Source organism: Mesorhizobium sp. WSM4842, assembly GCF_055901575.1.
This window is the reverse complement of sequence record NZ_CM148372.1, coordinates 1997149-2052188: the sequence shown is the minus strand read 5'-3', so window position 1 is coordinate 2052188 and position 55040 is coordinate 1997149. Positions and strand designations below refer to the sequence as shown.

General features: G+C 62.8%; 59 protein-coding genes (2 of these 59 only partly in view). 33 read left to right on the top strand and 26 right to left on the bottom strand.

The annotated features are described in order from the left end of the window. The 9 genes from AC0NIE_RS09880 to AC0NIE_RS09840 all read left to right on the top strand — a co-directional run. A protein-coding gene (locus tag AC0NIE_RS09880) for a class I SAM-dependent methyltransferase (protein ID WP_473488014.1) crosses the window boundary here: on the top strand, positions 1 to 608 show its 3' portion. 94 nt of this gene lie to the left of the window's left edge; the window shows 608 of its 702 coding nt (coding positions 95-702); its start codon lies off the left edge, out of view; it ends in the stop codon at positions 606 to 608. Positions 609 to 685: 77 nt separating this feature from the next. Next, positions 686 to 2185 (top strand): hypothetical protein, encoded by a 1500-nt coding sequence (locus AC0NIE_RS09875; protein WP_473488015.1) that lies wholly within the window; start codon positions 686 to 688, stop codon positions 2183 to 2185. Positions 2186 to 2537: 352 nt separating this feature from the next. Next, the gene (locus AC0NIE_RS09870; protein ID WP_036266998.1) at positions 2538 to 2627 is read left to right on the top strand and encodes a K(+)-transporting ATPase subunit F; all 90 of its coding nucleotides are present in this window, start codon (positions 2538 to 2540) and stop codon (positions 2625 to 2627) included. Between the two features lie 33 nt (positions 2628 to 2660). Continuing rightward, positions 2661 to 4364 (top strand): potassium-transporting ATPase subunit KdpA, encoded by a 1704-nt coding sequence (kdpA, locus tag AC0NIE_RS09865; RefSeq protein WP_473488016.1) that lies wholly within the window; start codon positions 2661 to 2663, stop codon positions 4362 to 4364. A gap of 25 nt (positions 4365 to 4389) precedes the next feature. After that, entirely contained in the window at positions 4390 to 4596 is a 207-nt protein-coding gene (locus AC0NIE_RS09860; protein ID WP_473488017.1) for a hypothetical protein, read from the top strand. Next, positions 4593 to 6686, top strand: coding sequence for a potassium-transporting ATPase subunit KdpB (gene kdpB / locus AC0NIE_RS09855; protein WP_473488018.1), 2094 nt, complete (start codon positions 4593 to 4595; stop codon positions 6684 to 6686). Before AC0NIE_RS09860 ends, kdpB begins: the two co-directional genes overlap by 4 nt. A gap of 12 nt (positions 6687 to 6698) precedes the next feature. After that, positions 6699 to 7268 (top strand): potassium-transporting ATPase subunit KdpC, encoded by a 570-nt coding sequence (gene kdpC / locus AC0NIE_RS09850; protein ID WP_473488019.1) that lies wholly within the window; start codon positions 6699 to 6701, stop codon positions 7266 to 7268. A 52-nt stretch (positions 7269 to 7320) separates the two neighbouring features. Next, positions 7321 to 10038 carry a DUF4118 domain-containing protein gene (locus tag AC0NIE_RS09845; protein WP_473488020.1) on the top strand — a complete coding sequence of 906 codons (2718 nt, stop codon included), beginning with the start codon at positions 7321 to 7323 and terminating at the stop codon, positions 10036 to 10038. Next, complete coding sequence (locus AC0NIE_RS09840) at positions 10035 to 10727, top strand: response regulator transcription factor (protein ID WP_473488021.1); 693 nt, start codon at positions 10035 to 10037, stop codon at positions 10725 to 10727. Before AC0NIE_RS09845 ends, AC0NIE_RS09840 begins: the two co-directional genes overlap by 4 nt. Before the next feature lie 20 nt (positions 10728 to 10747). On the opposite strand, the gene AC0NIE_RS09835 is transcribed toward AC0NIE_RS09840, so the two are convergent. Next, entirely contained in the window at positions 10748 to 10897 is a 150-nt protein-coding gene (locus AC0NIE_RS09835; RefSeq protein WP_473488022.1) for a hypothetical protein, read from the bottom strand. 226 nt (positions 10898 to 11123) lie between these two features. Between AC0NIE_RS09835 and AC0NIE_RS09830 the strand changes: the two genes are divergently transcribed. Next, the gene (locus AC0NIE_RS09830) at positions 11124 to 11420 is read left to right on the top strand and encodes a hypothetical protein (RefSeq protein WP_473488023.1); all 297 of its coding nucleotides are present in this window, start codon (positions 11124 to 11126) and stop codon (positions 11418 to 11420) included. A gap of 131 nt (positions 11421 to 11551) precedes the next feature. After that, positions 11552 to 12061: an NUDIX hydrolase gene (locus tag AC0NIE_RS09825; RefSeq protein ID WP_473488024.1), complete on the top strand. Its 510-nt coding sequence runs from the start codon at positions 11552 to 11554 to the stop codon at positions 12059 to 12061. On the opposite strand, the gene AC0NIE_RS09820 is transcribed toward AC0NIE_RS09825, so the two are convergent. The 5 genes from AC0NIE_RS09820 to AC0NIE_RS09800 all read right to left on the bottom strand — a co-directional run bounded on the left by AC0NIE_RS09820 (position 12037) and on the right by AC0NIE_RS09800 (position 17274). Then, on the bottom strand, positions 12037 to 12888 hold the full coding sequence (locus tag AC0NIE_RS09820; protein WP_473488025.1) for a citryl-CoA lyase: 852 nt from the start codon (positions 12886 to 12888) through the stop codon (positions 12037 to 12039). The two genes, AC0NIE_RS09825 and AC0NIE_RS09820, sit on opposite strands and share 25 nt — an antisense overlap. 13 nt (positions 12889 to 12901) lie before the next feature. Further along, positions 12902 to 14086 (bottom strand): CaiB/BaiF CoA transferase family protein, encoded by a 1185-nt coding sequence (locus tag AC0NIE_RS09815; RefSeq protein WP_473488026.1) that lies wholly within the window; start codon positions 14084 to 14086, stop codon positions 12902 to 12904. Positions 14087 to 14101: 15 nt separating this feature from the next. Then, positions 14102 to 15625, bottom strand: coding sequence for a tripartite tricarboxylate transporter permease (locus AC0NIE_RS09810; protein ID WP_473488027.1), 1524 nt, complete (start codon positions 15623 to 15625; stop codon positions 14102 to 14104). A gap of 4 nt (positions 15626 to 15629) precedes the next feature. After that, positions 15630 to 16166, bottom strand: coding sequence for a tripartite tricarboxylate transporter TctB family protein (locus AC0NIE_RS09805; RefSeq protein ID WP_473488028.1), 537 nt, complete (start codon positions 16164 to 16166; stop codon positions 15630 to 15632). 130 nt (positions 16167 to 16296) lie between these two features. Further along, positions 16297 to 17274 carry a Bug family tripartite tricarboxylate transporter substrate binding protein gene (locus AC0NIE_RS09800; protein WP_095496841.1) on the bottom strand — a complete coding sequence of 326 codons (978 nt, stop codon included), beginning with the start codon at positions 17272 to 17274 and terminating at the stop codon, positions 16297 to 16299. 207 nt (positions 17275 to 17481) lie between these two features. Here AC0NIE_RS09800 and AC0NIE_RS09795 point away from each other — a divergent pair, with 207 nt between their 5' ends. Continuing rightward, positions 17482 to 18255, top strand: coding sequence for an IclR family transcriptional regulator (locus AC0NIE_RS09795; protein ID WP_095496906.1), 774 nt, complete (start codon positions 17482 to 17484; stop codon positions 18253 to 18255). 50 nt (positions 18256 to 18305) lie between these two features. On the opposite strand, the gene AC0NIE_RS09790 is transcribed toward AC0NIE_RS09795, so the two are convergent. Continuing rightward, the gene (locus AC0NIE_RS09790) at positions 18306 to 18845 is read right to left on the bottom strand and encodes a GNAT family N-acetyltransferase (protein WP_473488029.1); all 540 of its coding nucleotides are present in this window, start codon (positions 18843 to 18845) and stop codon (positions 18306 to 18308) included. Positions 18846 to 19089: 244 nt separating this feature from the next. On the opposite strand from AC0NIE_RS09790, the gene AC0NIE_RS09785 reads away from it, so the two are divergent. Then, complete coding sequence (locus tag AC0NIE_RS09785; RefSeq protein WP_473488030.1) at positions 19090 to 19545, top strand: DUF2214 family protein; 456 nt, start codon at positions 19090 to 19092, stop codon at positions 19543 to 19545. Here AC0NIE_RS09785 and nth read toward each other — a convergent pair. After that, positions 19539 to 20342: an endonuclease III gene (gene nth / locus AC0NIE_RS09780; protein ID WP_473488031.1), complete on the bottom strand. Its 804-nt coding sequence runs from the start codon at positions 20340 to 20342 to the stop codon at positions 19539 to 19541. The two genes, AC0NIE_RS09785 and nth, sit on opposite strands and share 7 nt — an antisense overlap. Before the next feature lie 22 nt (positions 20343 to 20364). On the opposite strand from nth, the gene AC0NIE_RS09775 reads away from it, so the two are divergent. Next, the gene (locus AC0NIE_RS09775) at positions 20365 to 20859 is read left to right on the top strand and encodes a DUF2244 domain-containing protein (protein WP_123151742.1); all 495 of its coding nucleotides are present in this window, start codon (positions 20365 to 20367) and stop codon (positions 20857 to 20859) included. Positions 20860 to 21426: 567 nt separating this feature from the next. Here AC0NIE_RS09775 and AC0NIE_RS09770 read toward each other — a convergent pair. Continuing rightward, entirely contained in the window at positions 21427 to 22242 is an 816-nt protein-coding gene (locus AC0NIE_RS09770) for a class I SAM-dependent methyltransferase (protein ID WP_473488032.1), read from the bottom strand. Positions 22243 to 22355: 113 nt separating this feature from the next. Here AC0NIE_RS09770 and AC0NIE_RS09765 point away from each other — a divergent pair, with 113 nt between their 5' ends. From AC0NIE_RS09765 to AC0NIE_RS09750, 4 genes are all read left to right on the top strand, one after another. Continuing rightward, positions 22356 to 23234 carry a methylated-DNA--[protein]-cysteine S-methyltransferase gene (locus AC0NIE_RS09765; protein ID WP_473488033.1) on the top strand — a complete coding sequence of 293 codons (879 nt, stop codon included), beginning with the start codon at positions 22356 to 22358 and terminating at the stop codon, positions 23232 to 23234. Positions 23235 to 23449: 215 nt separating this feature from the next. Then, positions 23450 to 24358: a ribokinase gene (locus AC0NIE_RS09760; protein WP_473488034.1), complete on the top strand. Its 909-nt coding sequence runs from the start codon at positions 23450 to 23452 to the stop codon at positions 24356 to 24358. Positions 24359 to 24367: 9 nt separating this feature from the next. After that, positions 24368 to 25816: an amidase gene (locus tag AC0NIE_RS09755; protein ID WP_473488035.1), complete on the top strand. Its 1449-nt coding sequence runs from the start codon at positions 24368 to 24370 to the stop codon at positions 25814 to 25816. A gap of 110 nt (positions 25817 to 25926) precedes the next feature. Continuing rightward, a complete protein-coding gene (locus AC0NIE_RS09750) occupies positions 25927 to 26541 on the top strand; it encodes a LysE family translocator (RefSeq protein WP_473488036.1) in 615 nt (204 codons plus the stop codon). Positions 26542 to 26595: 54 nt separating this feature from the next. On the opposite strand, the gene AC0NIE_RS09745 is transcribed toward AC0NIE_RS09750, so the two are convergent. After that, positions 26596 to 27537, bottom strand: a complete 942-nt coding sequence (locus AC0NIE_RS09745; protein WP_473488037.1) for a nucleoside hydrolase — start codon at positions 27535 to 27537, stop codon at positions 26596 to 26598. 143 nt (positions 27538 to 27680) lie between these two features. Between AC0NIE_RS09745 and AC0NIE_RS09740 the strand changes: the two genes are divergently transcribed. After that, complete coding sequence (locus AC0NIE_RS09740) at positions 27681 to 28106, top strand: Hsp20 family protein (protein WP_473488038.1); 426 nt, start codon at positions 27681 to 27683, stop codon at positions 28104 to 28106. A 153-nt stretch (positions 28107 to 28259) separates the two neighbouring features. Next, entirely contained in the window at positions 28260 to 28517 is a 258-nt protein-coding gene (locus AC0NIE_RS09735) for a BQ00720 family protein (protein ID WP_473488039.1), read from the top strand. Between the two features lie 74 nt (positions 28518 to 28591). Here the strand turns inward: AC0NIE_RS09735 and ptsN are convergent, their stop codons facing one another. The 6 genes from ptsN to lptC all read right to left on the bottom strand — a co-directional run bounded on the left by ptsN (position 28592) and on the right by lptC (position 33839). After that, on the bottom strand, positions 28592 to 29056 hold the full coding sequence (ptsN, locus tag AC0NIE_RS09730; protein WP_095488401.1) for a PTS IIA-like nitrogen regulatory protein PtsN: 465 nt from the start codon (positions 29054 to 29056) through the stop codon (positions 28592 to 28594). Positions 29057 to 29139: 83 nt separating this feature from the next. Beyond that, complete coding sequence (gene hpf, locus AC0NIE_RS09725) at positions 29140 to 29724, bottom strand: ribosome hibernation-promoting factor, HPF/YfiA family (protein WP_123151737.1); 585 nt, start codon at positions 29722 to 29724, stop codon at positions 29140 to 29142. A 268-nt stretch (positions 29725 to 29992) separates the two neighbouring features. After that, positions 29993 to 31519, bottom strand: a complete 1527-nt coding sequence (gene rpoN / locus AC0NIE_RS09720; RefSeq protein WP_123151736.1) for an RNA polymerase factor sigma-54 — start codon at positions 31517 to 31519, stop codon at positions 29993 to 29995. Between the two features lie 190 nt (positions 31520 to 31709). Then, a complete protein-coding gene (lptB, locus tag AC0NIE_RS09715) occupies positions 31710 to 32528 on the bottom strand; it encodes an LPS export ABC transporter ATP-binding protein (protein ID WP_123151735.1) in 819 nt (272 codons plus the stop codon). Next, positions 32528 to 33139, bottom strand: coding sequence for an LptA/OstA family protein (locus AC0NIE_RS09710; RefSeq protein WP_473488040.1), 612 nt, complete (start codon positions 33137 to 33139; stop codon positions 32528 to 32530). Before AC0NIE_RS09710 ends, lptB begins: the two co-directional genes overlap by 1 nt. Beyond that, on the bottom strand, positions 33126 to 33839 hold the full coding sequence (gene lptC, locus AC0NIE_RS09705) for an LPS export ABC transporter periplasmic protein LptC (RefSeq protein ID WP_473488041.1): 714 nt from the start codon (positions 33837 to 33839) through the stop codon (positions 33126 to 33128). Before lptC ends, AC0NIE_RS09710 begins: the two co-directional genes overlap by 14 nt. Positions 33840 to 34159: 320 nt before the next feature. On the opposite strand from lptC, the gene sppA reads away from it, so the two are divergent. From sppA to olsB, 11 genes are all read left to right on the top strand, one after another. After that, a complete protein-coding gene (sppA, locus tag AC0NIE_RS09700; protein ID WP_473488042.1) occupies positions 34160 to 35113 on the top strand; it encodes a signal peptide peptidase SppA in 954 nt (317 codons plus the stop codon). 70 nt (positions 35114 to 35183) lie between these two features. Further along, a complete protein-coding gene (locus AC0NIE_RS09695; RefSeq protein WP_006200394.1) occupies positions 35184 to 35468 on the top strand; it encodes an integration host factor subunit beta in 285 nt (94 codons plus the stop codon). 83 nt (positions 35469 to 35551) lie between these two features. Then, positions 35552 to 35884 (top strand): LapA family protein, encoded by a 333-nt coding sequence (locus tag AC0NIE_RS09690; RefSeq protein ID WP_473488043.1) that lies wholly within the window; start codon positions 35552 to 35554, stop codon positions 35882 to 35884. Between the two features lie 135 nt (positions 35885 to 36019). Then, complete coding sequence (gene lhpI / locus AC0NIE_RS09685) at positions 36020 to 37000, top strand: bifunctional Delta(1)-pyrroline-2-carboxylate/Delta(1)-piperideine-2-carboxylate reductase (protein ID WP_473488044.1); 981 nt, start codon at positions 36020 to 36022, stop codon at positions 36998 to 37000. Positions 37001 to 37137: 137 nt separating this feature from the next. Next, positions 37138 to 37623 carry a DUF1772 domain-containing protein gene (locus AC0NIE_RS09680; RefSeq protein WP_473488045.1) on the top strand — a complete coding sequence of 162 codons (486 nt, stop codon included), beginning with the start codon at positions 37138 to 37140 and terminating at the stop codon, positions 37621 to 37623. Positions 37624 to 37712: 89 nt separating this feature from the next. After that, positions 37713 to 38759: an RsmD family RNA methyltransferase gene (locus AC0NIE_RS09675; protein WP_473488046.1), complete on the top strand. Its 1047-nt coding sequence runs from the start codon at positions 37713 to 37715 to the stop codon at positions 38757 to 38759. After that, on the top strand, positions 38760 to 39617 hold the full coding sequence (locus AC0NIE_RS09670; RefSeq protein WP_123151729.1) for a TrmH family RNA methyltransferase: 858 nt from the start codon (positions 38760 to 38762) through the stop codon (positions 39615 to 39617). 8 nt (positions 39618 to 39625) lie between these two features. Further along, positions 39626 to 40126, top strand: coding sequence for a signal peptidase II (lspA, locus tag AC0NIE_RS09665; protein ID WP_095496863.1), 501 nt, complete (start codon positions 39626 to 39628; stop codon positions 40124 to 40126). A gap of 55 nt (positions 40127 to 40181) precedes the next feature. After that, positions 40182 to 41171 (top strand): acrylyl-CoA reductase (NADPH), encoded by a 990-nt coding sequence (gene acuI / locus AC0NIE_RS09660; protein ID WP_473488047.1) that lies wholly within the window; start codon positions 40182 to 40184, stop codon positions 41169 to 41171. A 112-nt stretch (positions 41172 to 41283) separates the two neighbouring features. Further along, positions 41284 to 43572, top strand: a complete 2289-nt coding sequence (locus tag AC0NIE_RS09655; RefSeq protein ID WP_473488048.1) for a hybrid sensor histidine kinase/response regulator — start codon at positions 41284 to 41286, stop codon at positions 43570 to 43572. A gap of 176 nt (positions 43573 to 43748) precedes the next feature. After that, a complete protein-coding gene (olsB, locus tag AC0NIE_RS09650) occupies positions 43749 to 44624 on the top strand; it encodes a l-ornithine N(alpha)-acyltransferase (RefSeq protein ID WP_165848842.1) in 876 nt (291 codons plus the stop codon). Positions 44625 to 44768: 144 nt separating this feature from the next. On the opposite strand, the gene AC0NIE_RS09645 is transcribed toward olsB, so the two are convergent. Both AC0NIE_RS09645 and grpE read right to left on the bottom strand, forming a co-directional pair. Further along, entirely contained in the window at positions 44769 to 46124 is a 1356-nt protein-coding gene (locus AC0NIE_RS09645; RefSeq protein WP_473490040.1) for an IS5 family transposase, read from the bottom strand. 247 nt (positions 46125 to 46371) lie between these two features. After that, positions 46372 to 47007 (bottom strand): nucleotide exchange factor GrpE, encoded by a 636-nt coding sequence (gene grpE, locus AC0NIE_RS09640; protein WP_473487880.1) that lies wholly within the window; start codon positions 47005 to 47007, stop codon positions 46372 to 46374. Between the two features lie 238 nt (positions 47008 to 47245). Here grpE and AC0NIE_RS09635 point away from each other — a divergent pair, with 238 nt between their 5' ends. Further along, the gene (locus tag AC0NIE_RS09635; RefSeq protein WP_244603111.1) at positions 47246 to 47482 is read left to right on the top strand and encodes a hypothetical protein; all 237 of its coding nucleotides are present in this window, start codon (positions 47246 to 47248) and stop codon (positions 47480 to 47482) included. 149 nt (positions 47483 to 47631) lie between these two features. Next, positions 47632 to 48654, top strand: a complete 1023-nt coding sequence (locus tag AC0NIE_RS09630) for a fatty acid desaturase (protein ID WP_123151723.1) — start codon at positions 47632 to 47634, stop codon at positions 48652 to 48654. 44 nt (positions 48655 to 48698) lie between these two features. On the opposite strand, the gene AC0NIE_RS09625 is transcribed toward AC0NIE_RS09630, so the two are convergent. The 8 genes from AC0NIE_RS09625 to AC0NIE_RS09590 all read right to left on the bottom strand — a co-directional run. Beyond that, entirely contained in the window at positions 48699 to 49319 is a 621-nt protein-coding gene (locus tag AC0NIE_RS09625) for a DJ-1/PfpI family protein (protein WP_123151722.1), read from the bottom strand. Between the two features lie 137 nt (positions 49320 to 49456). After that, positions 49457 to 49993 carry a DUF934 domain-containing protein gene (locus AC0NIE_RS09620; protein ID WP_473487879.1) on the bottom strand — a complete coding sequence of 179 codons (537 nt, stop codon included), beginning with the start codon at positions 49991 to 49993 and terminating at the stop codon, positions 49457 to 49459. Positions 49994 to 50021: 28 nt separating this feature from the next. Beyond that, positions 50022 to 50786: a phosphoadenylyl-sulfate reductase gene (locus AC0NIE_RS09615; RefSeq protein ID WP_473487878.1), complete on the bottom strand. Its 765-nt coding sequence runs from the start codon at positions 50784 to 50786 to the stop codon at positions 50022 to 50024. Continuing rightward, positions 50761 to 52431, bottom strand: a complete 1671-nt coding sequence (locus AC0NIE_RS09610) for a nitrite/sulfite reductase (protein ID WP_473487877.1) — start codon at positions 52429 to 52431, stop codon at positions 50761 to 50763. The genes AC0NIE_RS09615 and AC0NIE_RS09610 overlap by 26 nt, the downstream gene beginning before the upstream one ends. A 46-nt stretch (positions 52432 to 52477) precedes the next feature. Continuing rightward, positions 52478 to 52783: a DUF2849 domain-containing protein gene (locus tag AC0NIE_RS09605; RefSeq protein WP_473487876.1), complete on the bottom strand. Its 306-nt coding sequence runs from the start codon at positions 52781 to 52783 to the stop codon at positions 52478 to 52480. Then, on the bottom strand, positions 52780 to 54231 hold the full coding sequence (gene cysG, locus AC0NIE_RS09600) for a siroheme synthase CysG (RefSeq protein WP_473487875.1): 1452 nt from the start codon (positions 54229 to 54231) through the stop codon (positions 52780 to 52782). Before cysG ends, AC0NIE_RS09605 begins: the two co-directional genes overlap by 4 nt. Before the next feature lie 278 nt (positions 54232 to 54509). Then, complete coding sequence (locus tag AC0NIE_RS09595; RefSeq protein ID WP_123151718.1) at positions 54510 to 54983, bottom strand: cupredoxin domain-containing protein; 474 nt, start codon at positions 54981 to 54983, stop codon at positions 54510 to 54512. Beyond that, positions 54976 to 55040, bottom strand: the end of a protein-coding gene (locus AC0NIE_RS09590; protein WP_473487874.1) for a hypothetical protein. Its footprint extends 106 nt past the window's final position; the window shows 65 of its 171 coding nt (coding positions 107-171); its start codon lies beyond the right edge, outside the window; it ends in the stop codon at positions 54976 to 54978. Before AC0NIE_RS09590 ends, AC0NIE_RS09595 begins: the two co-directional genes overlap by 8 nt.

Genomic DNA, 55040 nt, shown 5'->3' with positions numbered 1-55040 from the left:
CGCAGTACAAGATCGACGATGTCGCGGCAAGGCTCGCCCGCTCAGGCGTGAAGCCACGGCGGATACTCGACTTCGGCGCGGGTGTCGGCAATGCGCTGGGACCTATGCGCGCCGCATTTCCCGACAGCGAAATCACCTTGCTCGACCCCTCCTCGCAGTCGCTCGACATCGCCCGCACGCGCTTTCCCGGCCAGGCCGATTTCAGGCACTTCGACGGCGAAACGATCCCTTACGACGACGCGAGTTTCGATCTCGCCTTCGCCGCCTGCGTGTTCCATCACATCCCCGAAAACCTCCATGTCGCCCTGATCAAGGAGATCGAGAGAGTGCTGACGGGCGGTGGCAGCTTCTTTTTGTTCGAGCACAATCCCTGGAATCCGCTGACGACGCACGCGGTGCGAAACTGCGCTTTCGACGCGAACGCAATCCTGATCAACAGCCGTGATGTGCGCAAGCGAATGGCTGCGGCCGGCTTCTCCAAATCCGACGTCGTCTACCGGATCTTTTTCCCACGCGTGCTCGCAAGATTGCGACCCTTGGAGCGCTTCCTGACCAGGATGCCTATGGGAGCCCAATATTTCGTGCATGCGATCAAGCCTGCCGTTTGAGCGGACGCCCTGCCCTCGGATGAGCGACAAGCTGAAACCGCCAATCGATCTGCCGCAGAGCGGACTGGAGCTATGAAATGAACGGGATTCAGGCGACCGTAGCGACCGTTGCGACCGCGTCGTCGCTCAACGACGCGCAGCGGGCCAGAGTGATGTTCTGCCTGCTCGTCGCGCCTCTCGTGGCCTTCGCGCTTTCCGCCCACACCCAGGCCATCCTGCAGGACCCCGACTGCTGGTGGCAGGTCAAGGTTGGGCTCGATCTGCTGGCAAATCGTACGTTCCCGGTTGTCGACAGCTATTCTCACACTTTCGCCGGACACCCGTGGATCGCCAAGGAATGGCTTGGACAGGTTCTCCTTGCGCTCGCCTACACGGCAGGTGGCTGGAACGGCGTGGCGGTGCTGATCATCTCAACCATCGCCCTGACGGGCGCGCTGCTGTCATGGTATCTCAGCACCTGGTTGAGACCGATGGCGGCAGTGGGACTGGCCTTGTTCGGGGCGGCCATGATCTCCCCGATCTACACCGCGCGTCCGCACATCTTCACCTTGCCCATCATCGTGATCTGGACCGCAATGCTTTTTCGCGCAGCGCGCAATGAGCAGGGACCGCCTCTTTGGCTGCTTGCCCTGCTTGTCCTGTGGGCCAATCTCCACGCGACCTTTACCATCGGCTTCGTCATCGCGGCTTTCGCCGGCCTCGATGTTCTTGTGCGAACCCGCCTGTCCAACCCCGTACTCCTTGGCAAATGGGTTGCCTTCGGGCTGCTCTGCCCGGTGGTCAGCTTGATCAATCCCTATGGCATCAAGGCCATCCTTGCCACTTTCACCGTAGCCTATGGCAATGAAGCGGTTCCCTTGATTATCGAGTGGAAACCGTTCGACGCCTCGGATCAACGGTTCCAGGAGGTGGGTATCCTACTGTTCGTTTTCGCGCTGCTTGTGTCGAGACTTCGCATCGGCTGGGCGAAGGCGCTGTTCATCGTCTTTGCCTTGCATATCTATCTCACCCATTTGCGCTTCATGTACCTGTTCTTTCTGCTGGTCCCGATCGTGCTTGCGGCCGAGATTGCGGAGCAATATCCCGCGCTCTCCCTGGCGAAATGGATGTCCGACAGGCGCGACGGGCTGGAACGGTTTTTCGCGGAGCGATTTTACCAGATTTGCGGCGTGGCAGGCGTTTTGCTGGTGGCTACAACCGCAATGCACACGAGCGCCTATCCGGTCGCGCCGAGTCAGAAGACTTCGGCCAAGGATGCGCTTGCATTCGTCGAAAGCCATCATCTGTCAGGCAATGTCCTGAATTCCTACAACTTTGGCGGCAGCTTGATTTTCCATGGAATCAAGACATTCATCGACGGCCGGACAGATCAGCTCTTTCTCAACGGCTTTATGAAGACAGATGCCGAGACAGGACGCAGCGGTGGAAAGCCTGTCCTCGAAGCGCAGCTCGGGAAGCATGCGATAGACTGGGCCTTGCTGACGCCGGACGATAGCCGCATTCCATTCTTCGATGAATTGGGCTGGAAGCGGGCGTATGCGGACGACTACGCCGTGATCTATACGCGCGATCGCTGATTTTCGGCAGCTTCGCGCCGGCGCGCGACTTGTCTTTAAACGCCGTGCGCTGAGATCGTGACGGCAAAATCCCTATAGGATTTTTATTTCTTTCCTCTTTGCCCCGGCTCGAACCTTTATGGGGTTTTGATCCATATCCCGTCGGGAAGGACTTATCTCGGTCGCCATTGCCGTCGCGACCGAGTGTCTTCACATGACCTCAACCCTGCCGGCTGCAGGCAAGGCAGTGCAAAACGAAAATAAGGAGCAAGTCCGATGGACATCATCGTTCTCGGAATAGGGTTTTTATTTTTCGCCCTGTTCTTCGCCTTCATCAAAGCCTGCGACAGTCTTTAGGCGGAAGGACCACAACATGCTTGTCGATTACATCCTTGGTGGCGCTGTGACCTTGTTCCTTCTCGCCTACCTGACATACGCCCTCGTTCGCCCAGAACGCTTCTAACGGCAACTGGCGAAGGCACGGAAAGCTATTTCAATGACTTTCAACGGATGGATACAGATCCTCGTCTATTGCGGGATCGTCGTTTTGCTCGTGAAGCCGCTCGGCGGCTACATGTTTCGCGTTTTCAGCGGCGACCGCATATTCCTCTCGCCGATTTTGGGCCCTGTCGAGCGGAGCCTTTATCGCATCTCGGGAACCAGCGAGCGTGAGGAGCAGCACTGGACCACCTATGCGGCGGCTTTGCTGTTCTTCAACCTGGCCGGTTTCCTGGTGCTTTATTTCCTGCAGCGGCTGCAAGGCAGCCTGCCTTACAATCCGGCCGGTATGAGCGCCGTCGAACCCGGTCTCGCCTTCAACACCGCCGCCAGCTTCATGACCAACACCAACTGGCAGAACTACGGCGGCGAAAGCACGATGTCCTATCTCGTGCAGATGGCCGGCCTCACCGTCCAGAACTTCCTGTCCGCGGCGACCGGCATCGCCATCGCAATCGCGCTGATCCGCGGCTTCACCAAGGCCTCCGGCAAATCGATCGGCAATTTCTGGGTCGATATGACCCGGTGCACCCTTTACCTGCTGTTGCCGCTCTGCATCGTGCTGACGCTGGTCTATGTCTATCTCGGCATACCGCAGACGCTCAGCGCCTATATCGACGCCACAACATTGGAGGGCGCGCGGCAGACGATCGCGGTCGGGCCGGCAGCCTCGCAGATCGCCATCAAGATGCTCGGCACCAATGGCGGCGGCTTCTTCAACGCAAATGCCGCGCATCCTTTCGAAAATCCCGATGCGATCTCGAACCTGATCCAGATGGTTTCGATCTTCGCCATCGGTGCGGCGCTGACCAACGTCTTCGGCCGCATGAATGGCAACCAGCGCCAGGGTTGGGCGATCTTGACCTCGATGGCCGTCCTGTTCATCGCCGGCGTCGCCGTCTGCTACTGGGCGGAAGCATCAGGCAATCCGCTGGTTCATGCGCTGGGCATCGACGGCGGCAACATGGAAGGCAAGGAAACGCGCTTCGGCATCGCTTTGTCGGCGCTGTTTGCGGTCATCACCACAGCCGCGTCCTGCGGCGCCGTCAACGCCATGCATGACAGCTTCACCGCGCTCGGCGGCATGATCCCGATCATCAACATGCAGCTCGGCGAGGTCATTGTCGGCGGTGTCGGCGCTGGTCTCTACGGCATCCTGATGTACATCGTGGTCGCCGTCTTCGTCGCCGGACTGATGGTCGGACGCACGCCCGAATATCTCGGCAAGAAGATCGAAGCCAAGGAGATCAAGATGGCGATGCTCGCCATTCTCTGCCTGCCGCTGGCGATGCTGATCTTCACCGCCATCGCGGTGGTGCTGCCGACAGGCGTCGCTTCCATAGCCAATGCCGGCCCGCACGGCTTCTCCGAGGTTCTCTATGCCTACACCTCGGCTGCCGCCAACAACGGCTCGGCCTTTGGCGGCCTGACCGGCAACACGCCCTGGTACAACATCACGCTCGGCATCGGCATGCTGATGGGCCGCTTCCTGGTCATCATCCCGGCTCTGGCGATCGCCGGTTCGCTGGTCGCCAAGAAGACGGTGCCCGCCTCCGCCGGCACCTTCCCGACCGACGGGCCGCTGTTCGTCGGGCTTCTGGTCGGCGTCATTCTGATCGTCGGCGGCCTCACCTTCTTCCCGGCGCTGGCGGTCGGACCGATTGTCGAGCACCTGGCTGGCATCCACGGGCAGACATTCTGAAACCGCCCCACCTTGGATCAATGTCATGTCCTGGTTCGAAACCATACGCCGCAAGATTCGACATCGAGCCGATCAGAAGGGAGCAACCCCGCCTCCTTTCCCGACCATGTCCACGTTCTTCGGCATTGCGGCAATCATGATCGTGATCTGGCTGCTGGCCCCCGGGCTTCCGCATCTTCTTTCGGCATACGATCGATCGGTCAACAACATCGATACTGGAGCCACTAAATGAGCCAGTCCAAATCCGCTGTTATCATGGATGCCCGCATCCTGCTGCCCGCCATCGACGGGGCCTTCAGGAAACTGAACCCGCGCACCTTGATGCGCAATCCGGTGATGTTCGTCGTCGCTGTCGTCTCGGCCCTCAGCACCGTCCTGTTCGCCAAGGACCTTGTCACAGGTGGCGGCGATCTCGGCTTCTCGCTGCAGATCATCATCTGGCTGTGGTTCACCGTGCTTTTCGCCAACTTCGCCGAAGCAGTCGCCGAAGGCCGAGGCAAGGCGCAGGCCGATTCACTGCGCAAGGCGCGCACCGAGACCCAGGCCAAGCTGTTGAGCGGCGACGACCGCGCCAAGTTCAAGCTGGTGCCCGGCACCAGCCTGAAGGTCGGCGACGTGGTGCTCGTCGAGGCTGGCGACATCATTCCATCGGACGGCGAGGTGATCGAAGGCGTCGCTTCGGTCAACGAAGCGGCGATCACCGGCGAATCTGCACCGGTGATCCGTGAATCCGGCGGCGACCGTTCGGCGGTGACCGGCGGCACGCAGGTATTGTCCGACTGGATCCGCGTGCGCATCACCGCGGCCTCCGGCCATACGTTCCTCGACCGCATGATCTCGCTGGTCGAAGGCGCCGCGCGCCAGAAGACGCCCAACGAGATCGCGCTCAACATCCTGCTCGTCGGCATGACGCTGATCTTCGTGCTGGCGACGGCGACGATCCCGAGTTTCGCCTCCTATTCGGGCGGCACCATCTCGGTGACCGTCCTGGTCGCCCTGTTCGTCACCTTGATCCCGACGACGATCGGGGCGCTGCTTTCGGCCATCGGCATCGCCGGCATGGATCGCCTGGTACGGTTCAACGTGCTGGCGATGTCGGGCCGCGCCGTCGAGGCGGCTGGCGACGTCGACACGCTGCTGCTCGACAAGACCGGCACGATCACGCTCGGCAATCGCCAGGCGACGGCATTCCGCCCGGTCAAGGGCGTCACCGAGCAGGAACTGGCCGACGCTGCACAGTTGGCCTCGCTTGCCGATGAAACGCCGGAAGGCCGCTCGATCGTCGTGCTGGCGAAGGAGAAATACGCCATCCGTGCCCGCGACATGGCAACATTGCATCCCGCTTTCGTGCCCTTCACCGCGCAAACCCGCATGAGCGGCGTCGACATTGATGGCTCGTCGGTTCGCAAGGGCGCGGTCGATTCGGTGCTCGCCCACGTCAATCAGTCGACCGTCGCCACACACGGTACGCGCCCCAGCAGCGACATCGTCCGCGACCTGCAGGCGATCGCCGATGACATCGCCAAATCCGGCGGCACGCCGCTGGCGGTCGAGCGCGACGGACGCCTGCTCGGCGTCGTCCATCTCAAGGACATCGTCAAAGGCGGCATCAGGGAACGCTTCGCCGAACTGCGCAAAATGGGGATCCGCACGGTGATGATCACCGGCGACAATCCGATGACGGCGGCGGCGATCGCGGCGGAGGCCGGCGTCGACGATTTTCTTGCCCAGGCGACGCCCGAGGACAAGCTGAAGCTCATCCGCGACGAACAGGCCAAGGGCAAGCTCGTCGCCATGTGCGGCGACGGCACCAATGATGCGCCCGCCCTTGCGCAGGCCGATGTCGGCGTTGCGATGAACACCGGCACGGTCGCCGCACGCGAAGCCGGCAATATGGTCGACCTCGACAGCGATCCGACCAAGCTGATCGAGATCGTGGAAATCGGCAAGGCGCTGCTGATGACGCGCGGCTCGCTGACGACCTTCTCCATCGCCAACGACGTGGCCAAGTATTTTGCCATCATCCCGGCCATATTCGCCGTCTTCTACATCGCGCCGGGGCAGACATCAGGTCCGCTGCAGGCGCTCAACATCATGCATCTGGCAACGCCGCAGAGTGCCATTCTCTCGGCCATCATCTTCAACGCACTGATCATCATCGCGCTGATCCCGCTGTCGCTGAGAGGCGTCAGATATCGCGCGATCGGTGCGGGCGCGCTGCTCAGCCGCAACCTTCTTGTCTACGGCCTCGGCGGCATCATTGTCCCCTTCGTCGGCATCAAGGCGATCGACATGGCCGTCACCGCGCTTGGCCTCGCATAAGGAATTAAGTCCATGCTCAAGCAAATCAGACCCGCGATCACCATGATCGTTTTCTTCACCATCCTCACCGGCCTGATCTATCCGATCGGCATGACCGGCATCGCCCAAGCCTTATTCCCGCGCCAGGCCAATGGCAGCCTGATCGAGAAGGACGGCAAGACCGTCGGCTCCGAACTGATCGGCCAGGCTTTTGCCAGCGAGCGCTATTTCCATGGCCGCCCGTCGGCTGCCGGCGACGGCTACAATGCCACCGCTTCGAGCGGTTCGAATCTCGGGCCGACCAACCCCAAGCTGATCGATCGCATCAAGGGCGATGCCGACAGACTGAAGGCGGAAAATCCGGACCAGCCGGTGCCGATGGATCTGGTCACGACTTCAGGCAGCGGCCTCGATCCGCATATCAGCCCCGAGGCCGCCTATTTCCAGGTTGCCAGGGTGGCCAGGGCCAGGGGCGTTGACGAAGCCAGGGTTAAGGCCCTTGTCGACAGCCATGTCGAGGATCGCGAGCTCGGCTTCATGGGAGAGCCGGTAGTCAATGTGCTGGCGCTCAACCTGGCGCTGGACGAGGCCACCAAGCAATGAATGGTGGTCCGGGGATCGACACCATCCCCGACGCCATTCATGATCGATTTTGATGCCGGACGACAGCCGCAACGAAACCAGACCCTCACCCGACGCGCTGCTTGATCATGCGGAGCGGGAGGCGCGAGGTCGTCTACGGATATTCCTGGGCGCAGCACCCGGTGTCGGCAAGACCTATGAAATGCTGATGTCGGGCCGTGCAAGATTGGCCGACCGGGTGGACGTGGTGATCGGCGTCGTCGAAACGCACGGCCGCAAGGAAACCCAGGTGCTGGTCGACGGCTATGAGGTGATTCCCCGTCGCCAGGTCGACTACAAGGGGCGCATCCTCGAGGAAATGGACCTCGATGCCATCCTTGCCCGGCGTCCGGCGCTGGTCCTCGTCGACGAGCTTGCCCACACCAACGCGCCGGGCAGCCGCCATCCGAAGCGCTATCTCGACGTTCAGGAAATCCTGTCGCACGGTATCGACGTCTACACGACGCTCAACATCCAGCATGTCGAAAGCCTGAACGATGTCGTGGCGCAGATCACGCGCGTCAGGGTGCGCGAGACGGTTCCAGACTCCATCATCGACCAGGCCGACGACATCGAGATCATCGATCTCACTCCCGACGACCTGATCAAGCGGCTCGAGGAAGGCAAGGTCTATATTCCCAGCACCGCCCAGCGCGCCATCGAGAACTATTTCTCGCCGGGCAATCTGACGGCGCTCAGGGAACTGGCGCTCCGCCGCACCGCCCAGCGCGTCGACGAGCAGTTGCTGATCCACATGCAGGCCCACGCCATATCCGGGCCCTGGGCGGCGGGGGAAAGGGTTCTCGTCTGCGTCGACGCGCGTCCGGGCGGGGCGGCCCGTATCCGCTATGCGCGGAGATTGGCCGACCGGCTCCGCGCCCCCTGGACGGCGCTTCATGTCGATACCCCTCGTTCAGCCGGGATGTCCGAGGAGGACAAGGATCGGCTAGCGACTCTGCTGCGCCTTGCCGAGCAGCTCGGCGCCGAAGTAACGACCATTCCAGGTCAGAACGTCGCGCAGGACATCGTTCGCCATGCGACCGCGAACAACTTCACCCATATCGTGATCGGCAGGCCGACCCGATCGCGCTGGCGGGAATTGATCGAAGGCTCGCTCACCTATGATCTCATCCGCAATGCCGGCGACATCAGCGTCCATGTCATTTCGGGAAACGACCGCAACGCCGAGGTGACGTCGAGGACCGTCAAGGCAGCGGACGAGCAGTGGCAATTCGAAATCTGGCCCTATCTCAAGGCCACGGCCTATGTTGTTGGCTCGCTCGCCTTCGCCGTCCTTCTCGACCAGTTTCTCGACGTCCGCAATCTGGCGATCATCTTTCTCATCGCGGTCCTGACATCGGCGGTGACCGGCGGTCTCTGGCCGGCTTTGTATGCCTGCCTCATCAGCGCCATTGCCTTCAACTATTTCTTCCTGGAACCACGCTACACGCTGACGATCCAGGATCCGGAGAGCATCGTTGCGCTGGCTGTCTTCCTGGTTGTTGCGGTCATTGCCAGCAATCTGACAGCGAGCGTGCAGCGTCAGGCGGTTGCTGCCCGCTCGCGGGCACGCGCCACGGAAGATATCTATCTCTTCTCGAAGAAGCTCGCCGGCGCTGGCACGCTTGACGACGTGCTCTGGGCGACTGCCTTCCAGATTGCCTCTATGCTGAAATTGCGCGTGGTGCTGCTCTTGCCGGAGAACGGCTCGATCACCGTCAAGGCCGGCTATCCGCCTGACGACACGCTGGCCGAGGCCGACATCGCGGCCGCCCGTTGGGCCTGGGAGCACGATCGCCCCGCGGGCCGCGGCGCCGACACGCTTCCCGGAGCAAGACGCCTGTATCTGCCGTTGCGGACGGGGCGCACCGCCGTCGGCGTCGTCGGCCTCGACAACGACAAGCAAGGCCCGTTGCTGACGCCCGAACAGAAGCGCCTCCTCGACGCGCTCGCCGATCAAGCGGCGGTCGCCATCGAGCGCATCCAGCTTGTTGCCGACGTCGACCGGGCCAAGCTCGAGGCCGAGGCGGACCGCCTGCGCTCGGCGCTGCTGACCTCGATTTCCCATGACCTGAAAACACCGCTTGCCGCCATCATGGGCGCCGCCGGAACCTTGCGGGAATTTGCGCCGGCGCTTCCCGAAGCGGATCGGGCGGAGCTGCTGTCGACCGTGCTTGACGAATCGGAGCGACTGAACCGCTTCATCGCCAATCTGCTCGACATGACCAAGATCGAATCCGGTGCGATGGAGCCGAACTACGCATTCCACTATGTCGGCGACATTGTCGGCACCGCCTTGCATCGGGCCAGGAAAATCATCGGCGAACACAAGACCGAAATGGACATTCCCGCGGATCTGCCGATGTTGAGGCTCGACCCCGTCCTGTTCGAGCAAGCGCTGTTCAACCTCCTCGACAATGCCGCCAAATATGCGCCGCCAGGTTCGACGATCCGCCTGCAGGGCTGGGCCGACAATGGTTCCGTCATCCTGCAGATCATGGACGAGGGGCCGGGCATTCCGCCAGCGGATCTGGAGCGCATTTTCGACACGTTCCACCGGGTGCGCAAGGGCGACCAGGTCCGTGCCGGCACTGGGCTCGGGCTCTCGATCTGCCGTGGCTTCATCGAGGCGATGGGTGGGACGATTTCGGCGGCCAACAGGACCGACCGCTCGGGTGCGGTTTTCACCATCAGGATGCCGGTGCCGGCAGACCAACATGTGGACGACCCCGACATGGATGACTTGCCATGACTAACTCCAATGTCAGGATACTGGTCGTCGATGACGAACCGCCGATCCGCAAGCTGCTCCGCGTCGGCCTGGGCAGCCAGGGCTATGCGATCAGCGAGGCGCCGAATGCCAAGACGGCGATCGAACTCATGGAGACGGATAGGCCGGACCTGATCCTGCTCGATCTCGGCCTGCCCGGCATGGGCGGCCACGAATTGCTGCGCAAATGGCGGGACGACGGCCTGGATGTTCCCGTGGTCATCCTTTCCAGCCGTACCGACGAGGCCGGCATCGTCTCGGCGCTTGAACTCGGCGCCGACGACTACCTCACCAAGCCTTTCGGCATGAACGAGCTTGTCGCGCGCATCCGCGTGGCGCTCCGCCACAAGTTCCAGCAGCAAGGCGAGAAGCCGGTCTTCCGGACCGGCGATCTCACGGTCGATCTGGTGAAGCGCATCGTCATGATCGAGGGCAGGGAGATAAAGCTCTCGCCGAAGGAATACGACATCCTGCGCATCCTCGTGCAGTACGCCGGCAAGGTTCTCACCCACCAGTTTCTTTTGAAGCAGGTCTGGGGCGATTCGACCGACGTGCAGTATCTCAGGGTCTATGTGCGGCAGCTCAGGCAAAAGATCGAGAAAACGCCCGACCAACCGCGTTACATCATCACCGAAACCGGCGTCGGATATCGTCTGCGCGAAGTCGACTGAAGCGAGGTGCGGGGCGACGCTCAATCCGCCGAGAGCTCCGCGGCGCGCGGCTGTAGCCGGTTGATGAGATTGGGAAAGCTGATCGGCTGGCCTGTGTCGACCGCAACCACATTGATTTTCAAAATGGTTGCGGCCTTGAGCAGCGGCGTGATTTTCGCGTTGAATGCCACAGGCACCAGGCAACCGACGACCTAACAAGTGCTGAACTGCAGGATGCTCTCCAATTTCCTGTCGTCGATCTCGAGATTTATCCCCTTGCCCGCCGCGCATGGGGTCGATTGGCATTGAGTCCGGCAGCTCAACCCGCCAATTCCGCTTCGGCGAGACTTTAACCATGGCATCACCAGACAGACGCCCTATATGATTGGAGGCTCAGTTTCGCGCGGGAATGGATAGATGTCGCCGCTTCGCCTATCGACGATCTTGATGTCGGCAACCCTGGCAACAGCGATGCTGTCGGGCGCTGCTGTCTCCGCGCAGAACGTCACTCCCGCCAACCGCAACCCGCTGGTCCTGCAAGGCGAATTGCAGATGCTGGAGAACAGGCTGCGGCGGCAGCAATATCAGCAGCAGCAACAGCAGTTTCGTGCCCAGGATCGCGAGGTCGCGCCGCAACGTCCAGATGTGCCGCAGATGAAGCCTACTTGCCAGTTGCGGCGGTCGGGCAGCCGCTTCATCAGCATCTGCCGCTGATGAGCCGGCGTTTTCATTTATTTAGCCGATGTACGCTTGAACGCCGCTCTACTTAAAGTAGCATCAAAGGCGGTTTTGATTTTCGCAACGTGCCTTTGCGCTTGGGCACTGCCCTGATTGGATCGTCGGGAATGGCAGCCACCAAGAAGAAGGTCGTACGCAAAGCAAGGAAGGGCGAGCGGATCCGTCAGGTCGCGGCGATTCCCTTTCGGCTGAGCGAGCGTGGCGACGTCGAGGTGATGCTGGTCACCTCGATATCGACCAGGCGCTTTATCGTGCCCAAGGGCTGGCCGATGAAGGGCAAGAGCGGGCGCAGGGCAGCCACCATCGAAGCGCAGGAGGAAGCCGGCGTCCTCGGCAAGACGCTGAAGCAGCCGGCCGGCACCTATTCCTACTGGAAGCGGCTGACGAACCGCTTCGTCCGCGTCGACGTCACCGTCTACCTGCTGGCGGTGACAGAGGAACTGGCCAACTGGCAGGAGGCCAAAAGGCGGCAGCGGGCATGGTTGACGCCGGAAGACGCAGCGGCACTTATCGACGAGCCCGATCTTTCAACGCTTCTGAAGAATCTAAAAATTCCCCAACCAGCGCCCGCTGGCGAACTTGAACCAAGGCCTCATTTGGAGTCACCATCTCCCTGAGGGAACGGCCGCGCCGGCGTGCCGGTATAGGCCCACAACCATTCGCGCGGCAGTGGTCCCTTGTTGCGGTCGCTCTGTTGCGACTGTTCCCACGCATGCGCCAATATGCCGACCGAGCGCGAGAGCACGAAAAGGCCGCGTGTCAGCGGCGGCGGGAAGCCGAGCTCGCCATAGATGACGGCGGTGGCGCCGTCGATGTTGAGCGGGATCTTCTTGCCCTTGCGCCGCGCGACCTCGGCCTCAACAGCCTCGGCGATGTCGGCGAAACGTCCGCTGACGACGCCGCGCGCGGCAAAATCGCGGGTCAGCTCGATGAGGCGCGGCGCCCGCGGATCGACCGGATGGAAGCGATGGCCGAGCCCCGGCACATAGGATTTTTCCTCGGCGAAGAACCGATCGAGCCGCGACGCGACGGCATCGGCAAGCGTCACGCCTCCATCCAGTGCCGCGGCGATGTCGCCGTAGAAGGCAAGCGCCTGTTCACCGGCGCCGCCATGCACGTCGCCAAGCACATTGATGGCTGAGGCCATGGCACTGTTGATGCCGACGCCGCAGGTGGCCGCCATGCGGGCAATGGCGATCGACGGTGCCTGCGGCCCGTGGTCGACGGCCGCCCCCAGCGCGATGCCGAGCAGCGCCGCCTGCTCCTCACCAGGCAGTTCGCCGCGCAGCATCAGCCAGATCATCGCCGGAAAGCTGGCGCGGCCGATCAGGTCCTGGATCTCAAAGCCGCGCAGCCGGATCACGCCAGGGCGCATTTCGATGATATCGGTCTGCCACCATTCCTCGCCGCGCTCGCGGCCGGTTTTTTTCCCAACGTTGCTCATGTTCTCGCGTCGCTCATGCCTGCGCCCTTTTTTTGACGCGCGGCGGCAGACTGGCAAACACCTCGTCCATATGCTCGCCCAGCGCCGGCGGCGGCTTGGTCGGCAACGGTGCTGCACCATCGACCATGAACCCGCCGCGCACGACGGTCAGCGGTCGGTCGATGTTCGGCATGCTATCGAAACGGGTGGTCATGTCGCGCTCGATCACTTGCTGCTCGGCCAGCACCTGCGGGATCGTCAGCACCCTGCCCGCCGGCACGCCTGCGCGATTGAGCGTCTCCTCCCAGGCCGCGGCCGAGCTGTTCGCCAGGGCATCCTCGATCAGTGCCTTCAAGGCGATGCGATTGCGCTTGCGCGTCTCGCGCTCGGCAAAGCGCGGGTCCGAGGCCAGCTCCGGCAGCCCGACCAGCCGGCAGAGCGTGACGAACTGCTCCTGCTTGTTGGCGGCGATGTTGAGCAAGCCGTCGCCGGTGCGAAACGTTCCGGAAGGTGCTGCCGTCATGTTCTCGTTGCCCATCGGCTGCGGCTCGACGTCAGCCGTCAGATAGTTGGAGACCGGCCAGCCCAGCGCGGAGAGCGTGCATTCGAGCATCGACACGTCGAGGAAGGCGCCCTCGCCTGTCGTCTTCTGCTTCACAAGTGCCGCGGCGATCGCGAACGCCCCGACCAGTCCGCCCAGCGTGTCGGCGACGGGATAACCGACCCGCAGCGGCGCGGTCTCCGGCGTGCCGGTGATGCTCATGATGCCTGATAGGCCCTGGATGATCTGGTCGTAGGCGGGATTGTCGCGCATCGGCCCGGTCTGGCCGAAGCCCGAAATCGCGCAATAGACAAGGCTGGGGCGGACCTCTTTCAGCCTGGCATAGCCGAGTCCCAGCCGGTCCATCACGCCGGGGCGGAAATTCTCGACCAGCGCGTCGGCGGAGGCGACCAGATCGAGAAAGCGTTCGCGATCGGCCTCTTTCTTGAGATCGAGCACCACCGATCGCTTGCCGGCGTTCTGCGCCAGGAACGAAGCGCCCATGCCGGTGCTGTTGAGTTCCGGCGAACCGCCGAGCTGGCGCGCCAGGTCGCCGCCTTGCGGCGCCTCGACCTTGATCACATCGGCCCCGAGCAGCGCCAGCTGATAGGCGCAGTAGGGGCCAGCCAGAACATTGGTCAGGTCGAGGACGCGGATACCGGACAGCAGATCGGTCATGATATGACAGCCAGGTCAGGCATCGCCCGGCACATGCTCCGGTCCGCGTAGGCGCCTGCGTTCGACGTAAGCGTAGATATGCGGCCCAATCAGCCCGATGAACGCCAGCGTCAGCAGCGTCAGCGACAGCGGATGCTTGTAGAACACCGACCAGTCGCCGTTCGAGATGGTCATCGCGCGGCGGAACTGCGTTTCGGCGAGCGGCCAGAGGATCATGCCGATGATGACCGGCGCCGTCGGGAAATCGAAGCGCCGCATCAGGAATCCGGCCCCGCCGAGCAGATAGAGGATGACGAGGTCGGTCGGTGACTGCGAAATACCGTAGGTGCCGACCGTGGCGAACACCAGGATGCCGGCATAGAGCTGCGGCGCCGGGATTTTCAGCAGCCGCACCCACAACCCGATCAGCGGCAGGTTGAGGATGACGAGGATGATATTGGCGATGAACAGGCTGGCGATCAGCCCCCAGACCAGATTGGCCTGCGTCATGAACAGCATCGGCCCGGGATTGATGCCGTAGCTCTGGAAGGCCGACAGCATGATCGCGGCCGTCGCCGAGGTCGGCAGGCCGAGCGTCAGCATCGGCACCAGCACGCCGGCAGCCGATGCGTTGTTGGCGGCTTCCGGTCCGGCAACGCCTTCGATGGCGCCGACCGTCCCGAACTCCTCCTTGTGTTTGGAGAGCTTCTTCTCGATCGCATAGGACAGGAAGGTCGGGATTTCGGCGCCGCCGGCCGGCAGGGCGCCGATTGGGAAGCCGAGCAGGGCGCCGCGCAGCCAAGCCTTCCACGAGCGTGCCCATTCGGCCGCCGTCATGTAGAGCGAGCCCTTCAGCGGCACGATCTCGTCCTTGCCGGCATAGCGGCGCGAGGCCATGTAGAACGTCTCGCCGACTGCAAAGAGGCCGACGGCGACGACGATCACGTCGACGCCGTCGAGCAATTGGCTCATGCCAAAGGTGAAGCGCGGCTGCCCGGTCTGCAGGTCGACGCCGATCATGCCGATGACGAAGCCGATGAACAGGCTGGTCAGGCCGCGCACCGACGACGAGCCGAGCACCGCCGAAACCGTGATGAAGGCCAGCACCATCAGCGAAAAATATTCGGCCGGGCCGAAAGACAGCGCGAATTTGACCACGACCGGGGCCAGGAAAGCGACACCCAGCGTGCCGAGTGTGCCGGCGACGAACGAGCCGATCGCCGAGGTGGCGAGTGCCGCGCCGCCGCGGCCGGAACGGGCCATCCTGTTGCCTTCCAGCGCAGTGACGATGGTTGCACTTTCGCCCGGCGTGTTGAGCAGGATCGATGTCGTCGAACCGCCATACATGGCCCCGTAATAGATGCCGGCAAACAGGATGAAGGACGCTTCTGGCGCCACCTGGTAGGTGATCGGCAAAAGCAGCGCGATGGTCAGCGCCGGTCCGAGGCCGGGCAGCACGCCGATCGCTGTCCCCAGCGTCGTGCCGACCAGGCACCACATGAGATTGACCGGCGTAAAAGCGACCGAGAATCCGTGCGCGAGATGGCTGAGCGTTTCCATGGCTTCAGCCTCTCAACATACGGATAATCGAATCGAGACCGGTGTTCAGCTGGTTCTCGATGAAGCCGGCGCCGATATTGACGCCGAGCGCCCTGGCGAAGCCGAAATAGGCGGCAAGCGCCAGGATCAGGCCGAGCAGCACGTCACGCAACGGGTGTCTGCTGCCAAACCCGTGGCAGATGAGAACGAACATGATCACCGAGGCTGCGGTGAAGCCAAGCGGCTGGATCAGAACAAGGTTCGCGACCAGTCCGACGGCGACGATGCCCATGGCCTTCCAGTCGGTCGGCGTTTCCTTTTCCTCTTCCGGTTGCCAGCCGCCCCGCAGGGCGGCGACGATCAACAGGAGGGAAAGGATCGTCATGCCGAACATGGTGATGTAGGGGAAGACGGTCGGGCCGACCTTGGAGTAGAGCGGCGACACCGGAATCGACAGCGTCTGCCAGGCTACTGCGCCGGCGCAGGCGAGAAGCCCGATGCCGATCAGCAATTCGGGCAAGGCAAGGCGCGGCCGCGCCGCCTGCTGGTCGCTGGTGCTCATGATCGTCCTCCCTGGATAGGCCGGTCTCCCACAGCCGACCTCACCGCAGTTTCACTCGCGCTGGATCGTATGTCCATGCGGCTGGCGAACATCGGAAAGGGGCAGTGCAGACCGCCCCTGTCCGAGGACATCAGGCAAGGCCGAGGTCCTTGAGGATGGCTGCGATCCGGGTCGTGTCTTCGGCGAGAAATTTAGCATAGTCGTCGCCGGTGAGCAGGATTTGCGTCCAGTTGCGGTTTTTGCATTCGGTGGCCCAGGCATCACTTTTAGCCATGGTCTCGACCAGCGTGATCATCGCCGCCTTGTCGGCGTCGGAAACGCCCGGCGGTGCGAAGACGCCGCGCCAGTTGAACAATTCGACATCGATGCCGGCTTCCTTCAGCGTCGGTGCATCGATGCCTTCCTGGCGCTTGTCCGCGGAAATGGCGAGCAGCCGAAGCGCGCCTGCCTTGACCTGTTCGGAGAACTCGCCATAGCCGGAGATGCCGGCCGCGACCTGGTTGCCGAGAAGCGCCGACAGTGCCTCGCCGCCGCCGGCGAACGGCACGTAGGAGAGGTTGGCTGCCGGAACACCGGCCGTCTTCGCGATAAGGCCGAACAATATGTGGTCCGAGCCGCCGGCCGAACCGCCAGCCACCGGAACCTTGGTTGGATCGGCTTTGAGGGCGGCGACGAAATCCGCTGCGGTCTTGAACGGCGAGGCCGCCGGCACCACAAGCGCCTCGAATTCGCCGGTGAGGCGGGCGATCGGCGTGACTTCGGTGAGATTGTTGGCCGATTTGTTGGCGATAATGGCGCCAACCATGACCATGCCGGCAACCATCAGCGAATTGCCCTTGCCGTTCCACTGGCTGATGAATTGCGGCAGGCCGACTGTGCCGCCGGCGCCGCCGACATTGGTGATCTGCGAACCGGAGATCAGCTTCTCACTGCGCAGCACCTGGTCCATCGTGCGCGCCGTCTGATCCCAGCCGCCGCCGGGCGCTGCCGGCACGAAGATCTGGATCTGCGGCGCATCCTGCGCAAAGGCGGGCGAGAGATGCAACGCTGCGAAACCGGCGGCGCCGGCAGCGGCGGTGCTCATTAAAAATCTGCGTCTGTTCAGCATGGGATTCCTCCAATCACGACACCTCCTCTGGTGCCTGCCAGCAACGTAGCCTGAATTCAGACCCGCTCGACAAAAATTCATGCAGCCTTTGTCTTGTTCTGTCAACAGGAACGGCATTCTACTGGACAGAACTGTCTGCACGCGGCATAGTTGTTGTTCCGATCGGCCCTTCTGTCCAACTGGGAACGGAACGACGTGGTCAAGCAGATGACCGTAACACAATCCAAGCCTGCGTCGACCAACGGTGTTGCCGCGCTCGACCGTGCGATCGCCATCCTCGATGCTTTCGCTACCGCCGACCGGTCGCTCAGCCTGGCCGAAATCGCGGCGCGGACCGGCCTCTACAAGAGCACGATCCTGAGGCTGGCGAACTCATTATTGCGCGGGCAGCTGCTGGAGCGTCTCGACGACGGCCGCTACCGTGTCGGCCCTGCCACCTTCCGGCTGGGTGCCCTATACCAGCGTTCGGTCGTGGCGATCGACATCCTGCTGCCGATCATGCGCGATCTGGCCGAGCGAAGCTGGGAAAGCGTCGCTTTCTATGTCCGCTCGGGCGACGTGCGCACCTGCCTCTATCGTGTCGAGTCCAAGCATCCCATCCGCTACACCATACGGGAAGGCGACGTGCTGCCGTTGCTGGCCGGTACGGGCGGCCGCGTGCTTGCGGCGTTTTCCGGTCAGCAGGGCGAGCCTTACGAGACGATCCGCAAAACCTACCATTGTTTGTCGGTCGGCGATCGCGACCCCGAGACAGCGGGCGTTTCGGCACCAGTGTTCGGGCCGGGGCACACCTTGCTCGGTGCGTTGACGCTGTCAGGCCCGAGCACGCGCGTCGACGCGGCCTTTCTGCAGCGCATGAAAAATCCGCTGATCGAGGCGGCCGCGCGCGCCACCCGCGCTTTCGGCGAAGACGCCTCGATGCTCGAACAGGCGGCCCTAAAAGCCAAAGCGGAAGGCCCGGTGCTGAAGCGGCAGGCCTAGAAAGCCTCGATTCGGCCCGATCGGAACCACAGGATGACAGGCCGCAACCCTCAAGGCTGCCGTTCCAGCAGGATCGTCGCATCGTCGTGATAGGTGGTCCGCAACACTTCGCTGTAGCCGCATTTGGCCGCGACGCTCAGCGAAGCGGTGTTTTCCGGATCGATGATGCAGACAGTCCTTGCGCGCCCGAATGCCTCGTCGCCCCAGGCGAGAACCCGTCCGACGACTTCGCTTGCGAAGCCTTGGCCATGGGCGCTCGGGACCAGCGCCCAACCGGCTTCCGGAACGCCTTCGATCGACGGCACGATGTTGCGCTTCAAATCGTGAAAGCCGGCTTCGCCGATGAAGCGGCCGGTCGCCTTGTCCTCGATCGCCCAAAAGCCATAGCCCAGCAGCGACCACAGGCCGGCATGACGCAGGAAGCGCATCCAGCTTTCCTCCCGCGTGCGCGGCTTGCCGCCGATGAAGCGTGTGACGGCCGGATCGGCCCACATGGCGACATAGGCGTCGAAATCATCGAGCTGGTGTGGCCGCAGCACGGTGCGCGGCGTTTCAATGACGGGAGCGACAAGCGCCTGTGGATTGATCATGTGTCGTGCCTCGGTTGCGTAAGTTTGCCTGTGCTTAGTAGCCTGCCCTTGGATTTGACCCGGGGGTGCTCGGCGGTTTTGGGGGACAGCGATATGCGACAGAGATCCAAATCGCCTGCACCAGACAAGAGCCAAAGCCTGTGCAGATCATCTTCCAGCCCAATGTGAATCCTGCCCGGCGGTGCTACTTTTCACCAGCAGCTGATTCAGCATCCGCTGTGCCGTCCGACGGAGGGAAAAGGGCATGGATACCACCGATCTTGCGCTTGCCATCTTTCATCATCTGCTGGTGTTTTCATTGGCGGGCATCATCGGCGCCGAATTTGTCCTGATCCGCGGCGATCTGCCCGCCGCGACGCTCCGGCGGCTTGTCGGCATCGATCGCCATTACGGCATCCTCGCCATGCTGATCATCATCGTCGGCATCGGCCGCGTCATCTACGGCCTGAAGGGCTGGGAATTCTACGTCTACAACTGGGTGTTCTGGGCAAAGATGGCGGCCTTCGTCATCGTCGGCCTGCTGTCGATCATTCCGACGGTCCGCTTTGTTTCCTGGAACAGGCAGGCCTCGGCCAACCCCGGTTTTCAAGTGCCGGCGGCGCAACTTGCATCCGTTCGAACTTATGTCCGCGCCGAAGCCTTCATCTTCCTGCTGATCCCGGTCTTCGCCGCGGCGATGGCGCGCGGCTACGGCTACTGAATTTCGCCTACGGGTTCGAGCGGCGCAATTTCGACCAGCGGCGCCGGAATATCATTCGTCTTCTCCTCGGCCTTGCAGATGTCGGCGATGACACAGACCGGACAATCCGGTTTGCGCGCCTTGCAGACGTAGCGGCCATGCAGGATCAGCCAATGATGCGCGTGGCGCATATATTCGTCCGGAATGATCCTCAACAGCCCCTGCTCGACCTGTTCCGGCGTCTTGCCGGGCGCCAGTCCCAGCCGGTTGCCGATGCGGAAGATATGCGTGTCGACCGCCATCGTGTGCTGGCCGAAGGCCATATTAAGCACGACATTGGCGGTCTTGCGCCCGACGCCCGGCAGCTTGACCAATTGATCGCGGTCGTCGGGCACGTCGCCGCCATGGTCGCGGATCAACGCTTCCGACAGCGCAATGACGTTCTTGGCCTTGTTGCGCCAAAGCCCGACGGTGCGGATATAGTCGCCGACCTTGGCCTCGCCGAGCGCCAGCATCTTTTGCGGGGTGTCGGCGACCTTGAACAGCGCCCGCGTTGCTTTGTTGACGCCGACATCGGTCGCCTGTGCCGAAATCACCACAGCCACCAGCAGCGTGAAGGCGTTGATGTGTTCGAGCTCGCCCTTCGGCTCGGGCCGCTGAACGGAAAAGCGTCGGAAAATCTCGTGCACCTCGGCCGGGCTGTAGCGCGAATGGGACCGCACCGGCCGGGCACGCGGCTTGGCGTTCGAGCCGTCGCGTCGGCCGGGGGGCGATTCATTTTCGGGTGTAGAGGAATTTTTGGGCTTGGGGCTCGTCATCCCCTTCCTATAATATCCCGTCATGAGCGACACAAACGCCTCATTTCAGGCCGACGAGCCATTCTTCCAGGCGTTGCTGATACCGCATCGGTCGCTGGGCAAAACCGGCTTTGCCATCCTGATGGGCGCTCTGCTGTTCGGCTCGTTGGTGACCGGAGCGTTTTTCCTGTCGCGCGGCGCCTGGCCGGTGTTCGGCTTCCTCGGTTTCGACGTGATTGCCGTCTACATCGCCTTTCGCGCCAATTATCGTGCCGCCCGCGCCCGCGAGGAAGTGTCGGTCTCGCGCACCAGCCTCGACATCCGCAAGACCGCACCGTCAGGCAAATCGGAAGCGCATCGCTTCAATCCGTTCTGGGCGCGTTTTTCGGTCGCCCGCCACGCCGAGATCGGCATCACCAGGATGGCGGTGGAAGCACAAGGCCAGAATGTGCCGATCGGCGGCTTCCTCAATCCCGACGACCGCGAGAGCTTTGCGTCAGCTTTTTCGCGCGCCCTGGCGACCGCCAAAGCGCGCTAGGTTTAGATGACTGGCCGCTTCCAGCCGCCAGCGTAGATAAGCCAAAAAATCAGACCAGCCACCGCGCCCAAGGTCGCGGTAGACAGCACGTCCGATGCCAGCTCCCAATACCCACATAAAGTGCGCGTGCCATTCGCTATGATTCGGCACCCTGTTATCCAGAAGTTGGTCGTCTCATTTTTGGGCAAGAATTCCGGAAAAATATTGAACCACGCTCCTATCGCGGCAGCGAACCCTATCGTTACCCACGTCGAGAAAATTCTAAGCCATCTCAGAAGAATGTAGAGTGGGACCCCAAACAGTATTGCAAAAGACCATGCAAAAATGGTTGCGATCTCAATACCGCCAAAAATTGGCCCGCTAAAACAAGACTTTCACTCAACTCATTGTGAAAAACGACGATGTACAATTCTCGAAGAATCTCGACTGCCACCGCTATTGGAGGGCCAGAAAAAAGGCCGCTGCTGCCCGTGCATCTTGCTTCATTTCTATAGATCCATCTTTCCGACAATTCGCATTAAGTTCCTTATCGAGCAACGAGGCGCGAAGCGCAGAGGGGAAGTTATTTCAGAATCGATACCGCAACATCCTGCCGATCTTGCGCAGCGGCGGAATATAGCTCCAAAGCCGGATGAGCAGCCTCGCGACCCAGCTCATACGGGCGGCGTGTTCCGGCCGGTAGGCCGAAAGGTCCTCGACCAGTTGCAGGCCGGGCACCTTTTGCTCCAGTTCGTGCGGATCCTCGATGCTCCAATGGACCTCGGCGCCAGTCGCGCGGAAGGATCGATTGAGGCGAATGATCTTCAAGCCAAAGCGGCTATAGGCGTCGAAAACCAATTCGCCGCTCGAAAGATGCGACACAAGCCGCGAAAACAGTCTTGGACCCTCGTCAGCGGCAAGGTAGGGAGTGAGCCCTTCCGCCACGACCATGGCCGGACGATCGCCAGGCACTTCGTCCAGCCAGCCAGGCTCGGTGACTGACGACGCGATCAGGCGGTAATGGTCGCGCGGCGGATAGAGTTTGCGCCTGAGCTCGATGACTTCGGGATAGTCGATATCGAACCAATCCACGCGGGATGGTGGATCGATGCGGAATATCCGCGTGTCGAGCCCGCAGCCGAGATGCAGCACGATCGCTTCGGGATTCCTGGCCAGAAAGGCCGAAACCCAGTCATCCAGCGTCTTGGCCCTGATCGCCAAGCCGACGCCGAGATTGTCGTCGACCTTCAGCCGCGAGAAATCATAGTCGATGCGGCGAACCGCCTCGTCCGCAAAATGATCTTTCAGCAGCGATTGAGGCAACCGGCTCTCCAGTGCCTTGCCATAAATGGTAATCAGCAGCGTCTCCTTCTCCTTGGTGAGATGCACCTTCTCGCCAGCCATCGTCGGCTCCTTCCTCGAAGCCAGATCTATCTGGGTGCACATGACGAGAAGGCAAGTTTCGGGTGGTGATCGCAGCCGCGAAGGACGATATTCACGGTCAAGGAGATAGTCCGATGAACGCACAGACAGCTATTCTGAAGAAAGACATCACACCCGAAGGCGGTGACTACGAAGTTGTTCGGCGCGCGATCGAGAAGATCAGCCTTGATTACCGTGACCAGCCGTCGCTCGAAATACTGGCCGAGGAAGTCGGCGAGACGCCGACCGGCCTGCAGAAGCTCTTCACACGCTGGGCCGGCCTGTCGCCCAAGGCCTTCCTCCAGGCGGTCACGCTCGACCATGCACGCAAACTGCTCGATTCCGGCATGCCGCTGCTCGAGGCTTCTTTCGAGGTCGGCATGTCAGGCCCCGGCCGGTTGCACGACCTTTTCGTCACCCATGAGGCGATGTCGCCGGGCGACTACAAGACGCGCGGCGCCGGACTGACGATCCGCTACGGCTATCATATCTCGCCCTTCGGCATCGCCCTGATCATGGTCACCGACCGCGGCCTTGCCGGCCTCGCCTTCAGCGATGCCGGCGGCGAGCGCGGGGCCTTTGCCGACATGTCCGGCCGCTGGCCGAACGCAAACTATGTCGAGGACATGGCCGCGACGGCGCCCTATGCCGCGCGCATCTTCGATCCGGCGCTGTGGCGCGCCGACCAGCCGCTGCGCGTCGTCATGATCGGCACCGACTTCCAGGTCCGCGTCTGGGAGGCCCTGCTGCGCATCCCGATGGGCAAGGCCTGCACCTATTCCTCGATCGCCGCCGGCATCGGCGCGCCGAGCGCCAGCCGAGCGGTGGGGGCCGCGGTCGGCGCCAATCCGATGTCCTTCGTGGTGCCGTGTCACCGGGCTCTCGGCAAGTCTGGCGCGCTCACCGGTTACCACTGGGGCCTGACCCGCAAACGCGCCATCCTTGGCTGGGAAGCGGGACAAGTCGGATCTTGATGAAACGCCCATAGATTCGGGCCAGCAGCGCGCGGGTTCATCTCGCGCGGTCTGGCAAGCGGCGACCTTACGGAGTAGCTTCCCGCGCAATTAGAGCGACGTGCGTCCATTCGGACGCACAGAGTGCGCTCTAACACTTTAATTCTACCCATCGTGTTTTCCGAAAATCGATTCCGATTTTCGAAAAACACGAAGCGTCAGCAGGGAGGCACCACTTGATCATCGTTATCGGCTCGATCAACCTTGACCTTATCGCCAATGTCGACCGCTTGCCCGCACCGGGCGAGACGGTTCGCGGCTCCGGATTTACCACCGCACCCGGCGGCAAGGGCGCCAACCAGGCCCTGGCCGCCGCGCGCGCCGGTGCCAAGGTGCGCATGGTCGGCGCGGTCGGCAAGGACAATTTCGCAACTGAAGCGCTGGCGCTGCTGCGGGACGGCAAGATCGACCTGTCCGGTGTCGGCGAAACCTTCGCCTCGACCGGCACGGCATTGATCATGGTCGCCGACGACGGCGAGAACGTCATTGCCGTGGTGCCGGGCGCCAATGATTCGGTCGTGACAGGCGACCTCTCCAGGGCTTTCATGAAAAAGGGCGATGTCGTGCTCCTGCAGCAGGAGGTCCCGCTGCAGACTGTCGATGCAGCACTGGACGCGGCCCGGGCGGCAGGCGCGGTCACCGTGCTCAACACGGCACCATTCCGCGGCGAGGCGGCCGCCTTCCTCGGCAAGGCCGACTATGTCGTCGCCAACGAGACCGAATTCGACCTCTATGGTGAGGCGCTGTCGCTGAGCGGCCGTGATCGCCCGGCGCGGATGCGCGATTACGCCGGGAAGACCGGCCGCTCAATTGTCGTCACGCTCGGCGGTGACGGCGTTCTGGCTGCGACGCCAGCCGATCTTCTGATGGTTCCGGCGCTGAAGATCACCCCTGCCGACACGGTCGGCGCCGGCGACACGTTTTGCGGCTATTTCGCCGCCGGGCTGTCATCCGGCCTGCCGCTCGATCAGGCGCTCGCCCGTGCAGCAGCCGCTGGTTCGCTCGCTTGCCTGAAGCCCGGCGCCCAGCCGGCGATCCCGCTGGCGAAGGAAGTCGACGCTGCGCTTCAAAAATCCGCCAGCTAGGTGAGAGCCATGCGTCCGGCCACAAAACACCCCGTGCCGCCTGCCGGCGATATCTGCCGTCTGTCCGCCGTGGACCTTGCCGACGCGATCAGGCGCCGTCAGCTGTCCGCGCGCGAGGTGGTGACGGCATTCCTCGACCGGATCGACGCCGTGAACCCGCTGGTCAATGCCATCGTCTCACTACGCGACCGTGCCGACATCTTGCGCGAGGCTGACAAGGCAGACGCCCATCTGGCGCATGCAGGGCATGCCGGACCGCTGTTCGGCCTGCCGATCGCCATCAAGGATCTCGCGCAGACCAAGGGCCTCAGGACCAGCTTCGGCTCGCCGATCTTCGCCGATTTCGTGCCGCAGGAAGACGATTTCTTCGTGGAGCGCATCCGCAAGGCCGGCGCCATCATCATCGGCAAAACCAACGTTCCCGAATTCGGGCTTGGCTCCAATACCTACAACACCGTGTTCGGCCCGACGCTCAATGCTTTCGACGCGGCCTTGACCGCCGGCGGTTCGAGCGGCGGCGCGGCGGTCGCGCTGGCGCTCGACATGCTGCCTGTCGCCGATGGCAGCGACTTTGGCGGCTCGCTGCGCAACCCAGCCGCCTACAACAATGTCTATGGCTTCCGTCCGTCGCAGGGACTTGTCCCGGCCGGTCCCGAACTTGACGTCTTTCACACACAGATGGGCGTCGAAGGACCGATGGGCCGCAGCGTGCGCGACATGGCGCTGCTGCTCGACGAGCAGGCCGGCTACGACCCTCGCGCGCCGCTCTCACATCACAAGCAGGGCTGCTTCCTACAGGGACTGCAAACGGCAGCCGCCGGCGGCCGCATCGCCTGGTTCGGCGATCTCGGTGGTCATCTGCCGGTCGAACCTGGCATCCTTGATCTTTGCAGGGCCGCTCTCGGCCGGTTCGCCGACGTATCCTTTCAGACCGAGGCGCTGGTGCCGGATTTCGACTACGAAGCGCTGTGGCAGGCCTTTGTGACGCTGCGCCAGGCAAGCAGCGGTTGTGCGCTCAAGGCGCATTACGACGATCCCTTCAAACGCAGTCTTCTGAAGCCGGAGGCCGTGTGGGAGGTGGAACATGCGCTGCAGCTCACGGCGCCGCAAATCCACGCCGCCACGGTGAGGCGCTCGTCCTGGCACAAAACCCTGCTGTCGCTCTTCGACCGCTTCGACCTCGTCGCACTGCCGACTGCGCAGGTCTTCCCCTTCGAGTTCGCCACCCACTGGCCGACGCAAGTGGCCGGGCGTGCCATGGACAGCTATCACCGCTGGATGCAGGTTTCAGCGTTCGCCACGCTGGGCGGCTGCCCGGCGGTCAACGTACCGGCGGGCTTCGATGCCAGAGGCAGGCCGATGGGCATGCAACTGATCGGGCGGCCGCGCGGCGACATGGCCGTGTTGAGAGCAGCGGCAGCCTACGAGACGACGCTGCCGTGGCAGGCCGGAGCCTAAGTCCAGGTCAAGGCCGCCAGCGACGTATCCTGCCGGCTTGCACCGGCGTTGCCGTCATGCATTGATCACGATCGGCCGCGTCGCAAGCCGCATATTGTCGAGGAAAAACCATGTCGCTGGAACTCTACGCTACCTATGTCGTTGCCTGTATTGTCATTGTCCTGGTGCCTGGACCGACCGTCACGCTGATCATCGCCAACAGCATCCGCCATGGCTCCCGCGCCGGTCTCGCCAATGTCGCCGGCACGCAGGCCGGGCTGGCCATCATGATTGCCATTGTCGGCATCGGGCTGACCTCGCTGATCGCGGGAATGGGCCATTGGTTCGAATGGGTCAGGCTGATCGGCGCTGCCTATCTGATCTGGATGGGTGTGCAGATGTTCCGCTCCAAGGGCAAGCTGAACGCCGACGGATCGGCGAAGACACCGCGCGGCGGCTTTTTTCTGCAGGGCCTGCTGGTGGCGATCAGCAATCCCAAGACGCTGGTGTTTTTCGGCGCCTTCTTTCCGCAGTTCATCGCCCCTGAAGGCAACTACGCGTTGCAGATCGGCGTCATGGGTCTCACCGCCCTGATCTTCGCCGCCGTGTCGGATTCGACCTTCGCGCTCGCCGCCGGCCGCGCCGGACGCCTGCTCTCGGCCGGCCGCATCAAGCTCATGTCCAGAATCAGCGGCAGTTTCCTGATCGGCGGCGGTCTGTGGCTGGCGTTTTCAAAGGCGAAGTGAGCGGCACCTTTCCTTCCCCCCCTTGTGGGCCCACAAGGGGAGAAGGAAGGAGCCCTAAAGCCGCCCCAGCCTTTCCAGCAGCAGTGCGAAAAACGCATCATGGTCGATGTCGCGCATCACCATGGCGTTGTTCGGTCGCTTGGTCACGCCCCACCAGTCGATCACGGTCATGCCCATGGTGAGCTCCGAGGCGGTTTCCACGGTGACGTTGCAGTTGCGGCCCCTGAATAGCTCCGGCTTCAACAGATAGGCGATGACGCAAGGGTCGTGCAGTGGACCGCCATCGGTGCCGTATTTCTCCTCGTCGAAGCGCTCGAAGAATTCCAGCATCTCCGTCGTAGCCGTGCCGACCCTGGTGCCGAGCTTGCGGAAGGCCTGGGTTCGCTTGGCAGTGGTCAGCGCCTTGTGGGTGACGTCGAGCGGCATCATGACGATCGGGATGCCGGATTTGAACACGACGTCGGCGGCATGTGGATCGACATAGATGTTGAATTCGGCGGTCGGCGTGACGTTGCCGCCTTCGAAGAAGCCGCCGCCCATCAGCACGATTTCCTTGATGCGCGGCGCGATCTTCGGCTCGCGGATAAGCGCCAGCGCAACGTTGGTGAGCGGTCCGAGCGCGCAGAGCGTAATCGTGCCGCTCTCTTCCTTCATCAGTGTCTCGACGATGAAATCCACCGCATACTGGTCCTGCAGCTTCATTGTCGGTTCGGGCAATTGCGGTCCGTTGAGACCGGTCTCGCCATGCACCTCCTCGGCGGTAACCAGTTCGCGCGCCAGCGGCCGGATGGCGCCGGCATAGACCTTGATGTCAGACCTGCCGGCCAGTTCGCAGATCTTGCGTGCATTCTTTTCGGTGAGCCTCAGCGGCACGTTGCCGGCGACGGCAGTTATGCCGACGATCTCCAGCTCGGCGCTGCCGAGCGCCAGCAATATGGCGACGGCATCATCCTGGCCGGGATCCGTGTCGATGATGATCTTGCGGGATAGGGGCATTTCAATTCCTTGTTTGGGGAGTCTTTTTGGGCGGGGCTTTTGACGGCTTGAACTTGACCGCGGGGCGGACCATATCAAGACCATCGGGAAAAATGCCATCTGGGTTTTTCCACTTTATGTCGCTCTTGAGAGGACAATGTAACATGAGCCGAATGACGCCTTTTTCCAGCCCGCTTCTCCTGGGTTTCGACGCCATGGAAAAGACCCTGGAGCGTCTGGCGAAGTCGGGTGATAGCTACCCTCCCTATAACATCGAGCGCCTCAGCGGTGCCGACGGCAAGGCCGAAAGGTTGCGTATCACGCTCGCTGTCGCCGGTTTCGCCGACAACGATCTAGATGTGACCACGGAGGAGAACCAGTTGGTCGTGCGCGGCCGCCAGAACGACGATACCGAGCGCGAATTTCTTCATCGCGGCATTGCCGCGCGCCAGTTCCAGCGCTGTTTCGTGCTGGCCGACGGCATGCGGGTGATCACCGCGGAGCTGAAGAACGGGCTTTTGTCGATCGATCTCGATCGGCCCGAGTCCGAACGGCTGGTACGGAAAATAAACATATCGGTGAAAGACTGATCCTTACCGGAAAATCGGAATCGATTTTCCGAAAGTACGATGCAGCAAATTGAAGTGTTAGAGCGTCCTTTGTGTGTCCAATTGGACACACGGCGCTCTAATGGCTCTCATGCGAGGCGGCCTGAGCGGAGTCCTCGCGACAAGGAGGCTTAAATGACTAGAACTGACGAAAATCTTATCATGACCAGCGGCGAATTCGCCCATCTCGGCGAAGGTTCGGTCGCCTATCTCAGGAAAGTGTCGAGCGACGATCTGCGCGGCCGTTTCCCGGGCCTCGGCGAAATCGCGCCCGGCCTTGAACTGTGGGCCCTGTTTGCCGCCAATGGCCAGCCGATCCTGCTTTCGGACGCTCGCGACCGGGCGCTGGCTGGCGCCCTGGAAAACGACCTGATCGCCGTCGCCATCCACTAACAATAGGCGCAGCGATCTGGTTGGAAACGGACAGGGCCGCTCACGGCGGCCCTTCAACGGATCCAATCAAAAACTCAGGCCGCGTGTGAGGCTTGCGTGTCCGACAAAAGCGCGTGGATCGCTGCGGCGTCGCGGGTGCCCCTGATCTTGGCCACCGTGTCGGCGTCGCGCAGCACCCGCGCGATGCGCGACAGCGCCTTGAGGTGGTCGGCGCCGGCGCCTTCGGGCGCCAAAAGCAGGAACACCAGATCGACCGGCTGGTCGTCCAGCGCCTCGAAATCGACCGGCGTCTCCAACCGGGCGAAAACCCCGGCGATCCGCTTGACCCCGGCCAGCTTGCCATGCGGAATGGCAATGCCGTTGCCGACACCGGTCGAGCCCAGCCGTTCCCGCTGCAGGATGGTGTCGAACACCTCCCGTTCCGGAATGCCGGAAATCGCTGCCGCCCTTTCGGACAGCATTTGCAGCAGTTGTTTCTTGGAGTTCGCCTTCAACGCCGGCAAGATTGCCGGAACGTTGATAAGATCGCTCAGATCCATACTTGAAATCCCTTGTTCGCCTGCCGTCGCCAGCCCTCACTCTCGCGTGCGGCTGGTTCCTTATCCCAGTGCGGCCTTGGTCGTCATCCCTGCGCGACCTTGGTCGTAGACGGGTCGATCCAGCCGATATTTCCGTCCGGCCGGCGATAGACGATATTGAGATGCTCGTTTCCGGCGTTGCGGAAGACGAGAACCGGGCTGTCCTTGGTGTCGAGCTCGATCACGGCTGACGCCACCGACATGGTCCGCAGCGTCATGGTTGATTCGGCGACGATGGCTGGCGCGAAATTCTCCGGTATTTCCTCATCGTCATCGGCAAGCGGCGCCATCACCGTATAGGCGATGTCGGTGAGTTCGCCATTGGCATTGCCTGAATTATGTGACTTCAGCCGACGCTTGTAGCGCCGAAGGCGGGTTTCGAGGCGATCCGCCGCGGCCTCGAAAGCGAGCGTCGGGTCCTGGGCTTCACCGGTCGCCTGCAGCGAAGCGCCGGAATCCAGCCGGATCATGCAATCGGCCGTGTAGCGCGACCCCGATTTGACGACTACAATTTGCCCTGAAAAGCCCCGATCGAAATATTTCCCGATCACTTCTCCGACACGGTCGTTGATGCGCGTACGGAACGCATCGCCGACATCCATGTGTTTTCCTGATATGCGCAGTGTCATCTGAAAACTGACCTTCCTTGCTCAGGCTTCAAACTGTCCCGAGTTTATACCCGTGGTCTGTGCGCACAAGCTTTGCGGCGTCACTTGCGCCGATTTTAAATCCGAACTTTCCGGTTGATCACAAGCCGCCTTCTTTGACCGTCCCGTGGCCAACGTCGTGACGGACCATCCGCATGCGGGCAGTAGCCCGTCCCATGCGGGCGGGCTTCTAGCCACTTCATTGCGGCTTGTCAATGAAGCGCGAAAGCTGTGGAAATTCCGTCGGGGATCAACGTCCGGCGCTGGCCAAAGCGCGTTTTTCACGCCGCCGCTGCACCGACGAGGGAATATTCATGCCCTCCCGATACTTGGCGACCGTGCGCCTGGCGATATCGACGCCACTTTCCCGCAACATATCCACAATCGCGTCGTCGGAAAGCACGTCGGCCGGTTTCTCCTCGTCGATCAACTGCTTGATGCGGTCGCGCACCGCTTCAGACGAATGCGCATCGCCGCCACCCGACGAAGCGATCGAGGCGGTGAAGAAATAGCGCAGTTCGAACACGCCGCGCGGCGTCAGCATGTATTTGTTGGCGGTGACCCGGCTGACGGTCGATTCGTGCATGCCGATGGCGTCGGCCACCGTGCGCAGGTTGAGCGGCTTCAGGTGACGCACGCCATGGACGAGGAAGGCGTCCTGCTGGCGCACGATTTCTGAGGCAACTTTAAGGATGGTCTTCGCCCGCTGGTCGAGACTGCGCGTCAGCCAGTTGGCGTTTTGCAGGCATTCCGCCAGGAAATCCTTTTCCGTCTGGTTTTTCGCATGCGGTGAAACCTGGGCAAAATAGATATGGTCGACCAGCACGCGCGGCAGCGTTTCGGCATTGAGTTCGATCACCCAACTCCCGTCATTGGCCGCCCGCACTTCGACATCAGCGACGATCGCATCGCTGGCACCGCCCGAAAACGCCATCCCCGGGCGCGGATCGAGCGCACGTATCTCGGCCAGCATGTCGAGCAGATCCTCCTCGTCGACCCCACAGATCCGTTTCAGCGTCTGGAAATCGCGCCGCGCCAGGAGCTCGAGATTGGCGATCAAAGCCTTCATCGCCGGGTCGAGCCGGTCGCGGACGGCAAGCTGCAGCGACAGGCATTCGGCGAGGTCGCGGGCAAAGATGCCGGCGGGCTCGAATGTCTGGCAGACCTCGAGTGCATTCGTCACCGCCGCTCTGTCGGTGCCGAGACGAGCGGCGATCTCAGCCATGTCGGCGCGCATGTAGCCGGCCTCATCGAGGCCATCGGCCAGTTCGCTGGCGATCAGGCGTGCTGCCGGGTCGGCGAAAGCAAGCGCGACCTGTTCGCCGACATGCTCGCGCAGCGTGATGGCGGCGGCCGCCATGTCTCCGACCTCGAAGCCGTCCGACGAGGACGCGGAACCGTTGCCGGAGGCCGATTTCCATTGGGCCGTCAGGTCGGGACCGAGCCGCTCGCTGGTGCCGGGGTCGTCGGGAAACAGGTTTTCCAGCGAAGTATCGAGCTTTTCCGAGATCGCCTCGGCGCTCCACGCCGTTTCCTTCTCGAACCAGTCGCCGCCGGTGGCCGTTTCCGGCGCGGCATCGATCTTCTGCGCCTGATCGCTGACGGCATCGTCCTGCGGCTCGGCGCGATCGAGTAGAGGATTGCGCTCGATCTCGTCGTCTATGAAGCGTTCCAGCTCGACGTGGGTGAACTGCAGCAGCCGGATCGACTGCATGAGTTGCGGCGTCATCACCAGCGACTGGGACTGTCGTAGCTGTAGTTTTGCCGCCAACGCCATGGTTCGGTTTCAAACGCCCTGTCTACGCATCCGGACTGCCGGAAGGAGTTGGGCATAGAAACTGGCCCGGCTTTTGCTTGTCAAGGCGACAGCGATCAAAACTCGCCTGTCGGTGCGTTATTTGGAGGAGAAATCGGAGAAAAAGGCTCGTCTCGCGCCAAAAATCGCGCTTGGAGGGGAATTTTCCCGCTTAGAGTGTAAATCCCTCACCGAGATAAAGCCGCCGCACATCCGGGTTTGCGACCACTTCATCGGCCCGGCCATGGGTCAGCACCTGGCCGGCATGGATGATGTAGGCGCGGTCGATCAGGCCGAGCGTCTCGCGGACATTATGATCGGTGATGAGCACGCCGATGCCCCGCGCCGTCAGATGGCGCACGAGTTGCTGGATATCGGCGACGGCGATCGGATCGATGCCGGCGAAAGGTTCGTCGAGCAGCATATATGCGGGGCGGGTCGCCAGTGCGCGCGCGATTTCAAGGCGGCGCCGCTCGCCGCCGGAAAGCGACAGCGACGGGGCCTTGCGCAAATGGCTGATGTGAAACTCCTCGAGCAGTTCGTCGAGACTGCGTTCGCGCTCCTTGCGGCTCTTTTCGACCACTTCGAGCACGGCACGGATGTTTTGCTCGACGCTCAAGCCGCGAAAGATCGACGCTTCCTGCGGAAGGTAGCCGATGCCGAGGCGGGCGCGGCGGTACATCGGCATCGAGGTGACATCGAAGCCGTCGATTTCGATTGTGCCTTCATCGACCGGCACAAGGCCTGTGACCATGTAGAAGCAGGTCGTCTTGCCGGCGCCGTTGGGACCGAGCAGCCCGACCGCCTCACCGGCACGCACGCCGATCGTCACGCCGCTGACGACTTTGCGGCCCTTGTAGCTCTTGGTCAGGCCCTTGGCGATCAAGGTTCCCTTGAACTTTACCTGGTCGACGCTGACCGTGGCCGGTGCCGCAAGTTTGCTGGCGGCGCGTCCTGGGAGACGCGCCATCAGCGATGCTACGTCGACCATCAGGGGTTCGCCGCTCCCGACTTCGCCGGCGGCGTGATCGACATCATGACGCGGCCCCCGCAGGCGTCGACCTGGGCCAGGCCGCTCTTCATCTGCACGGTGAGCTTGCAGCCGACCAGTACATTGTCACCTTGCGAAAGCACGACCTTGCTGCCTGAAAGCACCAGCACTTCCGTCTTCATGTCGAAGGTGCCGCTGTCGCCGGTGGCGACCTGGTCGTCCGATTTGATATAGACCTTGTTGGCCACCTCCAGACGGTCGATGTTGGCCGAGCCGGTCATCGCGGCACCTGCGTCCTGCGCTTCCTTGGCGTCAGCGTCGGCGTCCTTGACGTAATAGACCGTCATCTTGCCGGCCTTGAGCAAAGTCGGCCCCTGGACGACGCTCACATTTCCTGTGAACACGGCGACGCTTTCCGCCTGGCGGACCTCGAGCTTATCGCTTTCGATCTGGATGGGCTTGTCGCCGGACAGTTTGAGGCCCGACAACTGGCTGGTGGCCTTGGACTGCGCCAGAGCCGGCGTCGTCCCCAAGCTCAGCCCCAAAGCCAGCCCAAGGGCCGGCAACGCCGAAGCTGCTGCCCCGAGCCGTGTCGAACTACTGAACCGCATTGGATTCTCCGCTCATTGCCTCTGCCGCTTTCAAGCTGGCGGGATCGATGTTGACACGCACTCTGTTCTCGAAAACCACGATCTTGCCGTTGTCCTGGATCGACATCGAATCTGCGGTGATCCGCGACCCGCCGCGGCTGACGTCGACCGGGTCGTTCGTCTTCATAGTGCCTTTGCCCATATCGAGAAAGACCGATTTGAACTTTGCCGCCAAGCCATCGGTGGTGGTTATGGTGACATCGCTGGTCAGGCTCATCGTGTTGCCGTCACGATTGTAGGTGCCGTGCGAGGCATTGATGGCCGCCACATTGTCAGTCGATATCGGCAGCTTGGCGTCGATGCCCTCCAGATTGATGATGCCTTGCTTGGTCACGTCCTGTAGGGCGCGCAAGGCCGTCATGGAATAGGGCAGTTTCTGCTTGGTGAACCCGTTGAGCTTGGGGTTGGCCATCACCAGCTTGCCATTGGCGAAGGCGCTGCCGTCGGCCTGGACCTGGATTGAGCCAGGCGCCGCGAGATAGGTATAGATCGGGAAGGCGACCGCGATCGCGGCAGCGGCCAGCGGCACCGCCAGCTTCAAGATCCGCACGCGGCGCGAATGGCGCTGGGCAATGCCGAAGGCGTCGACCCGCGCCGGGCCTACGTCCGGGGGAGCCAACTCCGTCTCGGTGTTGGTCGGTTCGATCGGTCGCGCTAACATAACTGCTTTCTTTTAAACCCCTGCCGCCAAGCACCCCTATAGGTGGGATGCCGGCGCCCTCAAGCAAGCACAAGCGGAGGAAAACCGCAAAAGTGTGACGGTTGCAGTTGTACAAACGAAAATGAAACCGGCACGACTTGCATCTCATACCAGATACAGGCGCACAGCGTTAGGGGCCTGTGGATTGGTCTTGATGTCTCTTGAAACGCCGGCTCGCGAACGTCGAAACCCTGTCTTTGGCGCAAGCTCGTCAGGAATCGGTAGCCGGGCGCGGATGGTTGCTTTAAAAGCATCTGCTTCCACCGACTATGAGGCTGACCATGGCACTGAGAGCCGACGACCTGATCGACCGCCGCCGCTTGCGCCGCAAGCTGACATTCTGGCGCGTTGCAGCGCTTGTTGTCGCGGCAGTCGGGCTGATTGCCTTTTCGAGCTGGATTTACGGTGACGACTTCACTGGCACGGCGGTCGACCATATCGCCAAGGTCAAGATCGAGGGCACCATTACCGAAGACGAAGACCTGATCAAACAACTGGACACCATCCGTCAATCATCGAGGGTGAAAGCTGTGATCCTGTCGATCGATTCACCGGGCGGCACCACCGTCGGGGGCGAATCGATCTACGAAGCAGTGCGCAAGCTGGCCACCGAGAAGCCGGTGGTGGCCGAGGTCGGCACGCTGGCCGCATCGGCGGGCTATATGATCGCCACCGCTGCCGATCATATCGTCGCGCGCAAATCGTCGATCGTCGGCTCGATAGGCGTGCTGATCCAGTATCCGGACGTCAGCGGCCTTATGGACAAGCTCGGCATCAAGCTCGAGGAAGTGAAATCCTCGCCGTTGAAAGCCTCGCCATCGCCTTTCAAGCCGACCAATGACGACGAGCGCACCATGGTCCGCAAGCTGATCCTGGACAGCTACGACTGGTTCGTCGGCGTCGTCGCCGAACGACGCAACATGACCAAGCCGGAGGCGCTGGCCCTGGCCGACGGTTCGATCTTCACCGGCCGGCAGGCTGTTGCCAACAAATTGGTCGACGCGGTCGGCGGCGAGACCGAAGCGATCGACTGGCTCGCGACCAAGGGCGTCGACGCCAAGCTCAAGGTGGTGGAGTGGAAGGACGCGGAAAGCGGCGGCTTCCTGTTCTCGAAAGCGACGGCGCGAACCATCGGCAGTGCGCTCGGCCTGCCCGACTATGGCGGCGAGATCATTCACGAACTTGGTGCCGACCGCTTGTTTCTTGACGGTCTCGTTTCCGTCTGGCACCCTTGAGACGAGTGAAAAAAGCAAATAAAATCATCCTCATAATTTTGACCGCAGTGTTTTCACGGGGAGCCTTCTCATGATCAAATCCGAACTTGTGCAGATCATCGCCACACGCAACCCGCACCTTTTTCTGCGCGACGTCGAAAACATCGTCGGCGCGATTTTCGACGAGATCACCGACGCGCTTGCCGAAGGCAACCGGGTCGAGCTGCGCGGTTTCGGTGCTTTCTCGGTGAAAAACCGCCCCGCCCGCACCGGCCGCAACCCGCGCACCGGCGAATCCGTCGAGGTCGAGGAGAAATGGGTGCCGTTCTTCAAGACCGGCAAGGAATTGCGTGAAAGGCTGAACGGCGGCAAATAGGCGTCGCGCGAGCTCGTGCGCCATGCCGGCCTTTTTCAGTAGGGCGCGGCCCGCGGCCGGGCCCGTCTTCGACAGGAAATTCCATGTTCAATCGTTTCATGCTCGTCGTGGTCTTCGTGCCGCTGGCCGTCATCCTGATTGCGCTGGCGGTCGCCAATCGCGATCCGGTTGCCTTCACCCTGGATCCGTTCAACCCCGGCAATCCGGCGCTGACGCTGACGCTGCCGCTTTTCATCTTCCTGTTCCTGGCTCTCGCCATCGGCATGGTGGTCGGCAGCCTGGCGACCTGGATCAAGCAGGGCCGCTATCGCAGGCTGGCGCGCCAGCGCGGCGTCGAGGCCGAGAACCTGCGCCAAGCGGTCAGCCGTGCGCCGGCTGCGCCACAAGGCCCGGCCTTGCCGAAGCCGACGAACTGAGCCAACACAGCGCCGCACGTCCTTTGGGACGCACATAGGACGCCGTACCATTTTGATTACGCATGATCTTTTCCGAAAATCGGTTCCGATTTCCGCGGTTATGCGTTAGGCGTATTTCTCTCCACGGAGTTTCCCATGCTGACCATTTCGGCGGCCGAGGTCGATCATGCGCTGACCTTTCCCGGCCTGGTCGAGACTCTGCGCGCGGCCTTTCGCGATGGCGCGATGCAACCGGTCAGGCATCACCATATGGTCGAACGGCCCGACGGCGCGGCCTCGACGCTGCTCCTGATGCCGGCCTGGACCGACTTCAATGCGGCCGGCACGTCGGCAGGCGGCCATATCGGCGTCAAGATCGTTACGGTGTCGCCCGACAACAACACCGTGGGCAAACCCGCGGTGATGGGGCTTTACCTCCTGCTCGACGGCGCGACCGGCGAGCCTGAAGCCATGATCGACGGCCAGCGGTTGACGCAGTGGCGCACGGCCTGCGCCTCGGCGCTGGCCGCCTCCTATCTGGCCCGCGAGGACGCTGAGCGGCTGCTGGTGGTCGGTGCCGGCGCGCTGTCGCCGTTCCTCGCCAAGGCGCATTCAGCGGTGCGGCCGATCACCGCCATCCGCATCTGGAACCGCACGCCGGCCAATGCAGAAAAGGTTGCGTCGGAATTGCGCGCCGAGGGCTTTGCGGCCACCGCCGCGAGCGATCTCGACGCCGAACTCGGCCAGGCCGACATCGTTTCGTCGGCGACGATCACGACCACGCCGCTGATCAAGGGCGCGCTGTTGAAGCCGGGAACCCATGTCGATCTGGTCGGCGGTTTCACGCCGACCATGCGCGAAAGCGACGACGATGCGATTGCGCGTGCCCACGTCTATGTCGACACCCGGGCCGGCGCCACCAAGGAAGCGGGCGACATCGTCCAGCCGCTGGCCTCGGGCGTGCTGGAGGCGCAAGCCATCGTCGCCGACCTGCATGAATTGGCACGCGGCCAAAAGAAAGGCCGGCAGAGCCCCGGTGAGATCACGCTTTTCAAATCGGTCGGCGCAGCCCTCGAAGACCTCGCCGCCGGCATTGCGGTGTACAAGGCGCTGAAGAGTAGGGGAGTAGGGGAGTAGGGGAGCCGTACCAATCGTGCGGCTTCGTGCTAGTCATATTTCCCCTATTCACTTACTCACTTACTCCCTTACTCCCCTGCTTCTCTGTTCCCGTTCGGACGGGAATGTCTCCGGCGTCACGCCGTTGTTCGGGCGTTATGGAGATACGCGGGTTCCTGTTGTTCTGGTCCATCTTGGCCGCAGTCGTCGCGGCGCTCAGCCTTGGACCGTCCTTCGCCCATGTCCTGGAATCGGCTCCTCGGCTGACGAAGTGGTCGCCTTCGCTCTGGCGCGAGACGACTGTCTTCAACGCCCAGTTCCAGCTGTTTGCCGTCATTGGCGCGCCACTCGACGTGGCCGCGATCGGCTGCCCGGGACTTCTCGCATGGATGCTGCGCAATGACCGTCCGGCGTTCTGGTACGCGTTGGCCGCTGCCGTGCTCTATGCGGTGTCTCTTGCGATGTGGTTTGCTCTCGTCAAGCCGGCGAACGATATTCTGGCCACCTGGGTGCCTGGACCGATTCCGGAAAATTTCGAAGCGATCCGACGGCGCTGGGAAACCGGCCATATGATCGTCGCCGCCTTCAAGGCAGTCGGTTTCGTATCGCTGGTTGCCGCCCTGCTTTGGATCAGGCGCGGCTGACCGTTTCGGAAATGTCCAGCGACCGCGTTTGTTGCACCGGTGAATGTGCTGTGGCAGAAGCGGGCCAAGTCGCCCCGGAGATGCTCTTCTTGAAACCTTTTCGCGACAAACGCCGCGACAGCCGCTCGCATCAGCTCGCAAAGGGCGGGGCGGAACAGGCGCAGCGCGGGACCGGCACAGCATCGGGCAACCGCACCGAGCCGAAAGCCGCGCCGCGCGTCCTTTCCCGCCGCGACGGCGCCCTGCCCGCCGAACACCTGCCGCTGATCCTCGAAGTGGCGCCCAACGCCGACTATGCGCTGCTCGACAGCGGCGCCGGTCAAAAGCTCGAGCAGTACGGGCCCTATCGCATCGTCCGGCCCGAAGGCCAGGCGATCTGGCAAAAAGCGTTGCCGGCCAAAGACTGGGACCGCGCCGACGCCATTTTCACCGGCGACACCGACGAGGAAGGCATCGGCCGCTGGCGGTTCCCCAAGACGCCGCTAGGCGAGACCTGGCCGATGAAGCATGACGGAATCGACTATCTCGGCCGCTTCACCTCGTTTCGCCATGTCGGCGTCTTCCCAGAGCAGGCCTCGCACTGGGACCACATGGCCGGGCTGATCGCGGCGGCGAAGCGACCGGTCAAGGTGCTGAATCTGTTCGGCTATACCGGCCTTGCCTCACTGGTGGCGGCGCGCGCCGGCGCCGAGGTCACCCATGTCGATGCGTCCAAGAAGGCGATCGGCTGGGCCAGGGAGAACCAGGAGATGGCGGGCCTGTCGCAAAAGCCGATCCGCTGGATCATCGACGACGCCATGAAATTCGCCGAGCGCGAGGAGCGCCGCGGCAGCCGCTACGACATCATCCTGTTCGATCCGCCCGCCTATGGCCGTGGCCCCAAGGGCGAGGTCTGGCAATTGTTCGAGGACCTGCCTGATCTGACCGACCTCTGCCGCTCGATCCTGACGCCGAAGCCGCTTGCTGTCGTGCTGACCGCCTATTCGATCCGCGCCTCCTTCTTCGCCATCCATGCCTTGATGCGCGACACATTTGCCGGCATGGGCGGCACGGTCGAATCCGGCGAACTGATCATCCGCGAAAAATCCGCCGGCCGGGCGCTGTCTACGTCGCTGTTCTCACGCTGGGTGGCCTGAATGAGCGAGCGGCACGCCGGTGCGCCAGGGCAGGTGAAGGAAGTGACCAGCCTCGCCAATCCGTTGATCAAGGACATCAAGGCGCTCTCCCTGAAGAAATTCCGCGACCAGCAAAACGCCTTCATGGCCGAGGGGCTGAAGCTGGTCATCGACGCGCTCGACCTCGGCTGGTCGATCCGGACGCTGGTCTTCGCCAAGGCCGGACGCGGCAACGCTGCAGTCGAAAAGGTCGCGGCGCGCACGGTTGCCGCCGGCGGCACCGTGCTCGAAGTTTCGGAAAAAGTGCTCGTCGCCATCACCCGGCGCGATAACCCGCAAATGGTGGTCGGCGTCTTTTCGCAGAAATTCCTGCCGCTGAAGGACATCCGCGCTCGAGACGGCGACGTCTGGGTGGCGCTCGACCGCGTGCGCGACCCCGGCAATCTCGGCACTGTCATCCGCACCGTCGATGCCGTTGGTGCCAAGGGCATCATCCTGGTCGGCGAGACCACCGATCCTTTTTCCGTCGAGACCGTGCGCGCCACGATGGGCTCGATCTTCGCGGTGCCGGTCGCCAAGGCGACGCCGGAAACCTTCCTTGCGTGGCGAAAAGGCTTTCCTGGCCTCGTTGCCGGCACACATCTGAAGGGTGCGGTCGATTACCGCTCGGTCGACTTTTCCAAGGGCCCGGTGCTGCTGATGATGGGCAACGAGCAGCAGGGCCTGCCCGAAAGCATGGCCGAAAGCTGTGACAGATTGCTGCGGATTCCGCAGGCCGGCCGCGCCGATTCGCTCAATCTCGCGGTGGCCACCGGCATCATGCTGTTCGAGATCCGGCGCGGCGCGCTGAAACTTGCCCCGGAGGACGCCAAACCGTGACATCCCAAATGGTCAAATCCCCAACGGCAAAATCATGGTTCCCCTACGCCCTGCTGGTCGCCGCCGCGATAGCGCTCGACCAGTGGGTGAAATACCTGGTCGAGACCGGCCTCGCCTTCCAGGAAAAGGTCGATCTTGTGCCGTTCCTGGCGCTGTATCGCACCTACAACACCGGCATCGCCTTCTCGATGTTTTCGTCCTTCGGCGACACCGGCCTGGTGGTCATCGCCGCTTTCGTCGTCGCTTTCGTGCTCTATCTCGCGGCCCGCACCCCGCCCGGCCACGTGCTTACCCGCATCGGCTTTGCGCTTATCGTCGGCGGCGCGCTCGGCAATCTGTTCGACCGCGTTACCTATGGTCACGTGATCGACTACATCCTGTTCCACACCCCGGTATGGTCCTTTGCTATCTTCAACCTCGCCGACGCCTTCATCGCGGTCGGCGCGGTGGTGGTCGTCTTCGACGAACTCATCGGTTGGCGGCGCGAGGCCAAGCCCTCAAGCGATTGACCTGGCCTTCTGCCGCCATACAGTGGCCATTCGAGAAGCCCGAGGAGAAGAAGACATGTCCGAAACCTTCAAAGCCATCCTCGTTTCGCGCGACGCCGAGAAGAAACAGTCGGTCGCGGTGACTGACCTCACCGAGGCCGACCTGATGGAAGGCGATGTCACCGTCGCCGTCGAGGCGACGACGGTGAACTACAAGGACGGCCTCGCCATATCAGGCATGGCGCCGGTGATCCGCCGCTGGCCGCTGGTGCCGGGCATTGACTTCGCCGGCACCGTCGTCTCGTCTTCCCATGCCGACTGGCGCAAGGGGGACAAGGTCATATTGAACGGCTGGGGCGTCGGCGAGACGCATTTTGGCGCCTATGCCGAGCGTGCCCGTGTCAACGGCGACTGGCTGGTGCAGCTGCCTCAGGGCATGAGCCCGCATGATGCCATGGCGATCGGCACCGCCGGCTACACCGCCATGCTTTGCGTCATCGCGCTGGAACGGCACGGCATCGTGCCCGATCGCGGCCCGGTGGTGGTGACGGGCGCGGCCGGCGGCGTCGGCTCGGTCGCGGTCTCGATCCTGTCCAGCCTCGGCTATCATGTCATCGCCTCGACCGGCCGCAGCGCTGAAAGCCCCTATCTGATCGACCTGGGTGCTGCGGAAGTGATTTCGCGCGACGAGCTTGCCCAGCCTGCAAAGCCGCTCGCCAAGGAACGCTGGGCCGGCGGCGTCGATGCGGTCGGCAGTCACACGCTGGCCAACGTCCTTTCGATGACCTCCTATGGCGGCGCCGTCGCCGCCTGCGGCCTGGCAGGCGGCATGGATCTGCCGGCGAGCGTCGCCCCGTTCATCCTGCGCGGCGTTTGTCTGCTCGGCATCGATTCGGTGATGGCGCCAAAAGCGGTCCGCCTGGAGGCGTGGCGCCGCATCGGCACGGACCTCGATCTCCAGAAGCTCGCCAGCCTATCCACGACCATCGGCTTTGACGGCATCATCGACGCCGCGCACGACATCGTCGAGGGCAAGATCCGTGGCCGCGTGGTGGTGGATATGTGAGTTCTGTCGTCTGCCGTTTTGCGCGAAAGGAAGGCAAAAAAACCGCGCGACCGATAAAATTCGAACGATCGGCCGCAATTTTCCATAATCTCTGTCTGGCAAGGGTTTCCGCATGGTCACTGAATCCGGCATCAGAGAAACGGAGAGCGCCGAAAGCGTCGACGAGATCGGCCCGGGGGCGCCAAGACGGCAGCATATCGCAGCGCCGCCACTGGCGCCCGAGCTGCCCGCCGCCAATCGCGAAGGCCTGCCGTTCCTGACGCTCGTCGCCATAGTCGTGCTGGCAGGTCTGTCGCATCTGACCGGAGCGCCGGTCTTCATCACTTTCGGCCTTTTGGCGACTGGCATGGCCGGTCTCGCCGTGCATCTGCGTGCCAGGCGCAAGGAGCGTCGTACGGTTGCCCTCCTTGGCGAGACCGCAGCTCGCAGCCGCGCCGAGGTCGAGACCCTGGCCGACCGCATGTGGGAGATGCAGGAGAGCGAGGAACGCTTTCGCGGGCTGATCGACGCGCTTGGCGATCTCGTCGTCCACCGCGACCGTGACGGCCACATCGTCTATGCCAACAAGGTTTTCGCCGATCTTGTCGGAGCCGATCAGCGCGAACTTGCCGGCAGGACCCTTGCCGAACTCGGCATCGACGTCGGCATCGTTCCCGATGCCGCTTTTTCCGACCACGAATGCCTGAGTTCCACCGACGTCGCCATTCGCACGCCGGCTGGCCCGCGCTGGTTCTCATGGATCGAACTGTCCGTGCGCGACAAGGAGAACGGCGGCGCCTCGCATCGCGCCATCGCCCGCGACATCACCGCCCGTAAGCACGCCGAATCGTCGCTGATCACCGCCCGTGAGCGAGCCGAATATGCAAGCCAGGCCAAATCGCGCTTCCTCGCCACCGTCAGCCACGAGATCCGCACGCCGATGAACGGCATCATCGGCATGGCCAGGCTGCTGGCGGACACCAATCTCTCGCCCGAACAACGGACCTATGTCGGCGCCGTCTCGACCTCGGCCAGCGCACTGCTGGCGCTGATCGAGGATCTGCTCGACTATTCGAAGATCGAGGCCGGCCGCTTCGATCCCGAACCGCAGCCAATGTCGGTGCGCGAGATCGCCGACAACGTCGTCGAACTCTTGGCTGCGCGGGCCTTTGCCAAGAATATCGGCCTTGGCTGCCATGTCGAACCCGACGTGCCGCAGATGATATCAGCCGATCCGGGAAGGGTCCGGCAGGTGCTGCTCAACCTGATCGGCAACGCGATCAAGTTCACCGACAGCGGCGGCGTTTTGGTGAGCATCGCTCGTACCCGCACCGAAACCACCGACCGCATATGCTTCACCGTCGCCGACACCGGTCCCGGCCTGCACGAGGACGACATGGAGCGCATCTTCGAGGAATTCGAACAGGCTGATGGCACGTCGACCCGCGCGCATGGCGGCGCCGGGCTCGGTCTTGCCATCTCCAGGCGCCTCGTGATCGCCATGGGCGGCACGATTTCGGTATCGAGCCGGCTCAGCCAAGGCTCCGAGTTCGTCTTCGAAATCCCTGCAATATCGGCCACCGAGCCGCCGCAGACCCGCCTGAATGCGCTGTCAGGACGGCGCGCGGTGATCCTGTCGAAGAACGCCATCGAGGCCGACGCCATCGCCCGCACCATCCGTGCCAATGGCGGCATGGTCGATCTGGCCGCGACCGCCTCCCAGGCAGCGTCCTTCGCAGAAGGCTGCGACGTGCTTCTGGTCGATGCGGTCATGGAGGAGGGCGACGGCAGGTTGCTCAAACGCCTTCGCCAGAGCGGCTTTGCCGATTGCGAGGCGATCACGCTGATCGCGCCTACCGACCGCGGCATGCTGGGCGAGTTCCGCGCCAGCGGCTACGCCACCTTCCTGGCAAGGCCGGTGCGCGGCGAGACGTTGCTGCGCGTGCTTTTGACCAGCAGCGTGCCCGCCCTCACCCAGCCACAGCTGGAAAAGCCCGGCGCACCATCCGTCCGTGCCATTGGCGGCCGCAGGCAGGGGCTGTCCGTGCTGATCGCCGAGGATAACGACATCAACGCCATGCTTGCTCGTGCCACTCTGCTGAAGGCCGGGCATCGCGTGAAAGTGGTCGGCAACGGCAAGGCCGCCGTCGAGGCCGTCACTGGGACCGGTCACAAGCACCGCTTCGACGTGGTGCTGATGGACCTGCACATGCCTGTCATGGACGGGCTGGACGCCATCGCCGCCATCCGCCGGCACGAGGAGGAAACCGCCGTGCCGCCGGTTCCAATCATGGTGCTTTCGGCGGACAGCCAGGAAACGACGCGCCACGCGGTGCTTGCCCATGGCGCCAGCGGCTTCGTCACCAAGCCGCTCGACCCCGACGCGCTTGTCCATGCGATCGAGGGCCAGGTGGCCGCCTGATCCGCCGGCTGTCCTTCCTGGCTTCCCTGCGTAACATAGCCGGTTGAAGGATTACCCAGCCGACGAAGTATTGCCCGTAGCACCGTATCACGGTACTGTCACAATCCTGTTGCACCTACACCGTATCCCCGTGCCAAGAGGGATGGCTCGAAGGAGAATCACTCGTGCATACAGTTATGCCGGAACGTGACGCTCGGCCGAACGCCAGTGGTGCTTTGCTCACCGGGCGGAACGTCGATGCCGTCATAAAAGGCGAAGCGCTCGGCCGAATCGGCAATCTCGAAGTGCGGCTCGCCCGCAACGAGGCCGAGATCGCCGCCGCGCAGGAAGTGCGCTACCGGGTGTTCTATGACGAGCTTGGTGCCAGGAAGAACCTGTTCCAGGTGCAGGACCGCCGCGACGCCGACCATTTCGATCCGCTTTGTGATCATTTGCTCGTCTTCGACACCTCGCTGTCCGGTCCCGAGCATCGCCGCATTGTCGGTACCTACCGCCTGCTGCGGCAGGAAATCGCGGCAGCGGCCGGCGGCTTCTATTCCGAGGGCGAATTCGAACTGACCAATCTTATCGCCCGCCATCCCGGCCAGCGTTTCCTCGAGCTCGGCCGCTCCTGCGTCTTGCCGGAATACCGCTCGAAGCGCACCATTGAGGCGCTCTGGCAAGGTATTTGGGCCTATATCAACCATTACGGGATCGGCGTGATGACCGGTTGCGCTTCGTTCCACGGCACCGTGCCGGCGGCGCACGCCGAAGCGCTGACCTATCTCGCCCATCACTGCCGGACGAATTCGGCCTGGGACGTGCGTGCGGTCGCCGGGCGCTACTGTTCCATGGATTTGATGCCGATCGAGGCGGTCAATGCCAAGGCCGCGATCGCGGCGATGCCGCCGCTGGTCAAGGGCTATCTGCGCGTCGGCGCGCGCATCGGCGACGGCTGCGTCATTGACCGCGAATTCTCGACGGTCGACGTGTTCGTGGTGATGCCGGTCCAGGAGATCGGTGCCCGCTACGTCAATTATTATGGCGGGGAAGCCCAGCGTTTCGCCGCCTGAGTAGGGCAGTAGGGGAATAAGGCAGTAGGGGAGTAGGGGGAGCAGGCCAACGGCCGGAGTAGTCGTCCGTGAAGAAAGCGATTTTCGCGTCAACCTTGAAAGTGATCTGCGTTGGAGCGCTTTGTCCCAACTGAGGGGCGGAGTTCAGGCTGATCGGGGCCGCAGTGGCGGCTTTGCGGTGGCTGCGAGCAGCGTCAGGAAGAAGGCACACAAAAGCCTCAGCCAGTTGAGCAGGAGGCTGAAGTTGTAGCCGACGGCGGCGAGCACGGCGTTGTTGGCGTCGCCTTCGGAGAAGGCCAGGAAGTTGCGCCCCATGCGGTGGTCGTTCTTGAGATGGCCGATGACGGGTTCGACGGCGGCCCGGCGTCGCAGCGCCCGTTTGACGGCCTTGGTGAGGCCGCGCTTGTAGCCGGCGACATGGACCTTGAACGTCTTGTCCTTCGGGGCGTTGTGGCCGCGGTAGCCGGCATCGGCGACGATCTTGGTGAGGTTGGCTCCGATCGAGGTCTCGATCGCGGGGATGACGGTGGCCAGCGTGTGGCCGTCATAGGGATTGCCGGGCATCGCCTTGATATGGGCGACGAACTGGCCGCCGCGGCTGCGATAGAGCGGCGTGGCGACCGAGACCTTGACGCCGAATTCATAGGGCTTGTGGGCCTTGCCCTTGCCGATGCATTCGACCTCGGGAGCGTGCAGGGAGTAGACCTTCCTGCCGCGTTCACGCTGGCGCTGGTCCCTGACGCGGCGGGCCAGCGACAGCGGCAGACCGAAGGGCGCCATCAGCTCCGGCCGCCCGGCGATCTTGCGGGTGATGTCGCGGATCACCGCGCCCAGCATGGTGCGCAGCCGCTTGAGCTGCCGGTTGGCCCGCTTGAACTGCTTGGCGTGGGCATAACGCTGATGCTTGATCAGCGCGATCTTGCCGACCCGCGCATAGGACTGGCGCAGGCGGATGCCGTGCTTCCCGGCCAGCTTGACCAGCCGCTCGCGGGCGCGATGCATCAGCTTGGCGTCGGTCGGAAAGGTGATCGCCTTCTCCTGCACGGTGGTGTCGACGATCACCGCGCGGAAGTCGGCCGGCTTGGCCGCCCCCAGCCGGGTCGCCGCCGCCAGGCTCTCCTGCAGCAGCGCCGTCAGCCGCTCCTCGCCCATGCGCAGGCGCCAGCGCGTCAGCGAGGTGCGGTCGAAGACCAGGCGGTGCTGGAAGAACTCCTCGCCGCAGAACAGCTGATAATAGGGGTTTTCCAGCCAGCGCTCGCACAGCCCTTCATCGGACAGGTTGTGCATCGACTTCAGGATCGCCAGCCCCGCCATCAGCCGCGTCGGCAGCGGCGGCCGGCCGGGGCCATCGTCGTAGACCTCGCCGAGCTTCTCTTCCAGGCAGCGCCAGTCGATCGCCGTCGCCAGCTTCACCAGTGCATGTTCCATGTTCAGGATCTGGTCGAGCCGGGACCGCAACAGGTCCGCCTGGCCACTGTCTCGCCGTTCCTTCGGCCGCATCGCTTGCTTCCCCTCTCCGGTCGAAACGCCATCGAATCACGCAACGCAGATGCAAACATTTTGCCGGAAATCGCCGCCCAAAGCCACGATTTCCGGCAAAACGAAACCCAAATTCAGGCGAAAATCTTAAATTAAATCAAAGCGTTCCGCGTTCTTCACGGACGACGGAGTAGGCAATTGCTCTACTTTATCGTAGGTGGCGTTATTCCCTACTCCCGTACTGCCCTATTCCCCTTACTCCCCTAACTTACGCATCCTTCTCAGCTTGCTCATTCACCGGCCCTGGCTCGACCGGCGCTTCACCAGCCACATGCTTGGGACCGCCTTTGGCAACGCCGACCATGGCCGGCCGCAACACCCGCTCGCCGATCGAATAGCCTGGCTGCACGACCTGGACCACGGTGTTGGCCGGCACCTCCGGATTGGGCACCTCGAACATCGCCTGGTGGAAATTCGGGTCGAATTTCTCGCCTTCCGGCTCGAGCTTCTTCACCCCGTGCCGCTCCAGCGCCGATAGCATGGCGCGCTCGGTGATCTCGACGCCCTCGATCAGCGCCTTGAAGCCGGCATCGCCCGACGCCTTGGTTTCAGCCGGGATCGCATCCAGCGCGCGGCGCAGATTGTCCGATACCGACAGCATGTCACGGGCGAAATTGGCAACCGCATAGGCACGCGCGTCGTGCACGTCACGGGCGGTACGGCGGCGCAGATTCTCCATCTCGGCCGCGACACGGAGTGCGCGGTCCTTCAGCTCGTCGTTTTCCTTCAACAGCCGCACAAGCGCCTCATAGTCGCCGTCGACGCTGCTTTCCGAGCGCTCGGCGGCGGCCTCAGCCGCTTCGATATCCTCGGGCGCGCGTTCGTCTTTTGCCTGGTCGCTCATCGCCGTTTCCCGTCTTTTCGAATGATGTGGATTTTGTGCCCGATATCGAGGTTTGGCGGCCAAAAATCAAGGGGCAAGCGATACTGGAGCGGCCGCTCGCGCTTCGACGACGCACCATGAAGACCTTTCGATATTAATTCAAATTTTACTGTAAGCGCCGGCTTTGCTCGCCAAGATGCTGCGATGGGGGAACCATTCGTCTGCTGGAAGAGTTTCGAAGCCGACACAGGATTTTGAGATGATGACCCGCAACGATGGCGACTGTAACAAGAATGGCGCCCGCAACAATGACGAAAGACGTGAAAGGCTCGCGGCCGGCATCAGGCGCCAGTTCGGCACCGAGGCAACGATGCACTTTCTGCGCGCGTTGCCGGCGTTCCGGACGGAGAACGACATTCCCGATCGTTTCAAGGAATTGCTTGACCGCCTGGACGGCATCGAAAGCAGCGTAGCCGCCGGTGGCAGACGGCGATAGACCAACACATTCGCCTGTCGTTGCGTGCCGCCGGAGTCCAAGCATGCCCTTCGACATTGCAGCACCTAGAGCATCGCGCGACAATTACGCGCAGTAACTTCGCGTGATCCCTGCCTTGCGGCGACGGAATGGTCCGTCTATGCTTCCTGATGAACATGATTTCCCCCGAAGCTGTAGCGAACAGCAAACGCGCCTGGTTGAAAATCCTGGCGCGTTACAAGAAACCTGACAGGCGGCGCAGCGCCGTCGAACTTGCCATCACCCTCATCCCCTTTGCCACGCTGTGGGCACTGTCCTCGGCTGCCTATGCCCATGGTCATTGGTGGGGTCTGATCCTGATCCTTCCGGCCGCCGGCTTTCTGGTGCGGATCTTCATGATCCAGCACGATTGCGGCCACGGTTCTTTCTTCGCCAACCGCACCGCCGACGACTGGATCGGTCGCGGGCTGGGCATCCTGACCTTGACCCCTTACGATTGCTGGCGGCGTGCCCACGCTACCCATCACGCAAGCGCCGGCAACCTCGATGAACGCGGCACGGGCGACATCACGACGCTGACTGTCGCCGAATATCGGCAAATGTCCTGGCGGGGCCGCCTTGCCTATCGTCTCTATCGCCATCCGCTCGTCATGTTCGGCCTCGGCCCCATTTGGCTTTTCATCTTTGAGCAGAGACTGCCGGTCGGCATGATGCGAGGCGGCCTCACGCCCTGGGTGTCGTCAATGGCCACCAATGTGGCCATTGCGGTCGCCGCCGCTGCCCTCGTCTGGTTCGTCGGCCTCGAAGCGTTCCTGGTTGTCCATTTGCCCATCGTCGTTCTGGCCGGTTCCGCCGGCATCTGGCTGTTCTATGTCCAGCACCAGTTCGAAGAGACCGAGTGGGCAAAGGACTCCGAATGGGAGTTCCAGCATGCGGCCCTGCACGGCTCGTCCTATTATGACCTGCCGCCGGTACTGAACTGGTTCACCGGCAATATCGGCGTCCATCACGTGCACCACCTCTCCGCCAAGGTGCCGTGCTATCGTCTGCAGGAAGTCCTGAGGGACTATCCGGAACTGCGCGAAATCGGCCGCGTCACGCTTCTCGACAGCCTGCGCTGCGTCAAGCTGGCTCTGTGGGATGAGAGCCGCAGCAAACTGGTGTCGTTTCGCGAAGCGCGGATGACTGCGTAAACGCACCGCCGCACCACAGGTGCGGCGGTTTTCCAAGATCTGGCTCAAGCCGCCTTGCGTTCGTCGCGCATCAGGATCTCGCCGTGGCGGATCTCGGTGCCGAGCACCTTCAGGCATTCGCGCATGAAGGCGGCGAGGCCCGGCCAACCCTTGGCCGATACCAGATTGCCGTCGACATGGGCGCCGGTCGGCGCGACATCGATGTAGGTGCCGCCGGCGAGCGTGACTTCCGGCTCGCAATACTGCAGCGCCGCGACTTCCCTGCCGCGCAGCACGCCGTCGACTGCCATCAGGATCTGCGCGCCATGGCAGATGGTGAAGATCGGCTTGCCGGTCTCATGGAAATGCCGCACCAGCGCCTGCACGCGCTTGTCGATACGGATATATTCCGGGCCGCGCCCGCCTGCCGCATAGACGGCGTCGTATTCGGCCGGATTCACCTCGGCAAAGCTCTTGTTGAGGATGTAGTCGTGGCCGAGCTTTTCCGTATAGGTCTGGTGACCCTCGAAGTCGTGAAGCGACGTCTTCAGGATATCGCCCGCCTTCTTGTCGGGACACACGACATGGACCGTGTGGCCGACCGCATGCATGGCCTGTTCAAAGACGAAAATCTCGTATTCCTCGCTGAACTCGCCAACGAGCATCAATATCTTCTTACCAGCCATTCCCGGTTCCTCCCTTGGTGGCGATATTTATTTCGGATCGCGAAATAATAGGCCCTATCTTAAGGTGCGGACGCCGAAAACAAAAGATTAAATGTGCAAAGTGGTCCGACCAGATGCGACCTGCTCCGTGGGGAAGATCAGCCGGCGCGCACCCGCCGCCAGGAATATTTGGGGCCTTTGGCCTCCGGCTTCACGGCCGGCTGGTAGGAGAGCGGCAGACCGCCGGTGCGGCCTTCCTCGAGCCGTTTCAGCAACACTGGATTTGATACTTCGAACTCGTCGAAGCCGAGGCGCAGCATATGCGGAAGCTGGTCGACCAGAACCTGTCCCGTGGCGCGGACCGCGCCCTCGAAACGGTAGCGGCTGCGCAGCAGTTCGCCCTTGGAGAAGGACCGGCCGTCACTGAAAGCCGGGAAGGCCAGCGCCACCAGCGATATCTGGTCGAGCAGGTCCGCGATCTTTTCGAGCTGATCGCCGGGCTGAAGCAGCACGCCGAGGCGCTCCTTCGCCGACCGGCGCACCGCCGGATCGAGGTCGAGAAATGCCTGCAGCGGCAGGATGAAGCGGCCATTGCCGGAGAGTGCGTCGGCACTCTCGGCATGGCTCCACTCGTCCTCGCTAAAACCAGTCGGGGTCCAGAGGCGGGTAACAGTCTCTGGCGTCAGTTCGGTCATCGAAAATTCCTAAAGCTCAAAAAAGATCCTAAAGCGATGCGTCGGTCAGCGACTTCTCCAGCCCCGACAAATGGATGCCGCACTCGGTCTTGGCGTGCCCTGCCCAGCGGCCGCTGCGCGCGTCATCGCCCGGCTGCACCGGCTGCGTGCACGGGAAGCAGCCTATCGACAGATAGCCATAGGCGACCAGCGGATTCTCACGCAGCGCATGCGCGCGCATATAGTTGGCCTGGTCGGCGGTCGTCCAATGCGCCAGCGGATTGATGCGGATGCGCGAGCCGACCGCCTCGAACACCGGAAGGGACGCCCGCGTCGTCGCCTGAAAACGTTTGCGGCCGGTGAACCAGGCGCGGAACGGCTCGACGCCGCGCGCCAATGGCTCAACCTTGCGAACACCGCAGCAGGCGTCGGTGTCGGTCTCGTTCAGATTGCCGGTCGGATCGATCCGTTCGAGTGCCGCTTCTTCGGGCGTGATCACCCTTATGTCGGTCAGCCCGAAATCGGCAACCAGCGCGTCGCGATAGCCGAGCGTCTCCTCGAAGTGCTTGCCGGTGTCGAGGAAGATCACCGGCAGCGTCCGGTCGATCTTGGCGATCATGTGCAGCAGCACTGCCGAATCCGCGCCGAAGGACGAAACCGCGGCGATTTCACTGCGAAAGAATTCCTGGGCCGAGCGCTCGATGATCTCCAGCGGCTTCAGATGACCATAGAGCGCATCGAGCCCCGCCGCTTCGGCGGCGATACCGGCCTCGACGTCGACGATACGATCAAGCGGCCTTGGCTTCGCCAGCATAGAGCGCCTCCTTGAACGGCGCGGGACCGACACGGCGGTAGGCGTCGATGAATTTTTCGTTTCTGTCCAGTCGAAGCCCGAGATAGGTCTCGACGATCTGTTCGATGGCGTCGGTGATCTCTGCCGAACTGAAGCCGCGGCCGATGATCTCGCCGACCGAGGTGTTCTCGTCGGCCGAGCCGCCGAGCGTGACCTGATAGAGTTCGGCGCCCTTCTTTTCGACGCCGAGGATGCCGATATGGCCGACATGGTGATGGCCGCAGGCGTTGATGCAGCCGGAAATCTTCAGCTTCAATTCGCCGATCTCGCGCTGCCGCTCGAGCGAAGCGAAACGAAGCGAGATTTCCTGCGCCACCGGAATGGAACGCGCCGTGGCCAGCGCGCAATAATCGAGGCCAGGGCACGAGATGATGTCTGATATCAGGTTGGAGTTGGCCGTCGCCAGTCCGATGTCGACCAGTGCGTCATAGACCGCCTTGAGGTCGGCGCGCGCGACATGCGGCAGGATCAGGTTCTGCTCATGGCTGACGCGCAACTCGTCGAAGGCATATTTTTCGGCAAGGTCGGCGACCGCTTCCATCTGGCTGTCGGAGGCGTCGCCCGGCGCTTCGCCGATGCCCTTGAGCGAGATCGTCACGGCGGCATAATCGGGATGGCGGTGGGTCACCACGTTCTGATCGAGCCATTCCGAAAAGCTCTTGGAATCGAGGCGGGCGAGCTTGACCGCCTCGTCGCCTTCCGGCCGGTCGGCCAGCGCCGGCGGCGCGAAATAGGCATCGATGGCGCGGATGTCGGCTTCCGGCAGCTTCAGATCCGCATCCTTCAGCTCCTGCCATTCGGCTTCGACCTGGCGGGTGATCTCCTCGACACCGGTCTCGTGGACAAGGATCTTGATGCGCGCCTTGTATTTGTTGTCGCGGCGGCCGTAGAGGTTGTAAACGCGCAGGATCGCCGTGCAGTAGGACAGAAGGTCCGCCTCGGGCAGGAAGTCGCGGATCTTCTTGGCGATCATCGGCGTACGGCCCTGACCGCCGCCGACATAGACAGCGAAACCGAGTTCGCCGGCAGCGTTCTTCTTCAAATGCAGGCCGATGTCATGCGTCTGGATGGCGGCGCGGTCGCGCTCGGCGCCGGTCACTGCGATCTTGAATTTTCTCGGCAGGAACGAGAATTCCGGATGCACCGACGACCATTGGCGCAGGATTTCCGCATAGGGGCGCGGATCGGCAACTTCGTCGGCCGCGGCACCGGCAAAATGGTCGGCGGTGACGTTGCGGATGCAGTTGCCGCTGGTCTGGATGGCGTGCATCTCGACGCTCGCCAGATCGGCCAGGATCGCCGGAATGTCCGACAGCGCCGGCCAGTTGAACTGGATGTTCTGGCGGGTCGTGAAGTGGCCGTAGCCCTTGTCGTATTTGCGGGCGATGTGGCCGAGCATGCGCAGCTGCTTGCTGTTCAGCGTGCCGTAAGGCACCGCGATGCGCAGCATGTAGGCGTGCAACTGCAGGTAGACGCCGTTCATCAGCCGCAGCGGCCGGAACTGATCCTCGGTGATCTCGCCGGCAAGCCGCCGCGTAACCTGATCGCTGAACTCGGCAACGCGGGCCTGGACGAAATCGTGATCGAACTCATCGTAACGGTACATGTCTGGTCTTTCCGGGCGCGTCCGCCCGTTTCATCAATGTGGTCGTTTACGCCGCCCGAGCGGCTTCCGGGCGGGCCTGCTTGCCCAGATCGTTGCGGTTGGTCGGGCCGGCGGCGCGGATCTTTTCACGCAGCCGGGCCGCCTCGACCACACCATTGGCGACGGTCACGTCGATCAGATTGACGTCGACCACCTCATTGTTGGCATAGGCCGTGGCGCCGATCGCCTCCAGCCGGTCTTCAGCCGCCTTGTCATGGGCGACGTCGGCATTGTCGATGGTCTCGGCCCAGCCGCCATTGGCGTACCAGACGGCTTCGCCATCGGCGAGGCGGTTTGCGGTCAGAACTTTCATCGTTCAGCTCCTTCGGCGGCTGTTCGGACGGCGCCTTCATGCCTGTGTGCCGCGAGCGGCTCGGAACGTTCAAAATTGGCGCCGGCGACTGCATCGCCGATGATCGTCATGACCGGGCCGGTAAGGTCGGCACGCGCCTCCAGCGACGGCAGATCGGCGAGCGTGCCGTGGAAACGGCGGCGGTTGGCAAGGCTGGCATTCTCGACCACGGCGACCGCCGTATCCGGCGACAGGCCCGCCTCGATCAGCCGCCCGGCAACTTCGGCCGCGACCGAGCGGCCCATATAGACGGCGACCGTGGCGCCGGAAATGGCGAGCTTGGCCCAGTCGGGCAGCGAATTTCCCTTCAGATCGTGGCCAGTGGTGAACACCATCGACGACGACACGCCGCGCAGCGTCAGTGGCAGCTCGAAATCAGCGGCGGCGGCGAAGGCCGCGGTGACGCCCGGAACCACCTCATAGGCGACGCCGGCATCGCGCAGCGCTGCCATTTCCTCGCCCGCCCGCCCGAACACCAGCGGATCACCGGATTTCAGCCGCACGACGCGTTTGCCGTCACGGCCGAGTTCGATCAGCAGCGCGTTGATCTCGGCCTGGCTCTTGGTGTGGCAGCCCTTGCGTTTGCCCACCGGCAGACGCTCGGCGTCGCGACGGCCCATGGCGACGATCGCCTCCGGCACCAGCGCATCATGGACGATGACATCGGCTTCCATCAGCAGGCGGTGGGCGCGCAGCGTCAGCAAATCTTCGGCGCCTGGACCCGCGCCAACCAGGGCAATGTGACCCGATGCCGGCGCGTTCGAAAGCAACAGGTCGACGGCGGCGTCATGCGCCTGCGAAAGCTGGCCGGCGTCCATGGCGCGAGCCGGTGCGCCGCCGAAAAAGTCGCTCCAGAAGCGCCGGCGGGCATTGCCTTTCGGCAGCAATCTCTCAGCGGTGCCGCGCAACGAGGCAGCAAGCGAAGCAAGCGGCCCGAGCGACGGCGACAGCATGCGGTCGATGCGGCTGCGCAGCATCTGGGCAAGCACCGGGCCCGCCCCTTCCGTGCCGATGGCAATGGCGACCGGCGCGCGGTTGACCAGCGCCGGGGTGAAGAAATCGCACAGCTCCGGCCGATCGACGGCATTGACTGGAATGCCCAGCCGGCGCGCATCTTCGGCAACGCGCCGGTCGAGCGCCTCATTGCCGCTGGCGGCAAACACCATCACCGCGCCTTCGAGATGCGCGGCATCATAGGCGGCAGCGATGTGGGTGGTGCCATTCGCGGCGATGAAGGCCAGCAACTCGGCCTCGGCGGCGTCGCTGACGATGCGCAGCACGCCGCTCGACTGGCCCATCAGTCGCGCCTTGGCCAGAGCCTCCTCGCCGCCGCCGACGATGGCCACGGCTTCGCCCTCGACCCGCATGAAGACGGGAAAGGCGTTGAGCTTGGGTGTGGCCTGCGGCATGGCGAGTGGAATCCTGAATACGCTGTCAGTTCTACGCGCGGGAGCGAAAAAGCAGAAGGAAAGCAGTCGCGCATCGCTTCGTGCGAAGCAATCGCTTTTCCGCAAGCACCAAAGGCAGGAGAAAAAAATTCCACACCCACGAGTGGAGCGGATCCAAGCCGCTGTAGCGAGCCTTGATCTGCCGCCGTTCTAGCGGCAAGCGAGGTGTATCACAAAACACTTTCTTCTAAATTCTACCAATCTAGTAGATTAAAGTCACCAAGCGCCGAACACGCTTATCAACCGCCTGCCAGCACGATCAACTCGCCCACCATCGACGGCTGATGAGTCCCACACCGAAATTCAAACACACCCGTCTTATCGGCGGTGAAGGTTACGGTGGTGAGCTGGCCGCGCTTGACAGTGAAGCTGACATCGTAGCCGTCGATCACCCCCGGATGCTCCGCGCCATTGACACCCAGGATTTCGAGCGTGACTTCGTCGCCCTGGTTCACGATGATCTGATTGGGCTCCCAGCGGTAGGCCGATACCTCCCACCGACCCTCGGCGTTGGGCGCTTCGAGCTCGTAGCCCTTACCTTCTGGTAGGCCCGCGGTCGGGAACGGCTCCTTGTCGACGGTCGTCCCGCCCTTGGCCTCGACCGCGACCATGGTGATGGTGCGTTTCGCCGCCTGCGCGAGATCGGCCGACGCCGCCGCGCTCAGCGCCACACCTAACGAAAGCAGCGTCGCGGTTGTGCTAGACTTAAACATTTGGACCTCCCTTGATGTTGTTATCCACTGTGAAACGCGCGCTGCCACCGCCACCGG

What these genes read in the sequence shown, in the direction of transcription:
- AC0NIE_RS09875 (WP_473488015.1), top strand. Translation starts at nt 686, where the DNA reads ATGAACGGGATTCAGGCGACCGTAGCGACCGTTGCGACCGCGTCGTCG.
- AC0NIE_RS09870 (WP_036266998.1), top strand. Translation starts at nt 2,538, where the DNA reads ATGCTTGTCGATTACATCCTTGGTGGCGCTGTGACCTTGTTCCTTCTC.
- kdpA (WP_473488016.1), top strand. Translation starts at nt 2,661, where the DNA reads ATGACTTTCAACGGATGGATACAGATCCTCGTCTATTGCGGGATCGTC.
- AC0NIE_RS09860 (WP_473488017.1), top strand. Translation starts at nt 4,390, where the DNA reads ATGTCCTGGTTCGAAACCATACGCCGCAAGATTCGACATCGAGCCGAT.
- kdpB (WP_473488018.1), top strand. Translation starts at nt 4,593, where the DNA reads ATGAGCCAGTCCAAATCCGCTGTTATCATGGATGCCCGCATCCTGCTG.
- kdpC (WP_473488019.1), top strand. Translation starts at nt 6,699, where the DNA reads ATGCTCAAGCAAATCAGACCCGCGATCACCATGATCGTTTTCTTCACC.
- AC0NIE_RS09845 (WP_473488020.1), top strand. Translation starts at nt 7,321, where the DNA reads ATGCCGGACGACAGCCGCAACGAAACCAGACCCTCACCCGACGCGCTG.
- AC0NIE_RS09840 (WP_473488021.1), top strand. Translation starts at nt 10,035, where the DNA reads ATGACTAACTCCAATGTCAGGATACTGGTCGTCGATGACGAACCGCCG.
- AC0NIE_RS09830 (WP_473488023.1), top strand. Translation starts at nt 11,124, where the DNA reads ATGTCGCCGCTTCGCCTATCGACGATCTTGATGTCGGCAACCCTGGCA.
- AC0NIE_RS09825 (WP_473488024.1), top strand. Translation starts at nt 11,552, where the DNA reads ATGGCAGCCACCAAGAAGAAGGTCGTACGCAAAGCAAGGAAGGGCGAG.
- AC0NIE_RS09820 (WP_473488025.1), bottom strand. Translation starts at nt 12,888, where the DNA reads ATGAGCAACGTTGGGAAAAAAACCGGCCGCGAGCGCGGCGAGGAATGG.
- AC0NIE_RS09815 (WP_473488026.1), bottom strand. Translation starts at nt 14,086, where the DNA reads ATGACCGATCTGCTGTCCGGTATCCGCGTCCTCGACCTGACCAATGTT.
- AC0NIE_RS09810 (WP_473488027.1), bottom strand. Translation starts at nt 15,625, where the DNA reads ATGGAAACGCTCAGCCATCTCGCGCACGGATTCTCGGTCGCTTTTACG.
- AC0NIE_RS09805 (WP_473488028.1), bottom strand. Translation starts at nt 16,166, where the DNA reads ATGAGCACCAGCGACCAGCAGGCGGCGCGGCCGCGCCTTGCCTTGCCC.
- AC0NIE_RS09800 (WP_095496841.1), bottom strand. Translation starts at nt 17,274, where the DNA reads ATGCTGAACAGACGCAGATTTTTAATGAGCACCGCCGCTGCCGGCGCC.
- AC0NIE_RS09795 (WP_095496906.1), top strand. Translation starts at nt 17,482, where the DNA reads ATGACCGTAACACAATCCAAGCCTGCGTCGACCAACGGTGTTGCCGCG.
- AC0NIE_RS09790 (WP_473488029.1), bottom strand. Translation starts at nt 18,845, where the DNA reads ATGATCAATCCACAGGCGCTTGTCGCTCCCGTCATTGAAACGCCGCGC.
- AC0NIE_RS09785 (WP_473488030.1), top strand. Translation starts at nt 19,090, where the DNA reads ATGGATACCACCGATCTTGCGCTTGCCATCTTTCATCATCTGCTGGTG.
- nth (WP_473488031.1), bottom strand. Translation starts at nt 20,342, where the DNA reads ATGACGAGCCCCAAGCCCAAAAATTCCTCTACACCCGAAAATGAATCG.
- AC0NIE_RS09775 (WP_123151742.1), top strand. Translation starts at nt 20,365, where the DNA reads ATGAGCGACACAAACGCCTCATTTCAGGCCGACGAGCCATTCTTCCAG.
- AC0NIE_RS09770 (WP_473488032.1), bottom strand. Translation starts at nt 22,242, where the DNA reads ATGGCTGGCGAGAAGGTGCATCTCACCAAGGAGAAGGAGACGCTGCTG.
- AC0NIE_RS09765 (WP_473488033.1), top strand. Translation starts at nt 22,356, where the DNA reads ATGAACGCACAGACAGCTATTCTGAAGAAAGACATCACACCCGAAGGC.
- AC0NIE_RS09755 (WP_473488035.1), top strand. Translation starts at nt 24,368, where the DNA reads ATGCGTCCGGCCACAAAACACCCCGTGCCGCCTGCCGGCGATATCTGC.
- AC0NIE_RS09750 (WP_473488036.1), top strand. Translation starts at nt 25,927, where the DNA reads ATGTCGCTGGAACTCTACGCTACCTATGTCGTTGCCTGTATTGTCATT.
- AC0NIE_RS09745 (WP_473488037.1), bottom strand. Translation starts at nt 27,537, where the DNA reads ATGCCCCTATCCCGCAAGATCATCATCGACACGGATCCCGGCCAGGAT.
- AC0NIE_RS09740 (WP_473488038.1), top strand. Translation starts at nt 27,681, where the DNA reads ATGAGCCGAATGACGCCTTTTTCCAGCCCGCTTCTCCTGGGTTTCGAC.
- AC0NIE_RS09735 (WP_473488039.1), top strand. Translation starts at nt 28,260, where the DNA reads ATGACTAGAACTGACGAAAATCTTATCATGACCAGCGGCGAATTCGCC.
- ptsN (WP_095488401.1), bottom strand. Translation starts at nt 29,056, where the DNA reads ATGGATCTGAGCGATCTTATCAACGTTCCGGCAATCTTGCCGGCGTTG.
- hpf (WP_123151737.1), bottom strand. Translation starts at nt 29,724, where the DNA reads ATGACACTGCGCATATCAGGAAAACACATGGATGTCGGCGATGCGTTC.
- rpoN (WP_123151736.1), bottom strand. Translation starts at nt 31,519, where the DNA reads ATGGCGTTGGCGGCAAAACTACAGCTACGACAGTCCCAGTCGCTGGTG.
- lptB (WP_123151735.1), bottom strand. Translation starts at nt 32,528, where the DNA reads ATGGTCGACGTAGCATCGCTGATGGCGCGTCTCCCAGGACGCGCCGCC.
- AC0NIE_RS09710 (WP_473488040.1), bottom strand. Translation starts at nt 33,139, where the DNA reads ATGCGGTTCAGTAGTTCGACACGGCTCGGGGCAGCAGCTTCGGCGTTG.
- lptC (WP_473488041.1), bottom strand. Translation starts at nt 33,839, where the DNA reads ATGTTAGCGCGACCGATCGAACCGACCAACACCGAGACGGAGTTGGCT.
- sppA (WP_473488042.1), top strand. Translation starts at nt 34,160, where the DNA reads ATGGCACTGAGAGCCGACGACCTGATCGACCGCCGCCGCTTGCGCCGC.
- AC0NIE_RS09695 (WP_006200394.1), top strand. Translation starts at nt 35,184, where the DNA reads ATGATCAAATCCGAACTTGTGCAGATCATCGCCACACGCAACCCGCAC.
- AC0NIE_RS09690 (WP_473488043.1), top strand. Translation starts at nt 35,552, where the DNA reads ATGTTCAATCGTTTCATGCTCGTCGTGGTCTTCGTGCCGCTGGCCGTC.
- lhpI (WP_473488044.1), top strand. Translation starts at nt 36,020, where the DNA reads ATGCTGACCATTTCGGCGGCCGAGGTCGATCATGCGCTGACCTTTCCC.
- AC0NIE_RS09680 (WP_473488045.1), top strand. Translation starts at nt 37,138, where the DNA reads ATGGAGATACGCGGGTTCCTGTTGTTCTGGTCCATCTTGGCCGCAGTC.
- AC0NIE_RS09670 (WP_123151729.1), top strand. Translation starts at nt 38,760, where the DNA reads ATGAGCGAGCGGCACGCCGGTGCGCCAGGGCAGGTGAAGGAAGTGACC.
- lspA (WP_095496863.1), top strand. Translation starts at nt 39,626, where the DNA reads ATGGTCAAATCCCCAACGGCAAAATCATGGTTCCCCTACGCCCTGCTG.
- acuI (WP_473488047.1), top strand. Translation starts at nt 40,182, where the DNA reads ATGTCCGAAACCTTCAAAGCCATCCTCGTTTCGCGCGACGCCGAGAAG.
- AC0NIE_RS09655 (WP_473488048.1), top strand. Translation starts at nt 41,284, where the DNA reads ATGGTCACTGAATCCGGCATCAGAGAAACGGAGAGCGCCGAAAGCGTC.
- olsB (WP_165848842.1), top strand. Translation starts at nt 43,749, where the DNA reads ATGCCGGAACGTGACGCTCGGCCGAACGCCAGTGGTGCTTTGCTCACC.
- AC0NIE_RS09645 (WP_473490040.1), bottom strand. Translation starts at nt 46,124, where the DNA reads ATGCGGCCGAAGGAACGGCGAGACAGTGGCCAGGCGGACCTGTTGCGG.
- grpE (WP_473487880.1), bottom strand. Translation starts at nt 47,007, where the DNA reads ATGAGCGACCAGGCAAAAGACGAACGCGCGCCCGAGGATATCGAAGCG.
- AC0NIE_RS09635 (WP_244603111.1), top strand. Translation starts at nt 47,246, where the DNA reads ATGATGACCCGCAACGATGGCGACTGTAACAAGAATGGCGCCCGCAAC.
- AC0NIE_RS09630 (WP_123151723.1), top strand. Translation starts at nt 47,632, where the DNA reads ATGAACATGATTTCCCCCGAAGCTGTAGCGAACAGCAAACGCGCCTGG.
- AC0NIE_RS09625 (WP_123151722.1), bottom strand. Translation starts at nt 49,319, where the DNA reads ATGGCTGGTAAGAAGATATTGATGCTCGTTGGCGAGTTCAGCGAGGAA.
- AC0NIE_RS09620 (WP_473487879.1), bottom strand. Translation starts at nt 49,993, where the DNA reads ATGACCGAACTGACGCCAGAGACTGTTACCCGCCTCTGGACCCCGACT.
- AC0NIE_RS09615 (WP_473487878.1), bottom strand. Translation starts at nt 50,786, where the DNA reads ATGCTGGCGAAGCCAAGGCCGCTTGATCGTATCGTCGACGTCGAGGCC.
- AC0NIE_RS09610 (WP_473487877.1), bottom strand. Translation starts at nt 52,431, where the DNA reads ATGTACCGTTACGATGAGTTCGATCACGATTTCGTCCAGGCCCGCGTT.
- AC0NIE_RS09605 (WP_473487876.1), bottom strand. Translation starts at nt 52,783, where the DNA reads ATGAAAGTTCTGACCGCAAACCGCCTCGCCGATGGCGAAGCCGTCTGG.
- cysG (WP_473487875.1), bottom strand. Translation starts at nt 54,231, where the DNA reads ATGCCGCAGGCCACACCCAAGCTCAACGCCTTTCCCGTCTTCATGCGG.
- AC0NIE_RS09595 (WP_123151718.1), bottom strand. Translation starts at nt 54,983, where the DNA reads ATGTTTAAGTCTAGCACAACCGCGACGCTGCTTTCGTTAGGTGTGGCG.